Source organism: Spirillospora sp. NPDC047418, from assembly GCF_040643275.1.
Lineage (GTDB): Bacteria > Actinomycetota > Actinomycetes > Streptosporangiales > Streptosporangiaceae > Spirillospora.
The window spans coordinates 1-51314 of record NZ_JBEYTW010000061.1; the positions used below are offsets into that span (position 1 = coordinate 1).

At 72.6% G+C, this 51314-nt stretch carries 45 protein-coding genes and 1 pseudogene; 7 read left to right on the forward strand and 39 right to left on the reverse strand.

Annotation, left to right across the window (positions count from 1 at the left end):
* Window positions 1-44 precede the first annotated feature (44 nt).
* The 19 genes and pseudogenes from ABZ806_RS30155 to ABZ806_RS30245 form a co-directional block, all read right to left on the reverse strand.
* Window positions 45-1085 carry a polyprenyl synthetase family protein gene (locus tag ABZ806_RS30155; protein WP_500220810.1) on the reverse strand — a complete coding sequence of 347 codons (1041 nt, stop codon included), beginning with the start codon at window positions 1083-1085 and terminating at the stop codon, window positions 45-47.
* A 10-nt stretch (window positions 1086-1095) separates the two neighbouring features.
* Window positions 1096-2685 carry an NADH-quinone oxidoreductase subunit NuoN gene (gene nuoN, locus ABZ806_RS30160; RefSeq protein ID WP_500220811.1) on the reverse strand — a complete coding sequence of 530 codons (1590 nt, stop codon included), beginning with the start codon at window positions 2683-2685 and terminating at the stop codon, window positions 1096-1098.
* A complete protein-coding gene (locus ABZ806_RS30165) occupies window positions 2682-4262 on the reverse strand; it encodes an NADH-quinone oxidoreductase subunit M (RefSeq protein WP_500220812.1) in 1581 nt (526 codons plus the stop codon). Before ABZ806_RS30165 ends, nuoN begins: the two co-directional genes overlap by 4 nt.
* Entirely contained in the window at window positions 4259-6169 is a 1911-nt protein-coding gene (nuoL, locus tag ABZ806_RS30170; protein WP_500220813.1) for an NADH-quinone oxidoreductase subunit L, read from the reverse strand. The genes ABZ806_RS30165 and nuoL overlap by 4 nt, the downstream gene beginning before the upstream one ends.
* Before the next feature lie 10 nt (window positions 6170-6179).
* Window positions 6180-6479, reverse strand: a complete 300-nt coding sequence (gene nuoK, locus ABZ806_RS30175) for an NADH-quinone oxidoreductase subunit NuoK (protein ID WP_089324562.1) — start codon at window positions 6477-6479, stop codon at window positions 6180-6182.
* Complete coding sequence (locus tag ABZ806_RS30180) at window positions 6476-7393, reverse strand: NADH-quinone oxidoreductase subunit J (protein WP_500220814.1); 918 nt, start codon at window positions 7391-7393, stop codon at window positions 6476-6478. Before ABZ806_RS30180 ends, nuoK begins: the two co-directional genes overlap by 4 nt.
* Window positions 7390-7926 carry an NADH-quinone oxidoreductase subunit NuoI gene (nuoI, locus tag ABZ806_RS30185; RefSeq protein WP_500220815.1) on the reverse strand — a complete coding sequence of 179 codons (537 nt, stop codon included), beginning with the start codon at window positions 7924-7926 and terminating at the stop codon, window positions 7390-7392. The genes ABZ806_RS30180 and nuoI overlap by 4 nt, the downstream gene beginning before the upstream one ends.
* 246 nt (window positions 7927-8172) lie before the next feature.
* A complete protein-coding gene (gene nuoH, locus ABZ806_RS30190; protein WP_500220816.1) occupies window positions 8173-9528 on the reverse strand; it encodes an NADH-quinone oxidoreductase subunit NuoH in 1356 nt (451 codons plus the stop codon).
* Window positions 9525-11987 (reverse strand): NADH-quinone oxidoreductase subunit G, encoded by a 2463-nt coding sequence (locus ABZ806_RS30195; protein ID WP_500220817.1) that lies wholly within the window; start codon window positions 11985-11987, stop codon window positions 9525-9527. Before ABZ806_RS30195 ends, nuoH begins: the two co-directional genes overlap by 4 nt.
* On the reverse strand, window positions 11984-13282 hold the full coding sequence (nuoF, locus tag ABZ806_RS30200) for an NADH-quinone oxidoreductase subunit NuoF (protein ID WP_500220818.1): 1299 nt from the start codon (window positions 13280-13282) through the stop codon (window positions 11984-11986). The genes ABZ806_RS30195 and nuoF overlap by 4 nt, the downstream gene beginning before the upstream one ends.
* A gap of 158 nt (window positions 13283-13440) precedes the next feature.
* Window positions 13441-14106, reverse strand: a pseudogene (nuoE, locus tag ABZ806_RS30205) (NADH-quinone oxidoreductase subunit NuoE); the annotation flags it as partial.
* Window positions 14103-15449, reverse strand: coding sequence for an NADH-quinone oxidoreductase subunit D (locus ABZ806_RS30210; RefSeq protein WP_500220820.1), 1347 nt, complete (start codon window positions 15447-15449; stop codon window positions 14103-14105). The pseudogene nuoE and the gene ABZ806_RS30210, both read right to left, overlap by 4 nt.
* Entirely contained in the window at window positions 15446-16225 is a 780-nt protein-coding gene (locus tag ABZ806_RS30215) for an NADH-quinone oxidoreductase subunit C (protein ID WP_500220822.1), read from the reverse strand. The genes ABZ806_RS30210 and ABZ806_RS30215 overlap by 4 nt, the downstream gene beginning before the upstream one ends.
* 1 nt (window position 16226) lies before the next feature.
* A complete protein-coding gene (locus ABZ806_RS30220; RefSeq protein ID WP_500220824.1) occupies window positions 16227-16772 on the reverse strand; it encodes a NuoB/complex I 20 kDa subunit family protein in 546 nt (181 codons plus the stop codon).
* Between the two features lies 1 nt (window position 16773).
* Complete coding sequence (locus ABZ806_RS30225; protein ID WP_067629213.1) at window positions 16774-17133, reverse strand: NADH-quinone oxidoreductase subunit A; 360 nt, start codon at window positions 17131-17133, stop codon at window positions 16774-16776.
* A 169-nt stretch (window positions 17134-17302) separates the two neighbouring features.
* Window positions 17303-18559 (reverse strand): geranylgeranyl reductase family protein, encoded by a 1257-nt coding sequence (locus ABZ806_RS30230; RefSeq protein WP_500220825.1) that lies wholly within the window; start codon window positions 18557-18559, stop codon window positions 17303-17305.
* A 138-nt stretch (window positions 18560-18697) separates the two neighbouring features.
* Window positions 18698-19399, reverse strand: coding sequence for a demethylmenaquinone methyltransferase (locus ABZ806_RS30235; protein WP_500220826.1), 702 nt, complete (start codon window positions 19397-19399; stop codon window positions 18698-18700).
* A 77-nt stretch (window positions 19400-19476) separates the two neighbouring features.
* Window positions 19477-19716, reverse strand: a complete 240-nt coding sequence (locus ABZ806_RS30240) for a DUF4229 domain-containing protein (protein ID WP_500220827.1) — start codon at window positions 19714-19716, stop codon at window positions 19477-19479.
* Window positions 19717-19766: 50 nt separating this feature from the next.
* Window positions 19767-20756, reverse strand: a complete 990-nt coding sequence (locus ABZ806_RS30245; protein WP_500220828.1) for a threonine ammonia-lyase — start codon at window positions 20754-20756, stop codon at window positions 19767-19769.
* Window positions 20757-21003: 247 nt separating this feature from the next.
* Between ABZ806_RS30245 and ABZ806_RS30250 the strand changes: the two genes are divergently transcribed.
* The gene (locus tag ABZ806_RS30250) at window positions 21004-21207 is read left to right on the forward strand and encodes a BldC family transcriptional regulator (protein WP_021593176.1); all 204 of its coding nucleotides are present in this window, start codon (window positions 21004-21006) and stop codon (window positions 21205-21207) included.
* Window positions 21208-21332: 125 nt separating this feature from the next.
* Here ABZ806_RS30250 and ABZ806_RS30255 read toward each other — a convergent pair whose 3' ends face one another.
* The 9 genes from ABZ806_RS30255 to ABZ806_RS30295 form a co-directional block, all read right to left on the reverse strand.
* Window positions 21333-21623 carry a hypothetical protein gene (locus tag ABZ806_RS30255; protein WP_500220829.1) on the reverse strand — a complete coding sequence of 97 codons (291 nt, stop codon included), beginning with the start codon at window positions 21621-21623 and terminating at the stop codon, window positions 21333-21335.
* Window positions 21624-21658: 35 nt separating this feature from the next.
* Window positions 21659-22663, reverse strand: coding sequence for a hypothetical protein (locus ABZ806_RS30260; RefSeq protein WP_500220830.1), 1005 nt, complete (start codon window positions 22661-22663; stop codon window positions 21659-21661).
* Window positions 22664-22776: 113 nt separating this feature from the next.
* On the reverse strand, window positions 22777-23790 hold the full coding sequence (gene ccsB, locus ABZ806_RS30265; protein WP_500220831.1) for a c-type cytochrome biogenesis protein CcsB: 1014 nt from the start codon (window positions 23788-23790) through the stop codon (window positions 22777-22779).
* 4 nt (window positions 23791-23794) lie between these two features.
* Complete coding sequence (resB, locus tag ABZ806_RS30270; RefSeq protein WP_500220832.1) at window positions 23795-25531, reverse strand: cytochrome c biogenesis protein ResB; 1737 nt, start codon at window positions 25529-25531, stop codon at window positions 23795-23797.
* A gap of 1 nt (window position 25532) precedes the next feature.
* Window positions 25533-26276 (reverse strand): cytochrome c biogenesis CcdA family protein, encoded by a 744-nt coding sequence (locus ABZ806_RS30275; protein ID WP_500220833.1) that lies wholly within the window; start codon window positions 26274-26276, stop codon window positions 25533-25535.
* A 13-nt stretch (window positions 26277-26289) separates the two neighbouring features.
* Window positions 26290-26880: a TlpA family protein disulfide reductase gene (locus tag ABZ806_RS30280; RefSeq protein ID WP_500220834.1), complete on the reverse strand. Its 591-nt coding sequence runs from the start codon at window positions 26878-26880 to the stop codon at window positions 26290-26292.
* Window positions 26881-26926: 46 nt separating this feature from the next.
* On the reverse strand, window positions 26927-27565 hold the full coding sequence (locus ABZ806_RS30285) for a histidine phosphatase family protein (RefSeq protein WP_500220835.1): 639 nt from the start codon (window positions 27563-27565) through the stop codon (window positions 26927-26929).
* Window positions 27566-27648: 83 nt separating this feature from the next.
* Window positions 27649-29514, reverse strand: coding sequence for a serine/threonine-protein kinase (locus ABZ806_RS30290; protein WP_500220836.1), 1866 nt, complete (start codon window positions 29512-29514; stop codon window positions 27649-27651).
* Between the two features lie 68 nt (window positions 29515-29582).
* Window positions 29583-30521 (reverse strand): LysR family transcriptional regulator, encoded by a 939-nt coding sequence (locus ABZ806_RS30295; RefSeq protein ID WP_500220837.1) that lies wholly within the window; start codon window positions 30519-30521, stop codon window positions 29583-29585.
* Window positions 30522-30593: 72 nt separating this feature from the next.
* On the opposite strand from ABZ806_RS30295, the gene ABZ806_RS30300 reads away from it, so the two are divergent.
* The gene (locus tag ABZ806_RS30300) at window positions 30594-31523 is read left to right on the forward strand and encodes an EamA family transporter (protein WP_500220838.1); all 930 of its coding nucleotides are present in this window, start codon (window positions 30594-30596) and stop codon (window positions 31521-31523) included.
* 1 nt (window position 31524) lies between these two features.
* The gene (locus ABZ806_RS30305; protein ID WP_500220839.1) at window positions 31525-32376 is read left to right on the forward strand and encodes a dihydrodipicolinate synthase family protein; all 852 of its coding nucleotides are present in this window, start codon (window positions 31525-31527) and stop codon (window positions 32374-32376) included.
* A gap of 28 nt (window positions 32377-32404) precedes the next feature.
* On the opposite strand, the gene hemL is transcribed toward ABZ806_RS30305, so the two are convergent.
* Window positions 32405-33700, reverse strand: coding sequence for a glutamate-1-semialdehyde 2,1-aminomutase (gene hemL, locus ABZ806_RS30310; RefSeq protein ID WP_500220840.1), 1296 nt, complete (start codon window positions 33698-33700; stop codon window positions 32405-32407).
* 100 nt (window positions 33701-33800) lie between these two features.
* Between hemL and ABZ806_RS30315 the strand changes: the two genes are divergently transcribed.
* Entirely contained in the window at window positions 33801-35483 is a 1683-nt protein-coding gene (locus ABZ806_RS30315) for a serine/threonine-protein kinase (RefSeq protein ID WP_500220841.1), read from the forward strand.
* A 49-nt stretch (window positions 35484-35532) separates the two neighbouring features.
* Here ABZ806_RS30315 and ABZ806_RS30320 read toward each other — a convergent pair whose 3' ends face one another.
* The 8 genes from ABZ806_RS30320 to ABZ806_RS30355 form a co-directional block, all read right to left on the reverse strand.
* Entirely contained in the window at window positions 35533-36183 is a 651-nt protein-coding gene (locus tag ABZ806_RS30320; RefSeq protein ID WP_500220842.1) for a bifunctional DNA primase/polymerase, read from the reverse strand.
* A 133-nt stretch (window positions 36184-36316) separates the two neighbouring features.
* Window positions 36317-37300 (reverse strand): porphobilinogen synthase, encoded by a 984-nt coding sequence (gene hemB / locus ABZ806_RS30325; protein WP_500220843.1) that lies wholly within the window; start codon window positions 37298-37300, stop codon window positions 36317-36319.
* A gap of 21 nt (window positions 37301-37321) precedes the next feature.
* Window positions 37322-38893 carry a bifunctional uroporphyrinogen-III C-methyltransferase/uroporphyrinogen-III synthase gene (locus tag ABZ806_RS30330; protein ID WP_500220853.1) on the reverse strand — a complete coding sequence of 524 codons (1572 nt, stop codon included), beginning with the start codon at window positions 38891-38893 and terminating at the stop codon, window positions 37322-37324.
* A 104-nt stretch (window positions 38894-38997) separates the two neighbouring features.
* The gene (gene hemC, locus ABZ806_RS30335) at window positions 38998-39903 is read right to left on the reverse strand and encodes a hydroxymethylbilane synthase (RefSeq protein ID WP_500220854.1); all 906 of its coding nucleotides are present in this window, start codon (window positions 39901-39903) and stop codon (window positions 38998-39000) included.
* Window positions 39904-39947: 44 nt separating this feature from the next.
* Window positions 39948-41450, reverse strand: coding sequence for a glutamyl-tRNA reductase (locus ABZ806_RS30340; protein WP_500220844.1), 1503 nt, complete (start codon window positions 41448-41450; stop codon window positions 39948-39950).
* A gap of 94 nt (window positions 41451-41544) precedes the next feature.
* Window positions 41545-42285, reverse strand: coding sequence for a redox-sensing transcriptional repressor Rex (locus tag ABZ806_RS30345; RefSeq protein WP_500220845.1), 741 nt, complete (start codon window positions 42283-42285; stop codon window positions 41545-41547).
* Window positions 42286-42594: 309 nt separating this feature from the next.
* The gene (locus ABZ806_RS30350; RefSeq protein WP_500220846.1) at window positions 42595-42870 is read right to left on the reverse strand and encodes a glutaredoxin family protein; all 276 of its coding nucleotides are present in this window, start codon (window positions 42868-42870) and stop codon (window positions 42595-42597) included.
* Window position 42871: 1 nt separating this feature from the next.
* Window positions 42872-44176, reverse strand: a complete 1305-nt coding sequence (locus ABZ806_RS30355; RefSeq protein WP_500220847.1) for a putative quinol monooxygenase — start codon at window positions 44174-44176, stop codon at window positions 42872-42874.
* Between the two features lie 176 nt (window positions 44177-44352).
* Here ABZ806_RS30355 and ABZ806_RS30360 point away from each other — a divergent pair, with 176 nt between their 5' ends.
* From ABZ806_RS30360 to ABZ806_RS30370, 3 genes are all read left to right on the forward strand, one after another.
* Complete coding sequence (locus ABZ806_RS30360) at window positions 44353-45024, forward strand: sigma-70 family RNA polymerase sigma factor (protein WP_500220848.1); 672 nt, start codon at window positions 44353-44355, stop codon at window positions 45022-45024.
* A 340-nt stretch (window positions 45025-45364) separates the two neighbouring features.
* Window positions 45365-46234 carry an HAD family hydrolase gene (locus ABZ806_RS30365; RefSeq protein WP_500220849.1) on the forward strand — a complete coding sequence of 290 codons (870 nt, stop codon included), beginning with the start codon at window positions 45365-45367 and terminating at the stop codon, window positions 46232-46234.
* Between the two features lie 103 nt (window positions 46235-46337).
* Window positions 46338-49454, forward strand: a complete 3117-nt coding sequence (locus ABZ806_RS30370) for an AfsR/SARP family transcriptional regulator (RefSeq protein ID WP_500220850.1) — start codon at window positions 46338-46340, stop codon at window positions 49452-49454.
* Here the strand turns inward: ABZ806_RS30370 and ABZ806_RS30375 are convergent.
* Window positions 49432-50217 carry an ABC transporter permease gene (locus tag ABZ806_RS30375; RefSeq protein WP_500220851.1) on the reverse strand — a complete coding sequence of 262 codons (786 nt, stop codon included), beginning with the start codon at window positions 50215-50217 and terminating at the stop codon, window positions 49432-49434. The genes ABZ806_RS30370 and ABZ806_RS30375 overlap by 23 nt on opposite strands.
* A complete protein-coding gene (locus ABZ806_RS30380; RefSeq protein WP_500220852.1) occupies window positions 50214-51167 on the reverse strand; it encodes an ATP-binding cassette domain-containing protein in 954 nt (317 codons plus the stop codon). The genes ABZ806_RS30375 and ABZ806_RS30380 overlap by 4 nt, the downstream gene beginning before the upstream one ends.
* Window positions 51168-51314 lie beyond the last annotated feature (147 nt).

A 51314-nucleotide genomic window follows, 5' to 3' on the forward strand; every position in this document is an offset into this window, starting at 1 on the left:
CGCCGACTCCCGTCGGCGGCGCGAACGGCCCCGTTCCTCGTTGTTCAGCCCGTGCGGGAGACGACGTAGTCGCAGAGGTTGGTGAAGGCGTCGCGGGCCGGGATGTCGGGGAGGGTGAGGAGTTCGGCGCGGGCGTCCTCGGCCCACTGCCGCAGGTCGGCGCGGGCCCGGTCCATCGCCGGGTGGGCGCGCAGCAGCGCGAGCGCCTCGGCGTGCAGGGCGTCGTCGGTGAGGTCCTGGACGAGGAGCTCGCGGAGGCGGGCGTCGTCCGGGCCGGAGCCGGTGCCGCCGAGGACGAGGTGCATCGGCAGGGTGCGGATGCCCTCGCGCAGGTCGGTGCCGGGGGTCTTGCCCGACTCCTCGGTCTCGGAGTCGATGTCGAGGATGTCGTCGGACAGCTGGAACGCGATGCCGATCTTCTCGCAGGCGGAGGTGATCGTGTCGACGGCGTGCGCGGGGGCGCCGGACAGCAGGGCGCCGAACTGGCCGGAGACGGCGATCAGCGACGCCGTCTTGTCGGCGACGACCTGCAGGTAGTGCTTGAGGGGGTCGGCGCCGGTGCCGGGGCCGACGGTCTCCTGGATCTGGCCGCGGACGAGCCGGGCGAACGCGCGGGCCTGGATCCGGACGGCCTCCGGGCCGAGGTCGGCGAGCAGGTCGGACGCGCGGGCGAACAGGTAGTCGCCGGTGAGGATCGCGACGGTGTTCGTCCAGCGGGAGTTCGCCGACTCCTGCCCGCGCCGGACGGTCGCCTCGTCCATCACGTCGTCGTGGTAGAGGGTACCGAGGTGCGTCAATTCGACGACGACGGCGGCGGGGACCACCCCGGACGCGGCGGGGTCGCCGAAGTGGGAGGCCAGCAGCACCAGCATCGGCCGGAACCGCTTGCCGCCCGCCTCGACGAGGTGCTCGGACGCCTCGGTGAGCAGCGGGTCCTCACCGCGCACGCAGTCGAGCAGCATGGTCTCGACATCGGCCAGGCGCGCGTTGGCGCTGGACGCGAGCGCGGCGTCGATGGGAAGCCCGAACGGGCCGGTCACCGTACCGGCCGGCCCGCCGGACTCCTCAGCGGATGGGTTGCTCACCCAAGACTCCCTAACGGACGAACATGTGGGTCGTGGCCTGACTCGCGAGGTCCAGGACCGGCTGCGGGATCACGCCGAGTACCACAGTAGCCGTCACGCCGAGGGCGACGGCGACCGCGGTCGCCGGCCCGGCCACCACGACCGGCCCGTCCGCGTCCGGCTCGCTGAAGAACATGACGACGATCACCCGGACGTAGAAGAACGCGGCGACGCCCGACGCGATGACCGCGACGACGACCAGCGGCGTCGCGCCCTCCTCGACGGCCGCCTTGAACAGCGCGAACTTCCCGGTGAACCCGCTGGTGAGCGGGATCCCGGCGAACGTCAGCAGGAAGAACGCCATCACGCCGGCGACGACCGGGGACCGCTTGCCGAGCCCGGCCCACCGGGACAGGTGCCCGGCCTCGCCGCCCGCGTCCCGCACCATCGTGACGACGGCGAACGCGCCGACCGAGGCGAAGCCGTAGGCGAGCAGGTAGAACAGGGTGCTCGACAGGCCGTTCGGGGAGCTGGCGATCACGCCCATGAGCAGGAAGCCCGCGTGCGCGATCGAGGAGTAGGCCAGCAGCCGCTTGATGTCGGTCTGCGTGATCGCGATGATCGACCCGGCGACCATCGTGATGATCGCCACACCCCACATGACGGGCTGCCAGTCCCAGCGGAGCGTCTCGAACGCGACGTAGTAGACGCGCAGGATCCCGCCGAACGCGGCGACGACCGTGCCGGACGCCATCAGCGCGGTGATCGGGGTGGGGGCGCCCTGGTAGACGTCCGGCTTCCACATGTGGAAGGGGACGCCGCCGAGCTTGAACAGCAGCCCGACCGACAGCAGCGCGACGCCCGCGAGCAGCAGGGTCTCGCTGCCGGCGTCCTTGCCGATCTGCGCGGAGATGTCCGACAGCCGGACCGACCCGGCGTACCCGTACAGCAGCGCCGCGCCGTACAGGAAGAACGCCGACGAGAACGCGCCGAGCAGGAAGTACTTGACCGCCGCCTCCTGCGAGAGCAGGCGCCGCCGGCGGGCGAGCCCGCACAGCAGGTACAGCGGCAGCGACATGACCTCCAGCGCCACGAACATCGTCAGCAGGTCGTTGGCCGCCGGGAACATGATCATGCCCCCGACGGCGAACATCATCAGCGGGTACACCTCGGTCTGGGTGACCCCCGCCCGCGCGGTGCGCTGCTCGGCCTCGCTGCCGGGCAGCGCGGACGCCTGCGCGGCGAAGTGCCCGCCGGCGGAGCCGCCGTCGCCGCGCTCGGCGATCAGCAGCAGGCTGACGAGCGCCAGCACCAGGATCGTGCCCTGGATGAACAGCGTGGGCCCGTCCACGCCGAGCGCCCCCTCGGCGGCGACGTGGTGCGGGTTGTCCTTCCACCCGAGGACGATCGTCCACGCGAACGCGCCGGCGAGGCCGAGGAACGCCAGCGGCACCTGCACGAAGTAGCGTGCGCGGCGGCCGACGAACGCCTCGACGAGCACGCCCGCGACGGCGATCCCGAGGACGAGGAGCAGGGGCATGATCTGCCCGTACTCGATGTGCGGCGCGGGGATGTCACCCCCCTGCGCGAGGACCGCGCTCACCTGTTCAGAGGTGCTCATGGACGGGCTCCGTTCTCGGCGACGTTACCGGTGATGTCCGGCGCCGGGTCGTGCTGGTCGACCCGGGCCAGCGTGTGGTCCACCGACGGGTTGATCACGTGCAGCACCGGCTGGGGGAAGAAGCCCATCGCCACGATGATCGCGATGATCGGGCCGATGACCCACTTCTCCCGGACGGACAGGTCCTTCATGCCCTCGACCGCGGGGACCGTGGGGCCGCCCATGGTCCGCTGGTACATCCACAGGATGTAGATGGCGGCGAGCACGATGGCGATGATGGAGGCGACGGCGGCCCACTCGTAGCGGCTGAACGTGCCGACCACGACGAGGAACTCCGAGATGAACGGCGACAGGCCGGGCAGCGACAGGCTCGACAGGCCGGCGATGAGGAACATCCCGGCGAGGACGGGCGCCACCTTCTGCATGCCGCCGAAGTCGGAGATCCGCGCCGACCGCCGCCGGACGATCATGAACCCGACGATCAGGAACAGCGCGCCGGTGGAGAACCCGTGGTTCACCATGTACAGCGCCGCGCCCGACTGGGCCTGCGACGTCATCGCGAAGATGCCGAGCACGATGAACCCGAAGTGGGAGATCGACGTGTAGGCGATCAGCCGCTTCATGTCGACCTGCCCGATCGCGAGGATCGCGCCGTAGATGATGCTGACGACCGCGAACGCGAGCACGACCGGCGTCGCCCACTTGGCCGCCCCCGGGAACAGCTCCAGGCAGAACCGGATCATCCCGTAGGTGCCGACCTTGTCCAGGACGCCGACGATCAGCACCAGCGCGCCGGCCGGGGACTGCTGCGCCGCGTCCGGCAGCCAGGTGTGCACCGGGAACATCGGCGCCTTGATCGCGAACGCGATGAAGAAGCCGAGGAACAGCCACTTCGCCGTCGTCGGGTCGATGTTCATCTTCGACAGCTCGTCGAACATGAACGTGCCGTGCCCGAGGCCGCCGTCCGCGACGGACTTGGCCGACAGCGGGTACAGCCAGATCACGGCGACCAGCATCAGCAGCCCGCCGAGCAGCGAGTACAGCAGGAACTTCACCGCGGCGTAGGAGCGCTGCGCGCCGCCGTAGGACCCGATGATGAAGTACACCGGGATCAGCATCGCCTCGAAGAAGACGTAGAACAGGAACACGTCGGTCGCCGCGAAGACGCCGATCATGGTCGCTTCGAGCGAGAGCAGCAGCGCGAAGTAGGTCTTCGCGGACCGCTTCGGCGGGACGTCGGACCCGCCGGACCGGTCGGCCTCGTTCCAGGAGGCCAGGATGACCAGCGGGACGAGGATGACCGACAGCAGGATCAGCACCAGCGCGACGCCGTCGACGCCGAGCGCCCAGTGGACCCCGAACTCCCTGATCCACCAGTACTTCTCTTCGAACTGGAAGCGCGCCCCGCCCGCGTCGAAGCCCGCCGCCATGACGCCGGTCAGCGCCGCGACGACGAGGGAGACGCCGAGCGCGAACTGCTTGACCAGCGTCTCCCGCTCGCGCGGGATGGCGATGAGCAGCAGCGCGCCCACCAGTGGCAGTCCGATGAGGACGCTCAGCCAGGGAAAGTCGCTCATGAAACGTTCACCACCAGGAGCGCCGCGACGATCAGGGCCGCGCCGCCCAGCATTGAGAGTGCGTAGGAACGGGCGAAGCCGGTCTGGACCCGCCGGAGCCGGCCGGAACTGCCGCCGAGCCCGGCGGCGGTGCCGTTGACGAGACCGTCGACGCCGCGGCCGTCGAACCAGACCGCGAGCCGGGTCAGCCACTGCCCGGGACGCATCAGCAGCGACTCGTTGAGCGCGTCGCCGTACAGGTCCCGGCGGGCCGCGACGGTGACGAACGAGCCCTTGGGCGCCTCGCGCGGCACCTTGCGGGCGCCGTACTGGCGCCACGCGATCGCCGCACCGATGACCATCAGCACGAGGGTCGCGATACCGGGCCCGGTGACGGGGTTGAACTCGTGCGGGTGCTCGGGCTTCCCGACGACCGGCTCCAGGAAGCCGGCGAACCCGCCGAGGATCAGCAGCCCGCCGGCGGCGACGGAGCCGACCGCGAGCAGCATCAGCGGGATCGTCATGACCTTCGGCGACTCGTGCGGGTGGACGTCGTCCGCCCAGCGCTTCTCACCGAAGAACGTCATGAACATCAGGCGCGACATGTAGTAGGCGGTGATGGCCGCGCCGACCACCGCGCAGGTGCCGAGGATCGCCCCGGACGTGCCGCCCTTGTCGAACGCCGTCTCGATGATGGCGTCCTTGGTGAAGTAGCCGGACAGGCCGGGGAACCCGATGATGGCGAGGTACCCGAGCCCGAACGTCGCGTAGGTGAAGACCATCACCCCGCGCAGCGCGCCGTAGTGGCGCATGTTCACGTCGTCCTTCATGCCGTGCATGACGGAGCCGGCGCCGAGGAACAGGCCCGCCTTGAAGAAGCCGTGCGCGACGAGGTGCGCGATGGCGAACACGTACCCGGCCTTGCCGAGCCCGGCGGCCAGCGTCATGTAGCCGATCTGCGACATCGTCGACCCGGCGAGGGCCTTCTTGATGTCGTCCTTCGCGCAACCGATGATCGCGCCGGCGAGCAGCGTGGCCGCGCCGACGATCGTCACGACCAGCTGCGCGGTCTCCGACATCTCGAAGATCGGCCCGGACCGGACGATCAGGTACACGCCCGCGGTCACCATCGTCGCCGCGTGGATGAGGGCCGACACGGGGGTCGGGCCCTCCATCGCGTCCAGCAGCCAGGACTGGAGCGGCAGCTGCGCCGACTTGCCGCACGCGCCGAGCAGCAGGAGCAGCCCGATCGCGGTCGCGGTGCCGGTGCCGAGCCGGGACGCGAGGCCCGCGTGCTCACCGCCGAGGATCGGCCCGTAGTCGATGGTGCCGAACGTGGCGAACATCAGCGCGATCGCGATGATGATCCCCATGTCGCCGACGCGGTTGACGACGAACGCCTTCTTCGCCGCGGTCGCCGCGGTCGGCTTGTGCTGCCAGAACCCGATCAGCAGGTAGGACGCGAGGCCCACACCCTCCCAGCCGAGGAACATGACCAGGTAGTTGTTACCGAGCACGAGCAGCAGCATCGCCGCGACGAACAGGTTCAGGTACGCGAAGAACTTGCGGCGCTCGGGGTCCTCGGCCATGTAGCCGACGGAGTAGATGTGGATGAGCGAGCCGACCCCGGTGATCAGCAGGACGAAGGTGATGGACAGCGGGTCCACCAGCAGGTCCATGCCGACCTTGAAGGAGCCGACGTCGATGAAGTCCCACAGGTGCACGGTCCGGCTGCGCGCCGCGGCGTCGTAGCCGAGCATCTGCACGAGCATCGCGGCGCCCACGCCGAACGACGCGATCGCGGTGGCGGTGCCGAGCAGGTGCCCCCACCTGTCGGTGCGCCTCCCCCCGAGGAGGAGGATCGCGGCGCCCGCGAGCGGGAGCGCGATGAGAAGCCAGGACGCGGCCTGGATGCCTTCCGCTTGCATTCCCGACCTCTCAGTACTTCAGCAGGTTCGCGTCGTCGACCGACGAGGACCTGCGGGTCCGGAAGATGGTCATGATGATGGCCAGGCCCACCACGACCTCCGCGGCGGCCACGACCATCACGAAGAAGGCGATGATCTGACCGTCGAGGTTGCCGTGCATGCGGGAGAACGAGACGAACGCCAGGTTCGTCGCGTTCAGCATGAGCTCGATGCACATGAACACCACGATCGCGTTGCGGCGCACGAGGACGCCGAGCGCTCCGATGGTGAACAGGATCGCCGAGAGCGCCAGGTAGTGCCCTGGACTCATTGACCAGCCTCGCCTTCACTCGCGCCGCCGCCCATGGCCGGCGCCCCCGACTTCACGGAGCGCCCTTCGGCGTCGGCGTCCTCGGCATCCTCGGTGACGGCCTTCACTCTGGCGACGTCCCGGTCGAGTGCCTCTTCCTGGGTCCCGCCGTACAGGTCGGCGTGCCTCTCGGCGGTGTCGGTGCGGGCCGCGATGACCGGGTTGACCGACAGCTCCGACGGCGTCCCGTCCGGCAGCAGCGCCGGCATGTCGACGGCGTTGTGCCGGGCGTAGGTGCCCGGTCCCGGCAGCGGGCCCGGGTGGTCGCCGGCCAGGAACCGCCCCTTGGACAGGTCCTTCTGCGTCGGCTTCGGCTCGGTGCGCTCCCGGTGCGCCAGCACCATCGCGCCCAGCGCCGCGGTGATCAGCAGGGCGCTGGTCGCCTCGAACGCGAACACGTACTTGGAGAACAGCAGCCGGGCCAGCCCGACCACGTTGCCCTCCGCGTTGGCCTGGGTCAGGCCCGCCGAGTCGCCGAGCGAGGCGTTGCCGAGGCCCGCGGTCAGCAGGGCGATGAAGCCGATCGCGGCGATCACGCCCCAGAAGCGCTGGCCCCGGATCGTCTCCACCAGCGAATCGGTGGAGCTGACCCCGACGAGCATCAGCACGAACAGGAACAGCATCAGCACCGCGCCGGTGTACACGATCACCTGGACGAACGCCAGGAACGGCGCGTTCTGGATCGCGTACAGCGCGGCGAGGCAGAGCATCACGGTCGCCAGCAGCAGCGCCGAGTGCACCGCCTTCCGCATGAAGATCATGCCGAGCGCGGCGACCACCGACACCACGGCGAGCAGCCAGAAGAAGAACGGCTCGCCCGACTGCTTGTCGGCGACCTGCTGTGCGAGCGGGGCCGCGAGGACAGCCGTGCTCATTCGCCCTCACCGCCCTTCTCGTCGGGCTGGAGGCCGAGGCGGTAGTAGTCCTCCTCGGTGTCGCCGAGCCGCATCTCGTGCGGGGGCACCTCCATGCCCTCGCGCAGCGGCGCCAGCAGCATCTCCTTGGTGTAGATCAGGCTCTCGCGGCTGTCGTCGGCGAGCTCGTACTCGTTGGTCATCGTGAGCGCCCGGGTCGGGCACGCCTCGATGCACAGCCCGCAGAGGATGCAGCGCAGATAGTTGATCTGGTAGGTGCGGCCGTACCGCTCGCCGGGCGAGTACCGCTCGTCGTCGGTGTTGTCGGCGCCCTCGACGAAGATGGCGTCCGCCGGGCAGGCCCACGCGCACAGCTCGCAGCCGATGCACTTCTCCAGGCCGTCCGGCCACCGGTTGAGCTGGTGCCGCCCGTGGAAGCGCGGGGCGGTCGGCTTCTTCACCTCCGGGTACTGGACGGTCTCGCTCTTCATGAACATCTGGTGGAACGAGACCCCGAACCCCTTGACCGGGTTCAGGAAATCAGTGAAGCCCACGGCCGTGCCTCCTTTCGAGGGCGGTTTCGACGATTCGGCGTCACCGCGTCACACTGAACCACTACATTCCGTAGCGGCACGTGGCGTGAGGGCTGAACGCACCCGGCTCGCCGGGGAACGGTTCCGCAGTCCGCAGTAAGCGCCACGGCGTCGACCGGAGCCGACTCCGGTCGTGGGGCGGCGCCAACCTCCCTTATGCGCCCGATACGCCACTGCCAGTGGCGGGCAGGAGCTGCGAGCTCGGGCTCAGGCCCGGACAGTTGGCTGACTCCCACTGGTGACCTCCTCTCCAGAGGCCGGGGCCTTCCGCGAGGCCGGTGCTCCGTGGTAGTGCGGAGCGTCCAGTGGTGGTACGGGGAACCCGCCGGCGGCGCCGGCGGGTTCCTGCGTGCCCGGTCGGCCCTCCGCCGCGCCGGGGACGATCTCCTTGCCGTCCTCGCCGCCCCGGACCATCTCCCAGACCACCGTCGCCACCAGCACCACCGCCGCCACCACCGCGGTGACGATGACGATCTGCTGCATGTCGTAGCCCTCGTTGCGGAAGGCGCGGATGGCCGCGACCAGCAGGATCCAGCCGAGCGAGAGCGGGATCAGCACCTTCCAGCCGAGCCTCATCAGCTGGTCGTAGCGGACCCGCGGCAGCGTGCCGCGCAGCCAGATGAAGAAGAAGATGAACAGGAAGATCTTGATCAGGAACCACAGCACCGGCCACCAGCCGGAGTTGGCGCCGGCCCAGACCGTGGAGATCGGCGCGGGCGCGCGCCAGCCGCCGAGGAACATCGTGGTGGCGAGCGCCGACAGCGTCGCGAGGTTGATGTACTCGGCGAGGAAGAACATCGCGAACTTCAGCGACGAGTACTCGGTGTGGAAGCCGCCGACGATCTCGCCCTCGCCCTCGGGCAGGTCGAACGGGATGCGGTTCGACTCGCCCATCATCGTGATCACGTACACGATGAAGGACGGCGCGAGCAGCACCACGAACCAGGTGTCGTGCTGCTCGGCGACGATCTCCGAGGTGGACATCGAGCCGGCGAACATGAACACCGCGACGAACGACAGCCCCATCGCGATCTCGTAGGAGATCATCTGCGCGGACGAGCGGAGCCCGCCGAGCAGCGAGTACGGCGACATCGACGACCAGCCGGCCAGCACCACGCCGTAGATGGCCATCGACGACATCGCCAGCACCAGCAGCACCGCGACCGGGAGGTCGGTGCCCTGCAGCGCCGTCTGGTGCCCGAAGATCGACACCGTCGGGCCGAACGGGATGATGATGAACGAGATGAACGCCGGCACCGCCGCCATGACCGGCGCGAGGACGAACACCACCTTGTCCACCTGGCGGGGGACGATGTCCTCCTTCAGCGCCAGCTTGATGCCGTCGGCGAGGCCCTGCAGCAGGCCGAAGGGCCCGGCGCGGTTCGGGCCGACGCGCAGCTGCATCCGGCCGATGACGCGGCGCTCGATCCACATCGTCAGCAGCACGGTCACGACGAGGAACACGAAGATGACGAGGACCTTGCCCCCGATCAGCCACCACGGGTCCTTGCCGAAGTCCTGCAGTGCCGGGTCGGCCGCCGGTGCCGCGGCGAACGGGCTCATTTGCCACCTCCAGCGTGCCGCGCGGTGCTCGCGAGCACCCCGCTGGCGATCTTGACGACGCCGCCGGCGGCCGCGCCCAGATCCCGGTAGAGGGCGCAGCCGGCCGAGTTCGTCGGCAGCCACACCACCCGGTCGGGCAGGTCCGCGGTGATCTCCAGCGGGAGCGTGACCTCGCCGCGCGCCGCCGACACGGTGACGGCGTCGGTGGCGCCGATCTCCGCGGCCGTCGCGGGCGACAGCCGGGCGGCCGCGGGCTTGGCGGTGCCCGCCAGGAACGGCTCCCCGTCCTGCAGGCGGCCCCGGTCCAGCAGCAGCCGCCACGTCGCGAGCAGCGCCTCGCCCTGCTCGGGGTGCGGCGGCAGCTCCTGCGCGGTGTCCGGCGCGTCCGGGCGCTCGCCGCGGTAGGCGCCGAGCTCGGCCAGCTCGCGGCGGGCCGCCTCCGGGCCGGGCAGGCCCAGGTGGACGTCCAGCTCGTCGGCCAGCGCGGCCAGCACCCGCAGGTCCGGCATGGTCCCGGCCGACTTCAGCACGGTGTCGAACGGGCGGCCGCGGCCCTCCCAGTCGACGAACGTCCCGGACTTCTCCGCGACCGCGGCGACCGGGAACACGACGTCGGCGCGGTCGGTGACCGCGGACGGCCGCTGCTCCAGGCTCACCACGAACGGGGTGGCGTCCAGGGCCCGCAGCATCGCGTCCGGGTCGGGCAGGTCGTCCGGGTCGACGCCGCCGACGAGCAGCGCGCCCCGGCGGCCCTGCGCCGCCGCCGCGATGATGCCCGCGGTGTCCTCGCCGGGCCCGGCGGGCAGCTCCGCGACGCCCCAGGCGCGGGCCACCTCGGCCCGTGCGGCGGGGTCGGCGACCGGGCGGCCGATCGGCAGCAGCCCGGGCAGCGCCCCGGCCTCGATCGCGCCGCGCTCCCCGGCCCGGCGCGGCACCCACGCCAGCTTCGCACCGGTGACCTGCGCCAGCCGGACCGCCGCGGTCAGCGCGCCGGGGCTCGTGCCGAGCCGCTCGCCGACCAGGATGACGGCGCCGGGCGTCTCCAGCAGCGTCCGGACGTCGGACCGGGACGCGTCCCCGATGAGGGAGCCGAGCGTGTCGGCCTCCGCGCCGGGCGCCGTCGGCAGCAGCGTGCCGCCGACCTTGGTCAGCCCGCGCGTCGCGAACGGCGCGGCGGCGTACACCTTCAGCCGGTTCTTGCGGTACGCCTTGCGGAGCCGCAGGAACACGATCGGCGACTCCTCCTCCGGCTCGAAGCCGGCGAGGACGACGGCGGGCGCCTTCTCCAGGTCGGCGTAGGAGACCTCGATGGAGCGTCCCGCGACCGACGAGGCGAGGAACCGCGACTCCTCGTCCGACAGCGGCCGGGCCCGGAAGTCGACGTCGTTGGTGCCGAGCGCGATCCGGGCGAACTTGGCGTAGGCGTAGGCGTCCTCAAGGGTGACGCGGCCGCCGGTGAGGACGCCGGCCGAGCCGCGCGCCGCCGCGAGGCCGCGCGCCGCGATGGTGAGCGCCTCGGGCCAGGAGGCGGGCTCCAGCTCGCCGTCCTCGCCCCGGACGAGCGGGGTGGTGAGCCGCTCGGGCTGCGTGGCGTAGGTGAACGCCCAGCGGCCCTTGTCGCAGTTCCATTCCTCGTTGACCTGCGGCTCGTCCCCGGCCAGCCGGCGGGTGACCTTCCCGCGCCGGTGGTCGGTGCGCAGCCCGCAGCCGGACGCGCAGTGCTCGCAGACGCTCGGCTGCGACACGAGGTCGAACGGCCGGGACCGGAACCGGTACGCGGTGCCGGTGAGCGCTCCCACCGGGCAGATCTGCACGGTGTTGCCGGAGAAGTAGGAGTGGAACGGGTTGCCGTCGGCGGTCCCGACCTCCTCCTTCGCGCCGCGCGCGAACAGGTCGATGAAGGGGTCGCCGGCGATCTGGTCGGAGAACCGGGTGCAGCGGGTGCACTGGATGCACCGCTCGCGGTCGAGCAGCACCTGGCTGGACAGCGGCAGCGGCTTCGGCCACGTCCGCTTGGTCCCGGTGAACCGCGTCTCGCCGCGCCCGTTGGACATCGCCTGGTTCTGCAGCGGGCACTCGCCGCCCTTGTCGCAGACCGGGCAGTCCAGCGGGTGGTTGATGAGCAGGAACTCCATGATGCCGTGCTGGGCCTTGTCGGCCACCGGCGAGGTGAGCTGGGTCTTCACGACCATGCCCGGCATCACCGCGGTCGTGCAGGACGCCTGCGGCTTCGGCATCCCGCGGCCGTTGCCGGCGTCCGGGATCTCCACCAGGCACTGCCGGCACGCGCCGATCGGGTCGAGCAGCGGGTGCTCGCAGAACCGGGGGATCTGGATGCCGAGCAGCTCGGCGGCCCGGATGATCAGCGTGCCCTTCGGCACCTCGATCTCGAAGCCGTCGATGGTGCAGGAGACCATCTCGACCTTCTCCACCGCCGACTTGTCGTCGGTGACGGTCACTTGGCACCTCCCCAGAGGGTGGACTTGGCCGGGTCGAACGGGCAGCCGCCCTGCTCGAAGTGCTGGAGGTACTCGTCCCGGAACAGCTTGATGGACGACACGACCGGGCTGGTGGCGCCGTCGCCGAGGGCGCAGAACGCGCGGCCGAGGATGTTGTCGGAGATGTCCAGCAGGGTCTCCAGGTCCTCCTCGCTGCCCTCGCCGGCCTCCAGCCGCTTGAACATCTGCTTGTACCAGTAGGTGCCCTCGCGGCACGGCGTGCACTTGCCGCACGACTCGTGCGCGTAGAACTCCGACCAGCGCTGGACGGCCCGCACGACGCAGGTCGTCTCGTCGAAGATCTGCAGCGCCCGGGTGCCGAGCATGGACCCGGCGGCGCCGACGGACTCGAAGTCCAGCGGCACGTCCAGGTGCTCCTCGGTGAAGATCGGCGTGGACGACCCGCCGGGCGTCCAGAACTTCAGCCGGTGCCCCGCGCGGACGCCGCCCGCCATGTCGAGCAGTTCCCGCAGCGTGATGCCGAGCGGCGCCTCGTACTGGCCGGGCCGCGTGACGTGCCCGGACAGCGAGAAGATCCCGAAGCCCTGCGACTTCTCGGTGCCCATCGAGGCGAACCACTCGGGGCCGTTCCCGACGATCGAGGGAACCGAGGCGATCGACTCGACGTTGTTGATGACAGTCGGGCCGCCGTACAGACCGGCGACGGCCGGGAAGGGGGGCTTCAGCCTGGGTTGACCGCGGAACCCCTCCAGGGAGTCCAGCAGCGCCGTCTCCTCGCCGCAGATGTAGGCGCCGGCGCCGCAGTGCACGACCACGTCCAGGTCGTAGCCGGACCCGAGGATGTCCTTGCCGATGTAGCCGGCCTCGTACGCCTCGGCGACCGCCTGCTGCAGGCGGCGGATCACGTGCAGGACCTCGCCGCGCACGTAGATGAACGCCTGGTTCGACTTGATGGCGTAGGAGCTGATGATGACGCCCTCGACGAGGACGTGCGGGTTCGCCATCAGCAGCGGGATGTCCTTGCACGTGCCCGGCTCGGACTCGTCGGCGTTGACGACGAGGTAGCGCGGGTTCGGGCTGGACGGCGGCAGGAAGCCCCACTTCATGCCGGTGGGGAATCCGGCGCCGCCGCGTCCGCGGAGGCCGGAGTCCTTGACGGCCTGGACGATCGCGTCCGGCTCCATGCCCAGCGCCCTGCGCAGCGACGTGTAGCCGCCGTCGCGCTCGTAGCCGGCGCGGGTGAAGGAGTCGGCCTGGTCCCAGTTCCCGGTGAGGACGGGGGTCAGCGTGGTCACTTGTTCCGCCCTTCCTGGCTGCCGGGCTTGGCCTCGCCGGGGATCGGCTTGCCCGGTTCGTGCGGCGGCTCGGCGATCTGCTCCGGCTTGACCGGCTCGTCCGGCCGCTCGCGGTCCACGTCGGCGCTGTCACTCTGGGGGGACGACCCCCCAGACCCCCCGGCAACCGCCGTGGGCGGCGCCGTCCAGCCGCGCTCGTGCGCGAGCTTCAGGCCGACCAGCGACTCCGGCCCGGCCTGGACGCCCTCGCCGGCGAGCCCGTCGGGGAACCCGGCGAGCACGCGGGACGCCTCCCGCCAGGTGGCCAGGCGGTTCGGGCCGCGGGAGGGGAGCACGTCGTTGCCGACGCGCAGGTCGTCGACGAGCCGCTTGGCCTTCTCGGGAGTCATGTTGTCGAAGAACTCCCAGTTGACCATCACCACGGGGGCGAAGTCGCAGGCCGCGTTGCACTCGACCCGCTCCAGGCTGACCTTGCCGTCCGGGGTGGTCTCGTCGTGGCCGACCCCGGCGTGCTCGCTCAGCTCGTCCCAGATCTGGTCGCCGCCCATGATCGCGCACAGCGTGTTCGTGCAGACGCCGACGTGGTAGTCCCCGACCGGCTTCTGCTTGTACTGCGTGTAGAACGTGACGACGCCCATCACCTGCGCGGGCGTGATGCCGAGCGTCTCGGCGCAGAACGCCACACCGTCCTTGGTGACGTGGCCCTCCTCCGCCTGCACCAGGTGCAGCATCGGCAGGAGCGCCGACCGCGGCCGCGGGTAGCGGCCGATGATCTCCTTGGCGTCCCGCTCCAGCCGCTCTCGTACGTCGGGTTCGTATGTCATCGGTCCACTCCCCCCATGACCGGATCGATGCTGGCGACCGCCGCGATGATGTCGGCGACCATGCCGCCCTCGCTCATCGCCGGGGTGGCCTGCAGGTTGACGAAGGACGGCTCGCGGAAGTGCACGCGGTACGGGCGCGTCCCGCCGTCGCTGACCACGTGGGCGCCGAGTTCGCCGCGCGGCGACTCGATCGGCACGTACGCCTGCCCCGCCGGTACCCGGAAGCCCTCCGTGACCAGCTTGAAGTGGTGGATCAGCGCCTCCATCGAGGTGCCCATGATGTGCGCGATGTGCCGGGGCGAGTTGCCCATGCCGTCCGCGCCGATGGCGAGCTGCGCCGGCCAGCCGATCTTCTTGTCCTCGATCATGACCGGGCCCTTGACCGACTGCAGCCGGTCCAGGCACTGCTCGACGATCTTGAGCGACTCCTCCATCTCGTCCATCCGGACGAGGTAGCGGCCGTACACGTCGCAGGTGTCCTGCGTCGGGACGTCGAAGTCGTAGGTCTCGTAGCCGCAGTAGGGCTGCGACTTGCGCAGGTCCCACGGGATGCCGGTCGAGCGGAGCACCGGGCCGGTGATGCCGAGCGCCATGCAGCCGGTCAGGTCCAGGTACGCGATGTTCTGCGTGCGGGCCTTGAAGACCGGGTTGTCGTCCATCAGCTTGCGCAGCGCCTGGATCCGCTTGGGCATCCGGTCCAGGTAGTCGCGGATCTTGCTGGTGGCGCCGCTCGGCAGGTCCTGCGAGACCCCGCCCGGCCGGATGTAGGCGTGGTTCATCCGCAGGCCGGTGATCTCCTCGAACAGGTCGAGGGTGTACTCGCGCTCGATGAACCCGTTCAGCATCACGGTCGTCGCGCCGAGCTCCAGCCCGAACGTGGCGATCGCGACCAGGTGCGAGGAGATCCGGTTCAGCTCCATCATCATCACGCGGATGATCTGGGCGCGCTCCGGGATCCGGTCCTCGATGCCGAGCAGCCGCTCGACGCTCATGCAGTACGCCGTCTCGTTGAACAGCGGCGCCAGGTAGTCCATCCGGGTGCAGAACGTGGTGCCCTGCGTCCAGGTGCGGAACTCCATGTTCTTCTCGATGCCGGTGTGCAGGTAGCCGATGCCCACCCGGGCCTCGTTCACCGTCTCACCGTCGAGCGTGAGGATCAGCCGGAGCACGCCGTGCGTGGACGGGTGCTGCGGGCCCATGTTGATGACGAGCCGCTCGTCGCCGAGGTCCTCGGCGGCGGAGACGACCTTGTCCCAGTCCTGCCCGTCGACGTCGAAGACCCGGCCCTCGGCCGCCTCTTCGGCGGCGTAGGCGTCGTACTCGGTGTACTTCGTCGAACTCATACGTACGACCGCCTCTCGTCCGGCGGCGGAATCTCCGCTCCTCGGTACTCGACGGGGATGCCGCCGAGGGGGTAGTCCTTGCGCTGCGGGTGCCCCACCCAGTCGTCGGGCATCTCGATGCGGGTCAGCGCGGGGTGGCCGTCGAAGACGATTCCGAAGAAGTCGTACGTCTCGCGCTCGTGCCAGTCGGCCGTCGGGTAGACGGGGACCAGCGACGGGACGTGCGGGTCGGCGTCGGGGCAGCCCGCCTCCAGCCGGACCCGCCGGTTGTGCGTGATCGACAGCAGGTGGACGACGGCGTGCAGCTCGGCGCCCTCGTCCTTCGGGTAGTGGACGCCGGACACGCCCGAGCACAGCTCGAAGCGCAGCGACGGGTCGTCCCGCATGGTCTTGGCGACCTCGCGCAGGTGCTCGCGCTTGACGTGGAACGTCAGCTCGCCGCGGTGCACGACGACCCGCTCGATCGCGTCCCCGAAGTCGGGCCCTGCCTTCTCCGGGGACGACCCCGGACCCCGGAGGGCCCGCTCCAGCTCGTCGGCGATGTCGTCGAACTCGCCGCGCTCGGCGGCGCCGCCCGGCCCGCCGTAGGGGCGCGGCGCCGACACCTTCGGGCTCTGCCGGACGACGAGCCCGCCGTAGCCGGAGGTGTCGCCGGTCGTCTTCGCGCCGAACATGCCCTTGCGGGCGATCGGCTGCTCCCGGCGCTCCTCCTCGGTCTGCGCGGGAAGCTGGTCGGCGGCCTGCTCGGCCTGCTGCTCAGGGTGCTCGGAACTCACGTCAGGCCCCCTGTCCGAGCAGCGGCAGCTGGCGGCGCTTGGCCTCTTCCAGCTCGGCGATCTGCTTCTCGCGGTGTGCCCCGAGCTTGGTGTTCTGGATCTTGTCGTGCAGCTTCAGGATCGCGTCCAGCAGCATCTCCGGCCGCGGCGGGCAGCCGGGCAGGTAGATGTCCACCGGGACGATGTGGTCCACGCCCTGCACGATCGCGTAGTTGTTGAACATGCCGCCGGACGAGGCGCACACGCCCATCGCGATGACCCACTTGGGCTCGGTCATCTGGTCGTAGATCTGCCGCAGCACCGGCGCCATCTTCTGGCTCACCCGGCCCGCGACGATCATCAGGTCGGCCTGCCGGGGCGTCGCCGAGGCGCGCTCCATCCCCCACCGGGAGAAGTCGTGCCGGGGGTCCCCGGCCGCCATCATCTCGATCGCGCAGCACGCGAGGCCGAACGTCGCCGGCCACACCGAGCTCTTGCGCCCCCATCCCGCGAGCTGCTCGACCGTGGTCAGCAGGAATCCGCTCGGGAGTTTCTCCTCTAGGCCCATGTCAGTCCCACTCCAGACCGCCGCGCCGCCAGATGTAGGCGTAGGCGACGAGCACGGTGACGATGAAAAGAACCATCTCGACAAGGCCGAAGAGCCCCATCCGGTCGAAAGCGACCGCCCAGGGATAAAGGAAGATGATCTCAATGTCGAAGACGATGAAGAGCATCGCCGTCAGGTAGTACTTGATCGGGAAACGACCGCCGCCGACGGGCTGGGGGGTCGGCTCGATGCCGCACTCGTAGGCGTCCAGCCGGGCGCGGTTCCACCGCTTCGGGCCGGTGAACGCGGCCATCAGCACCGAACCGCCGGCGAAGGCGAAGGCGAGCACCCCAAGCACGATGATCGGAATATAGAGATCCATATCTCTACGACCTCTCCTCGGGACGTACGACGTTGTACGGGACGGGCCGGCCGCGACCCGCCGCCCTAACCAAGGTGATCAATAGCGCTCCCCTCAGGGGGTCGGGTAATGCACTGTAGTCCGCTCACCTGCGGAAGCTTGAATTCGATCAGCCGTGTCACGCGCTCGCTCATGCCGACGGAGCCACCTTCTGCATGGCGTTGATGACGCGGTCCATCGCGTCCCCGCCCCTGGGGTCGGTCAGGTTGGCGAGGAGCTTGAGCGTGAAGCGCATCAGCGTCGGGTGCGGCAGGCCGTGCGATGTGAGGAACTTCATGACGCGCGGGTCGCCGATCGCCTGCACGAAGACGCGGGCGAGGGTGAAGTAGCCGCCGTGCTCGTCCTTCAGGATGCGCGGGTACTCGTACAGCGTCCGCTCGCGCTGCGCCGGGGTGCGGCGGGCGAGCGCCTGCACCATGATGTCGGCGGCCAGCCGGCCGGACTCCAGCGCGTAGTCGATGCCCTCGCCGTTGAACGGGTTGATCATGCCGCCGGCGTCGCCGACGAGCAGCATGCCGCGGGTGTAGTGCGGCTGCCGGTTGAAGCCCATCGGCAGCGCCGCGCCGCGGATCTTGGAGGTGGCGTGCTCCTCGGCGAACTGCCAGTCCTCCGGCATCTGCGCGCACCAGCGCGTCAGCATGCCGCGGTAGTCGACGCTCTGGAACGCCTTGCTCGTGTTGAGGAGGCCGAGGCCGACGTTGGACGTCCCGTCGCCGACGCCGAACACCCAGCCGTAGCCGGGCAGGAGGCGCTCGCCGTCCCACAGTTCGAGCCACGCCTCCATGTAGTCGTCGTCGTGGCGCGGCGTCTGGAAGTAGCGGCGGACGGCGACGCCCATCGGGCGGTCCTCGCGGCGCCGCAGCCCCATGGCGAGCGACAGCCGGGTCGAGTTGCCGTCGGCGGCGACCACGAGCGGGGCGCGGAACTCGAGCTCCTCGCCGTCGAGGACGGCGGTGACCCCGATGATGCGGTCGGTGCGCTCGTCCAGGATGGGGCCGGTCACGTTGCAGCCCTGCAGCAGCCGCGCGCCGGCCTTCGCGGCGTGCTCGGCGAGGAGCTGGTCGAGGTCGGTGCGCTTGCGGACGAGCCCGAAGTCGGGGAACGACGCCAGCTCGGGCCAGGGCAGCTCGACCTTGACGCCGCCGCCGTAGATGCGCAGCCCCTTGTTGCGCCCCCAGCCCGGGTCGTTGATGTCGACGCCCATGCCGATGAGCGCGCGGACGGCGCGCGGGGTGAGCCCGTCGCCGCAGATCTTGTCCCGCGGGAAGGTGGCCTTCTCCAGCAGGAACACGTCCAGGCCCGCCTGGGCGAGCCAGTAGGCGGTCGATGATCCGGCGGGGCCTGCCCCGACGACGATCACGTCCGCGTGTCGGGTGGAGTCGGTCACGGCGTTCCTCTTCAGCTCGTTCGCTTGTGAAGCACTTCACAAGGATCCGACAGGGGAGTCTATTCCTTTATCACGACTGGTGGGTACTTCTGGGTCGGTCTGAGTTTGGACCGGTCCCAGCCCACCGGTCGTGGCGTGTCAGGCCGGGTTGACGGCGTGGTGCAGCGCGGCCACCCCGAAGGTGAGGTCGCGCCAGCGCACCGCGTCCCAGCCGGCGTCCTGGATGAGCCGCGCCAGCGCCGCCTGGTCGGGCCAGGCGAGCGTCGACTCGGCGAGGTAGCGGTAGGAGTCGGGATTGGAGCTGACCCGCGCCAGCAGCGGCAGCCCGTACCGCAGGTGCGCCTTGTGGCCGAGCGCGAGCAGCGCGTTCGGCGGATGGCTCACCTCGCAGACCAGCAGCCGCCCGCCCGGCCGGGCGACCCGGCGCAGCTCGCGCAGCGCCCGCCCGGTGTCGGCGACGTTGCGCAGCCCGAAGGAGATCGTGACGGCGTCGAACGAGCCGTCCGCGAACGGGAGCGCCAGCGCGTCCCCCGCCACGAAGCTCAGCCGCCGCACGTCCGCCTGCCGGCGCACCCCGACCCGCAGCATCCCGAGCGAGAAGTCGCACGCCACCGTCTCGGCGCCCGCCTGCGCGAACGGCACCGAGGACGTGCCCGTCCCCGCCGCGAGATCGAGGATCCGCTCGCCCGGCCGCGCCTCGAGCGCCCGCACGACCTCCCGCCGCCACCTGCGGTCCTGCCCGCCGGTCATCAGCGTGTTCAGCAGGTCGTACCGCTCGGCGGTGCCGTCGAACATCGCCGCGACATCGGCGGGCTGCTTGTCAAGAGAGGCGCGGGTCATGCCCCCACCCTAGAGACTGCCCCGACCACCCCGCGCGCCCGCGGTCGCCCCAGCGGGCACCCGGGCCGCGCCGTCGCTCAGGCGTCCTCTTTGGTGAGGGACTTCCGGAACTTCTGGCGCTGGCCGCGGTAGCCGCGGGCCACGGCGGCGGACATGCGGTCGCGCTGCGAGGACAGCAGGACGTAGCTGACGACGCCGCTGATCAGCAGGGCCATCAGCAGCAGGAGGAAGCCGCGGGCGCCGACGAGCGCCAGTACCCCGGCGGTCGCCGCGAAGATCGCGAGCCGGGCGAGGGTGTAGAAGATGACGGAACTCATGGCACTTCGAGGTTAACCCCGGTCGCGCGTGGTCCGTCCCCGGGGTGCGGTCACCGCAGAACGTCCAGGAAGAGGGCCGGGTCCACGTTGCCGCCGGACAGGATCGAGACGTAGCTGCGGCCCGCCGGGAGTTCGGCGCGGTGGTACAGGTAGGCGGCGGTGGCGACGGCGCCGGCCGGTTCGGCGATGAGGCGGGCCTCGCGGGCGAGGCGGCGCATCGTGCGGCGGATCTCGTCCTCGGTGACGGTGACGACGGCGTCCACGTGGGCCTGGATGTGCGCGAACGGGAGGTCGCCGACCTGCTGGACGCGCAGGGCGTCGGCGATGGTGCGGCCGGTCTTCTCCGCGTCCCAGCAGACCGGGCGGCCCGCGGCCATCGAGTCGCGTGCGTCGGCGGCGAGCTCCGGTTCGACGCCGATGACCCTCGCCTCGGGGCGCAGCGCCTTGACGGCGGCGGAGACGCCGGCGATGAGGCCGCCGCCGCTGACCGGGACGAGCACGACGTCGACGTCCGGCCGGTCGCGGACGATCTCCAGCCCGGCGGTGCCCTGCCCGGCGATGACCCGCGCGTCGTCGTAGGGCGGGATCAGCGCGAAGCCGTGCGCGGCGGCGAGCTTGTCGGCGGTCTCGGCGCGGGCCTGCGCGGTCGGCTCCACGTAGACGACCTCGGCGCCGAGCGCGACGCACCGCTCGACCTTGACGGCGGGGGTGGTGTGCGGCATGACCAGCACGGCCTTGCTGCCGAGGGCGCGGGCGGCGTAGGCGACGGCCTGCGCGTGGTTGCCGCTGGAGTGGGTCACCACGCCGGCCGCGCGCTCGGCGGCGCTGAGGGCGGAGATCGCGGCGTAGGCGCCGCGCAGCTTGAAGGCGCCGATCGGCTGCAGCGACTCGGCCTTCACCAGCAGCGCCGGCTCCTCGGGGGCGCCGGCCGGGGCGGGTGCGGGGTCGCGGGGGAACGGGACGAGCGGGGTCCGGACGGCGACACCGGCGATGCGCTCGGCGGCCCGTTCGATCTCCGGCAGCGAGACTAGATCGGACATGGTCTCGAAGACTACTTCGGCCGCCGCGAAGGGGCGCGCGGGGGCGCGTTTCCGGGGTTACATGGCAGGTCAAACGGGGTCAGTGTGGACGCTGCGCCACGGGTGGCGAACACTCAGCGCGATCGCTCCTGCTCGGGAAACTACGGTCGGTGATCTTTTCCGAAAACAAGGGAGAAATCGGTCTTGACCCGCCACACTGTTAAACAGTCCACCCGCGCCGAGAGCGGGACAAAGGGGGAGAGAAAACGTGGAGAGCACGAGCGAGCGCCTGCTGACCCCGGGGGAGGTCGCCGCCCTCTTCCGGGTCGACCCGAAGACGGTCACCCGGTGGGCCGCCGCCGGCCGGATCAGCAGCATCCGCACTCCGGGGGGCCACCGGCGCTTCCGCGAGTCCGAGGTGCACGCGCTGCTGCGCGGCGAAGAGCCCGTCGCCGAGCATTCGGCCCGCTGACGCTCTGGCCGCCCGGACCGCCGCGCCACGGATCGGTCCCTCCAGCCGGGCGGCCGGAGTCGTCCCGCACACCGGTGCCCCGCGCGGGGCTCGCGCTCAGTCCCCCCGAGCTCAGTCCCCCGCGCTCAGTCCTCCGCATCCCCCTTCCACTCCTCGAACCGCTGCAGCAGGTCGGCGTCCTCGTCCCGCCAGCGGCGCCGCCGGTCCGCCATCTCCTCCTCGGTGAGCGACTCGCCGAGGAGCCGGTCGTAGTCGGGGTCCCCCGGCCCGATCTCGACGTAGGCGTCGGCGATGATCCGCCCCTCGCGCGCCGCCGGCCCGGCCGCGGCCTCGGCCTCGGCATCGGAGACGACCGGTTCGGAGACCACGCTGTGCGGAACCCGGAGCGTGCCGTCGGGGAGCCGGATCACGTACATCGTCGATCACCCTCGCCGTCTGCCATCGCAGTGTCCTAGATCCCGTACCTGCGGTTGAAGAAGAGCATGACCTCTAGGGCCGTCCTGATGTTGCCGGCGAGCATATCCACGAGCGCGGGCCGCTGCCGGGAGGAGATCGCGGCGAACGCGTCGGCGAAGAACTCGCGGCGGCCGAGCGCGTCCGGCTGCTTGTGGAACGCGCTCGCCAGGTGCGGGCGGCACTCCTCGTACAGCCGGCGGAAGGCGGGGCTGTCGGACGTCCACTCGCCGTCGTCGCCGTCGATGTCGTCGAGGGCGTGCCCGACCTCGTGCAGCATCACGTCGGGCGTCGGGGACGGCCGGTCCCCCACGACGATCTTGCGGTCGCCGTAGGCGCCGGCGCAGATGTCCCAGGTGGCGCGGCCGGACGGCAGCGGACGGTCGCGCAGGTGGCCCATGTCGTCGAGCTGCGGGACGCCGCCGGGCCCCACGTAGATGCCGTCGAGCCCGGCCGCGAGCTTGTCCTTCAGCGGCTCGGGCAGCGACGCCAGGCTGTCCACGGCGCCGATGACCTCGGCTGTCGGCGGCCCGTCCCGGACGTCCCACTGCCGGACCATGACGCTCTCCAGCACGCCGCAGTTGCGGCGGCCGTCGGCGGCGTGCGGCATGCCCGGCGGGTACGGCTCGACGCGGAGCCGGTCGTCCTCCAGCTCGAAGTCGCTCCAGGAGTAGTCGGCGGTGCGCGGCCGCCCGTGCACGCGCCGCGCCAGCCTGCCGGTCAGCCCGCGCGGGCCGCCCGCCGTGTCGACGGCTTCCGGCCCGGCGGCGTCCGGCCCCGGCGCGGCGAAGCCGTCGTCACGGCCGGCCTTGCGGAACCGGCCGAAGCGGTCGCGCGGCTGGTTGCTGCGCGGCCGCACCTGCCCCGAGTCGGGCGGGGACGGCGCGTAGGCGACCTCCTGCCGGCGCTCGTCGCGGGCCGCGTCGGCCCGCAGCCGGCCGCCGTGCGGCGCCTCCCGGGTCCGCTGCTCCCGGGGTTTGCGGTGGACGCCTTTGAAGCGCATCGGGCTCCTCTGTCTGCGGGCCCCGTGGACGTCGAGCGGCGTGCGCGCCGGACCGGGCCCCGCAGGCAGGGTAAGCCGGAACCCGACACGCCGTCATCCCCCGAGTATTGCGCCTAAGCGTAGGAGTGCAGGCCGGAGAACATGTAGTTGACGCCGAAGAAGTTGAACAGCAGCGCGGCGAACGCGACCAGCGACAGGATCGCGGCCTTGCGGCCCTTCCAGCCCGCGGTCGCGCGAGCGTGCAGGTACGCGGCGTAGATGATCCAGGTGATGAAGGACCAGATCTCCTTCGGGTCCCAGCCCCAGTAGCGGCCCCACGCCTGGTCGGCCCAGATCGCGCCCATGATGATCGCGGCCGTCCAGATCGGGAACGCGAACATCGTGACGCGCATCGACAGCCGGTCGAGGGTGTCCGCCGACGGCATCCGGGACAGGACGCCGCCCGCCGCGACTCCGCCGCGCGTCTCCGCGCGGTCCCGCACCAGGTACAGGATGGTCGCGGCGCCCGCCACCGTGAACGAGCCGGTCGCGATGATCGCCGCGGTCACGTGGATGGCGATCCAGTAGGAGTTCAGCGCCGGGCTGACCGGGCCCACCGAGTCGTACAGCCAGATGTTGGCGACGCCGAGCGCGACGACGGCGGCGGCCATGACGAACGCGCCGAGGAACCGCGCCTTGTAGCGGAACATCACGACGACGAACGCGGTGACGGCGGCGAACGCGATCGCGGTGAGGAACTCGTACATGTTCCCCCACGGCCACCGGTTCGCGGCCAGCCCGCGCGTCACCAGGACGCCCAGGTGCGCGCCCCAGCCCAGCACGTTCAGCAGCACGGCCAGGCTCGCCCAGTCGATGCGGGCGCGCTCGGAACCGCTCTCGTCCGCCGCCGTGCCGGCCGCGTCCGCCGTCTGCGCGGTGGCCGCGGCGCCGGTGGCGCTCTTCGCGCCGGCCGCGCCGACCAGGACCTTCGCCTGCTCCTTCTCGGTCACGGCCTGCTCGCCGCCGGCCACCGCGCGGCGACGGCCGAAGCCGAGGTCGGCGGCGTAGGCGACCAGCGCGACGATGTACAGCACGACGGTGGTCAGCATGAGCTTGTCGCTCAGGGTCGCCAGGTCGGCGTTGCTCACCTCGTCACTCCTTCGGTTCGGGGGCCGACCCGGATTCCTGATCGGCGCCGGGGTCGATCTCGCCGGGCTCGGGACCGGGCTCGGGCTCTGGACTGGGCTCGGGCTCTGGACTGGGCTCGGGGTCGGGTCCGGGCTCCGGGCCGGGTCCGTCCCGCGGACCCGGCTCGTCCTCCGGACCGCGCAGCGCGGTCACGATGTCGTCGAACTCCGAGGTCGGGTTCCCCAGCGTGAGACCGCCGACCTCGACCACCGTACGCCCGCCCTCTCCGGCGCTCGCACGGACCCACACCCGGCGCCGCCGGACCATGAACGAGGTCGCCACGCCGAGCACCGCGAGGATGGAGGCGATCAGGGCGGGGATGCGTCCGGGGTCGCGGTTGACCGACAGGCTCGTCCACTCCCTGAGCCCGTCGAACGTGATGGAGCCGGCGTCGCCGGGCAGCTTGAACGTCTCGCCCGGCTCCAGCAGCTTCTGCCCGCCCTTGACCGGCTGGAGCGTCTTGCCGATGCCCTCCAGCTTGTAGACGGACTGGGGGGTGCCCGCGTCCAGCCCGATGTCGCCCTTGAAGGCGGTGACCGTGACGACCGGGCGGAGCGGCGCCGGGAACGCCGACACGATCTGCTTGCCGTCCTCGCTGGCGGCCGCGGTCGGCCACAGGATCGCGTAGAAGGCGAGTTGGTCGGGCTCGGCGTCGGGGGCCTTGATGACGCCCTCGGACGTCAGGTTGCGCGGCTCCATCTCCAGGAACGGCACCGAGTCCTCGAACGCGACGTTGCCCTTGGCGTCCCGGACGGTGAACACGGGCGCGTAGCCGTGGCCGAGCAGGTACACCTTCGCGCCGCCGACCTTCAGCGGATGGTTGATCCGCAGGTCGTAGGGCTTCTCCGCGTCACCCGGGCTCGACCGGTAGTGCATCTTCGCGGTGAACTCGGTGGCCTGGCCGCGCTTGGCGCCCTGGGTCTCGTACTCCGCCTTGAAGTCGTCCAGCCGGATGGTGAAGGGGGCCAGCTCGCCGTTGCGGAACGCGCGCCCCGGCTGGAACTGGTCGTACAGGCCCAGCGAGTTCGCGAACGTCTTGCCCTCGGTCAGCAGGACGTTGCCCCGGTAGCCGAGCAGGTTGCCGAGGCCGAGCGCGAACAGCAGCGCGAGCAGCGCCAGGTGGAACAGCAGGTTGCCGGACTCGCCCAGGTAGCCCTTCTCGGCGGACGCGGCGCCGCCGTCGACGTCCACCCGGAACCGGCGCCCGCGCAGCACCGTGCGGGCCTCGGCGAGGACCTCGTCCGGGGACGCGTCGGTCTCGTACGTCGCCGTCTGCGGCAGCCGGCCCAGGTTGCGCGGCGCGGCCGGCGGACGGGCCCGCATCGACTTGTAGTGCTTGACCGCGCGGGGCAGGACGCAGCCCGCCAGCGACACGAACAGCAGGATGTAGATCGCCGCGAACCAGGGCGCGGCGAACACGTCGAACATCGAGAGCTTGTCGAGCCACGGGCCGAGCGTCTTGTGCTCGTCCAGGTAGGCGACGACCTTCTCGGGCGCCTGGCCCCGCTGCGGCAGGACCGACCCCGGCACCGCGCCGAGCGCCGTCAGGAACAGCAGGATCAGCGCGGTGCGCATCGTGGTGAGCTGCCGCCAGCCCCAGCGCAGCCAGCCGAACGGCCCGATCCCCTTGGGGCGCGGCACCTCCGCGGGCGCCTGCCGCGCGGCGGGTGCCTCGGTACCGGTCTCGGTTGTCTCAGTCATCTCAAATCACCGGTTCGAAGCCGCTGATCCACGACTTCAGCTCGATGGTCAGGTCCCCCCACAGGCCGCTCACCAGCAGCACCCCGATGAGGACGAGCATCCCCCCGCCGATCCGCATGACCAGGGGGTAGTGGCGCTTCACGGCGCTGAACGCGCCGAGCGCCCTGCGGTAGGCGATCGCGGTCGCGACGAACGGCAGGCCGAGGCCGAGGCAGTACGCCAGCGACAGCAGCGCGCCCCGCCCGGCGCTGGCCTCGGTGATCGCCAGGCCCTGCACGGCGCCGAGGGTCGGCCCGATGCAGGGCGTCCAGCCGAGTCCGAACAGGAGGCCGAGCAGCGGCGCGCCGGCGAGGCCCGCCGCCGGCAGGCGCCCGGATTTCACCGTCCGCTGCAGGCCGGGGATCAGCCCCATGAACGCGAGGCCGAACACGATCGTGACGACGCCGAGGACGCGGGTGATCGTGTCCTGGTACTCCAGCAGCCACCGGCCGAGGCCGCCGAAGACGACGCCGTAGCTGACGAACACGACGCTGAAGCCCGCGATGAACAGCAGCGCGCCGGCGAGGAGCCGCCCGCGCCGCTGCTCGGCGAGGTCGGCGCCGGTCATCCCGGTCACGTACGACAGGTAGCCGGGGACCAGCGGCAGGACGCACGGCGAGGCGAACGAGACGAGCCCGGCGAGGGCCGCGAGCGGCGCCGCCGCCACCAGCGACCCGTTGACGACCGTCTCGTTGACCGTGCTCACGCCGCCGCCGTGTTCACTTCTCCGCCACGACCTTGGCGACCAGGGGGTTCAGCTTGGAGTAGGTCGTCGCGCCGATGATGCGGGCGGCGACGCGGCCCTGCCGGTCCAGCACGAGCGTGCTCGGGATCGCGCTCGGCGGCACCTCCCGGAACGCCAGCGTGACCTGGCCGTCCGCGTCGAACAGCGACGGGTAGGTCACCTTGAACTTGCGCTCGAACGCCTGCGCGTTGGCCTTGGAGTCCTTGAAGTTGACGCCGACGAACTCGACGCCCTCGGCCTTGCGCTCGGTGTACACCTGCTCCAGCGACGGCGCCTCGCCCCGGCACGGCGCGCACCACGACGCCCAGAAGTTGACGACGACGACCTTGCCCTTCAGCTCGGAGAGCTTGAACGGCTTGCCGTCGAGGTGCTCCCCGGTGACGTCCTGGACGCTCTTGCGGTCGCCGGGCGCGTACCGCGTCATGTTCCCGTCGCCGGAGATGAACCTGTTGTCGGCACCGTCCGGCCCGCTCCCGGCGGCACCCGTCCCGGCGCAGCCCGCGAGCAGGCCGCACAGGGCGACGGCGGCCGCGGCGGCGCGCAGTGGGGAGACTCGGGGGTTCACTGGACCCTCCTACTACTACAGGACGTAGTACAACCTAGCGGTGCGGTCAGGCACCGGCGACACTGGGTCCCCTCGCGATGCCGGCGGCGGGCTCGCAGTAGGTCACCTCGACCAGCCGGCTGCCCTGGAACGTCAGGCTCGTCAGGCTGGCGAGGCCGCACTCGCGCCGGCTCGGGTGGTGCCACAGCCGGCGGTGCTCGGCGTGCAGCCGCAGGATCCAGATCGGCAGCTGGTGGCTGACGCACACGGCCTCGTGGCCGCGCGCCGCCTCCCGCGCCCGGATCACGGCGGCGCGCATCCGCGCGGCGAGCCCCTTGTACGGCTCGCCCCAGGACGGCTTGAAGGGGTTGACCAGGTGCCGCCAGTGCTCGGGGCGGCGCAGCGAGCCGGCCCCGGCCCCGAACGTCAGCCCCTCGAAGTGGTTGTCGGCCTCGATCAGACGATCGTCCACGGTCACCGGGAGGTCGAGCGAGTCCGCGAGCGGCGCCGCCGTCTCCAGCGCCCGCTGCATCGGTGAGGAGAAGAGCGCGGTCACGTCCCGGTCGGTGAACCATTTCGCGGCGGCCTTCGCCATGAGGACGCCGTCCTCGCTGAGCCGGTACCCGGGCAGCCGCCCGTACAGGACGCCCTCGGGATTGTGCACTTCACCGTGCCGGAGCAGGTGAACGATCGTCGTGTCAGTCATCGCCGGTCAGGTTACCCGCGCCGCGCGCCTGGACGGTCCCCGGCCCGGACCGCCCGGACGGGGCGGACGGGCCGGCGCGGGGCTCAGATGCGGGTGGCGTCGACGTACCCGGCGATGCGCCGGGCGGCGTCGTCGAGGACGGCCGCCGGCGGTTTCGCGTCCGCCAGCTGCTGGACGAACCAGAACACCAGCGCCGACTTGCAGATGTCGGCGTTCACCGCCGGGGCGACGCAGCTGATCGGCGCGGCCACGCCCCGCGCGGACAGGACGGCCACCTCCGCCTTCACGGCGGGCGACGCCGGGAGATCGTCGGTGCCCGGCCCGCGGGTGATCATGGCCTGGACGCCGGGGACGCCCGTCTCCAGCATCTCCCAGTTGCCCAGGATGCTCGTGCACTCGTTGCCCTGCGCGCGTTCCCGGTCCGCCTGCGCGGACTCCGGGAAGTACTGGCACAGCTGGCTCCGGATCCCGCCGATCGATCCCTGCCAGACCTGGGTGACCTGCGCCGTCCCGAAGTCGCCGATCGTGCTGGAGCCGCCGTTCGCGCCCATCGACCCCTCGCACTCGACCCCCGCGGGACCGATCAGCAGCCCCTGGCCGGACCGGTACACGGCGGCGTTCTTCGGCAGCTTGACCTGGGCCGGGAGCGTCACCTTCGCGGGGCCTTCGGGCGGGGGGAGGTCCGCGCCCGGCGCCCGCGTGACGCACGGCCGCACGTCCGCGACGTTGGCCGCGGCCTGCACCGTCGCGGACGGTCGCGGCTCCGGATCCTGCTTGGTGACCAGCGTGATCGTGAGCGCGCCCGCGCCGACGACCACGACCGTCCCGGCGGCGGCGGCCGTCAGCCCGGCGCCGGTGCCGAAGAACGCCTTGATCGCCGCAGCCGCACCGACCTTGCCCGCGGCCGAGGCCGTCCCGGCCGCGGAGGCCCCGGCCCCGGCGGCGCCCGCCCCGGCCGCGCCCGCCCCGGCCGCGCCCGCTCCGGCGGCACCTGCTCCCGCTGCTCCGGCCGCTCCGGCCGCTCCGACGGCGCCGGCCGCGGTGCCCGCGGCGCCCGGCAGCAGCCAGGCGGCGAGCGGGAACAGCGCCGCGAGCGCGACGGCGCCCGCCGACAGGGCGCGCACGCCCTGCGCCTCCCAGTTCCGGCCGTAGGCCGCCTGGGCGGTGCGCTCCAGGTCGTCCACGAAGGCCGCCGCCCCCGCCGGGCGCTCCTCCGGCGCCTTCGCCATGCCGCGCTCGACGAGCGGGCGCAGCGCCTCCGGCACGGCGTCGATCGGGACCTCGCCGGTCAGGTGGGCCCGCATCAGCTCGGCGCGGGTCCCGGCGTAGGGCCGGTGCCCCGTCACGCACTCGACGAACACGCAGGTCGCCGCGTACACGTCCGACGCGGGCGTGGCGACGTGCCGGCTCCACTGCTCGGGCGCCATGTAGTAGGGGGTCCCGGCGCCGCCCGCCTCCTGCCCGCTGGGGGCCGCGATGCCGAAGTCGACGAGGCGGCTCCGCCCGTCCGCCGGGACGACGACGTTCGCGGGCTTGTAGTCGCGGTGGACGACGCCGACCGCGTGCGCGGCGGCGAGCCCCAGCAGCGAGCCCTTGAGGACGGCCAGCGCCGCCTCCGGGCCGAGCGCGCCGTGCCGCTCCAGCAGCTCCTTCAGGGAGACGCCGTCGACGGCCTCCATGACGATCGCGGCCGTGTCCGGCCCCTCGACGAGCCGGAACAGCCGCGCCACGTGCGGGCTGCCGGCCCGGCCGAGCATCAGGGCCTCGTGGCGCAGCCGCTCCCGGTCGGCCTCGTCCGCCCGGACGGCCAGGTACTTGATCGCCACCGGCGTGCCGGACGGCTCGTGCCGGGCCAGCACGACCCGCCCCTGCGCGCCGGCGCCGAGCTCGCGCACCTCGGTGTACCCGTCGACCCGCCACTGCTCGCCGACCCGCCGGTCCCCGTCCACGTGCCCCTCCGCAAGTCCATGATCGTGATGAACTTACCGAACAGCGGTTTTTGCGGCGACTTGTCCGATCAGCCCGGCACCCCCACCACCGGCGCATCATCGGCGAGGGCGTCTGTGGGGACGGCGGCGCGTAGGGCGCTGACGACTGCGCGGATTGCCGGGCGTCGCGCCGCCTCCTCCCGCCACACCGCGTAGACCCGGCGCGACAGGGGCTCCGACAGCGGCACGATCGCCACGCCGGGCGGCACGTCGCAGCGGCCGAGGCGCGGCAGGATCACGTTGCCGAGCCCCACCGCGACCAGGGCCAGCTGCGTCGCGAACTCGTAGGCCATGTGGTCGATGCTGGGTTCGCTGTCGACGGCGCGGAGCGTGCGCAGGAGCCAGTCGCAGCAGATGCTGTCCGGCACGGAGCTGATCCACGGGTCGCCGGCCAGCTCCTTGAGGTCGATCGTGTCGCGCCCGGCGAGCGGGTGGTCGCCGGGCAGCGCCACGTCCGCGACGTCGTGGCAGATCACGCCCTTGTGCAGGCCCTCGGGCAGCGGCAACGGCTCGTTGTTCCAGTCCTGGACGACGGCCATGTCGAGGTCGCCGCGCAAGACCAGCGGCATGCTGCGCAGCGGGTCCTCCTCGCGGAGCCGGACGCGCAGGTCGGGGTGGTCGGCGCGGAGCGCGCGCAGCGCCGCCGGCATCAGCCCGCGCACGGCCGTGGGGAACGCGGCGACGGTGAGCCGGCCGACGACCGAGCCGCGGTGCGCCTCCAGGTCGGCCTGCGCCTGCTCGACGAGGGACAGGATCCGCTCGGCGTGCGCGACGAGGAGGTCGGCGGCGTCGGTCAGCCGGACGCCCCGGCCATTGCGTTCGAGCAGCTTCTGCCCGGTCTCGCGCTCCAGCTTGGCGAGCTGCTGGGAGACGGCGGACGTGGTGACGTGCAGGACGTCGGCGGCGGCGCTGACCGAGCCGTAGGTCGCGACCGCATGCAGGGCGCGCAGCCGTTCCAGATCAAGCATGAAGCAATACTAAATCGAGAAGTCAAGAATTTCTCGCTTGTCCTAAAGCCAGTATTTCGTGACGATCGGGACATGAGACCGCGCCACGTCCTGCTGGCCACCGTGATCGCGGCGCTGTGGGGGTTCAACTTCGTCCCGATCAAGGTGGCGCTGGAGGACTTCCCGCCGCTGCTGATGGCCGCGCTGCGGTTCACGGCCGCGGCGGTGCCCGCGGTGTTCCTCGTCCGCCGGCCGCCCGTCGCCGCGCGCTGGTTCGTGCTGATCGGCGTGCCGCTCGGCGTCGGCCAGTTCGGGCTGCTGTTCCTCGGCATGAACATGGGCATGCCGGCGGGGCTGGCGTCGGTCGTCCTCCAGGTGCAGGCGATCTTCACGGCGCTGTTCGCGGGCGTGCTGCTGCGCGAGCGGCTCGGCGCCCGGCAGATCGCGGGGATGGCCGTCGCGTTCGCCGGGGTCGCCCTGCTCGGCGTGGCGCAGGCCGAGGGCGGCTCGCCCATCGCGGCGTTCCTGATGTGCCTCGGCGGCGCCGCCGGCTGGGGGCTCGCGAACGTCGGCATGCGCCGGATGAACCAGGTCACCGAGCAGCCGGTCGACGCGTTCGGGTTCATGGTGTGGATGTCGCTGGTGCCGCCGGTCCCGCTGCTCGTCCTGTCGCTGATCTTCGAGGGGCCGGGGGCGCTGCCGGACGCGGCTCGGCACCTGTCGGTCGCCGGGGTCGCCTCGCTCGCGTTCATCGCCTACGTCGCGACGCTGTTCGGCTTCGGTGCGTGGGGATGGCTGATGCGCCGGTACGAGGCCGGGACGGTCGCCATGTACTCGCTGCTCGTGCCGCCGTTCGGGCTCGTGTCGGCGGCCCTGCTGCTCGGCGAGCACGTCAGCACGACGCGGCTGACCGGCGCCGCACTGATCATCGCCGGGGTCGCCGCCGGGAGCGTCCGGCTGCCGTCCCGGCCGCGACTCACGCCCGCGCGGACGGCCCCCGCCCCGACCAACGAGGTGACCTGACATGCACGGAATCCACGCTTCGCTCGTCACGCCGTTCACCCGCTCCGGCGCGGTGGACGCGAAGTCGCTCGAACGGCTCGCCGCCCACTGCCTCGGCAACGGGGTGGACGGCCTGGTCGCGCTCGGCACCACCGGCGAGGCCGCCCTGCTCGCCCCGGGCGAGGAGCGGACGGTCCTGGAGGTGTGCCGCGCCGTCTCCGACGACGCCGGGACACCGCTGATCGTCGGCGCCGGGACGATGGGCACCGAGGACTCGATCCGGCAGGCCCGCGAACGGGCCGACTTCGCCGACGCGCTGCTCATCGTCGTCCCGTACTACCTGCGCCCGTCGGACGAGGCCGTCGTCGACCACTTCGCCGCCATCGGCGCGGCGGTCGACGTCCCGCTCGTCCCGTACAACATCCCGTACCGGACGGGGAAGCAGCTCGGCGCCGAGACCCTGCTCAAGATCCTGGCGCTCGACTGCGTCGCCGGCATGAAGCACTGCGCGGGCGGCATCGACGCGGACACGCTCACGATGCTGGCGTCCAACCCCGGCAAGGCGGTGCTGTGCGGGGACGACGCGTACATCTACCCGATGCTGCGCCTCGGCGCGGCCGGGGGCGTCGCCGCGTGCGCGTGCCTCGCGCCGTCCGCCTACGCCTCAGTGCTCGGTGGGACGGCGGACGCGCTGGCGACGCACAACAAGCTGCTCCCGATGGTGGAGGCGCTGTTCGGCGAACCGGCTCCGGCCGTCCTCAAGGCGTGCCTGGCCGAGATCGGGCTCATCGACGACCCGGCGGTGCGCGCACCGCTGCGCGCACCGCGTCCCGAGTCGGTCGCCGCGGCCATGCGGGCGTTTCAAGCCCTCTAGCAGCCGAGCCCTCTAGCGGCCAGGCCCGCTAGGACGACGCCTGCGCCGCCGCGCGGGCCGCGTGCGGGAGGGCGTCCAGGACGCGTCCCAGCGCCTCCTCGTCGTGCGCGGCGGACAGGAACCACACCTCGTACGCCGACGGCGGCAGGTACACGCCGCGGTCCAGCGCCGCGTGGAAGAACGCGGCGTACGCCTTGGAGTCCTGGCGCTGCGCGGCGGCGAAGTCGCCCACCGGCGCCGCGCTGAAGAAGACCGAGAACAGGTTGCCGGCGTTCTGCACCGAGTGCGGGACGCCCTCCCGCTCCAGCGCCTCCGACGCGGCCTTCGCCACGATCCCCGCCGACCGGTCGATCGCCGCGTACACCTCGTCGGTGGCGTTCCGCAGCGTGGCGAGCCCGGCGGCCGTGGCCAGGGGGTTCCCCGACAGGGTGCCCGCCTGGTAGACGGGGCCGGCGGGGGCGAGGCGGTCCATGATGTCGGCGCGCCCGCCGAACGCGGCGGCGGGCAGCCCGCCGCCCATCACCTTCCCGAACGTCATCAGGTCGCCCGCCACGCCCTCGATCCCGAACCAGCCGGACCGGGACGCGCGGAACCCGGTCAGCACCTCGTCGATCACCAGCAGCGCGCCGTACCGCTCGCACAGCCGCTTCAGCAGCGCGTTGAAGTTGTCCAGCGGCGGCACCACGCCCATGTTGCAGGGGACGGCCTCGGTGATGACGCACGCGATGTCGGTGCCGTGCTCGTCGAACGCCGTCTCCGCCGCGGCGACGTCGTTGTACGGGAGGATCAGCGTGTCCGCGGTGGTCGCGCCGGTCACACCCGGCGTGTCGGGCAGCCCGAACGTCGCGACCCCCGATCCGGCGGCGGCGAGCAGGGAGTCGACGTGCCCGTGGTAGCAGCCCGCGAACTTCACGATCTTGGTGCGTCCGGTGAAGCCGCGCGCCAGCCGGATGGCCGACATCGTCGCCTCCGTCCCGGAGTTGACCAGCCGGACCCGGCCCGCCGGCGTCCGCGACACGATCTCCTCGGCGAGCTCCACCTCGCCCTGCGTCGGCGCGCCGTAGGACGTGCCGCGGCCCGCCGCGTCCCGCACCGCCTCGACCACGGCCGGGTGCGCGTGCCCGAGGATCAGCGGGCCCCACGAGCACACCAGGTCGACGTAGGTGTTCCCGTCGGCGTCGGTCAGGTACGGGCCGCGCCCGGACGCCATGAAGCGGGGCGTCCCGCCGACGGCGCCGAAGGCCCGCACCGGGGAGTTGACGCCGCCGGGGACGACCTCGGCGGCGCGGTCGAACAACTGCTGGGAGCGATCGATACCAGTCACGTTTTCAGTCTCTCAGTTGCAGTTCGGCGACTTGCCTTGACCTCGCGCCGCGCGGGCCGATATTCCACCAAGTACGACATCGGAGGGATGGGCTTTCAACGTGGTTGACGGCTGGACGGTCCCGGGCTTCACCCACGAGCGGGAGCTGGGCGACGGAGCCTCGGGCCGGGTGGTGCTGGCGGTCGATGACCAGACCGGCACGAAGGTCGCGATCAAGTACCTCGACGGCGCGCTCGCGGCCGACGAGGCGTTCCTCGCGCGCTTCCGCGCGGCGGCGCGCCCGCTGTCGCAGCTCGAGGACCCCAACGTGGTCGATTTCTACGACTTCGTGGAGTCCGCGGACGGCGCGGCGATCGTGATGCAGTGGGTCGAGGGCGTCAGCGTGCGCCGGGTGCTGGCCGCGCAGGGCCCCGCCGGGCCGCTCGCGGCGCTGTCGATGCTCGGCGGGCTGCTGCTCGGCCTCGCCGCCGCGCACGAGCGCGGCGTCGTGCACGGCGCGCTCCGCCCGGCGAACGTCCTGCTGGACGGCGACGGCAACGCGCTGCTCACCGACTTCGCGACCGCGCCCGCCGGCACCGAGGTGCGGTTCGGCGCGCAGTACGCGGCACCGGAGCTGTGGGACGGCGAGCCCGCCACCATCGCCACCGACCTGTACGCCGCCACCGCGATCTTCTACGAGGCGCTCACCGGGCGGCCCCCGTACGCGGGCCGGAACATGGCGCGGCTGCACCGCGAGGCGCCGATCCCGGCCGACGAGGTCCCCGGGCCGCTGCGCGCGCTCGTCCACCAGGGCCTCGCCAAGGAGCCGGCGGGGCGGCCGAAGACCGCCGCCGACCTCCTCGGCGCGCTGGAGGACGCGGCCGTCTCCGCCTACGGGCCGTCCTGGGAGGCGCAGGGCCGCGGCCGGCTCACCGAGCTCGCCGGGCAGGCCGCGCTGCAGCCGGAGCCGCCGAAGCCGAAACCGGCCCGCAGCAGCGGCCGCAACCCGGTCGTCGCCGGCAAGCAGCCCGGCGGCGGCCGGTCCCGTACCCCCTGGGTGCTCGCGGCCGTCGCCGTCCTGGTCGTCGCCGGGGGCGGCGCGGGCGCCGCGACGCTGCTGAAGAAGGACGACAAGAAGCCGCCGCCCGACCCGGCACCGGCGCAGAGCAGCACCCCGCAGCCGACGCTGCCCGCCGGCGGCGTCGACCCGACACCGCTCATCGCGCAGATCGACCAGGCCGTCGCGAACGCGCCCGGCGCTGCGTTCAGCTACCGGCAGACCGGCTGCTGCGGGTTCCCCGTCAGCAGCCGCGGCACGTTCACGCTGGAGGGCGGGCAGGCGTCCTACTCGATGACGGTCGCCGGGTCCGGGTCCGCCCGCAAGGCGATGCCCGCCGTCGTCGTCCAGGACCGGCTCTACCTGCGGGTGGGCAAGAAGTGGAAGCCGTCCGCGTTCGGCGGGCGCGGCTACCCGGTGCTGGCCGACCAGGTCCGGCGGGGCAGCTCCGTCGCGAACCTGACGACGCTGCTGCGGTCGGCGACCAGGCTCACCCGGTCGGGCGCGATCTACGAGGGCGAGGCGCCGGCGGCGCAGCTGGCGCAGGCGCCCGGCCTCGGCCCCATGTACGCGCGGATGGCGCAGGCGACCGGCGCCCAGCAGATCGCCTTCGCCATCAAGCTCGACGCGGGCCACCGCCCGGTCAAGTTCTGGGTCCGCGCGGGTGAGGAGAAGGGCCGCAACCAGATGCAGCGCGGCTCCTACTCCAAGTGGGGCGCGAAGCCCGCCATCAAGGCCCCGCGCTAGCCCAGGCGGGGCTCAGCGGGGCTCAGGAGGCTCAAGGGCTCAGCGGGGCTCAGGCGGCCTCGCAGGCGTCCACGAGGACCTCCAGGAGGCGCAGCGGGTCCGGCAGCGGCTCCCGCGCGGGCGGCCGCAGCCAGGCGACCTCGCGCCCGTGCGGCAGCACGGACGGCGGCGCGACGATGTAGCTGTCGCGGCAGTGCCAGCGCATGCCCGGCGTGTCGGCGACGTCCTCGGGCAGCGTGTCGAGGTGGCACGACCACCACTCGTCCTCGTCGACGGGCGCGCCGCGGGTCGCGACGAAGAACAGGTGCCGCTCGCCCCCGAACGACGCGACCGGACCGACGGGAACGTCCTCCCGCTCGATCCGGTCGAGGGCGATGGCGCCGGCGGCCGCCGGGACGTCGAACACGTCGAAGACCCGGCCCGTCGGCAGGATGATGTTCGCCTCCGGGCGTTTCACCCACCAGCGTTCGATCACCTCGGGATCGACGCTCGCCTGGTGCGCCCACGCCGCCGATACCGGATGCGCGCCCGGGTCGGGACACCCGATCCGGTCGCACGAACACGCCCGGTCGGCGCCGACGTGCGCGCCCGGAAAACTGGGCCACCCGAACCCGGCGTACTCCCGCGCCGCCGCCGCCATCCGGTTCCGTGCCGCCCTCTGCCGCCTGTGCCCCGTGACCGCCAGCATCTCGCCCCCCATGTATCCCAAGGTCGCGCGTGGGTTCCTGGTTACCGATGATGCCCGCCGCCGTCACGCCCAGACACGGCAACCCCCGGTAAACGACCCTAAGTAACTAGAGCGCGTCCCGACCGCCCCCGGGACAACCGGCAGGTCAGCGCAGCCTGCGAGCCGCCTCCGTGGCCCAGTAGGTGAGGACGATGTCGGCGCCGGCGCGGTGGATGGAGGTCAGGGACTCCATGATGGTGCGCTCGCGGTCGATCCAGCCCTTCTCGGCGGCGGCCTCGATCATCGCGTACTCGCCGCTCACCTGGTAGGCGGCGACGGGCACGTCCACGGTGTCGCGGACGCGGCGGACGACGTCGAGGTAGGCGCCGGCCGGCTTCACCATGACCATGTCGGCGCCCTCGTCGAGGTCGAGGAGGACCTCGCGGAGCGACTCGTCGGTGTTGGCCGGGTCCTGCTGGTGGGTGGAGCGGTCGCCGAACTGGGGCGCGCACTCGGCGGCCTCGCGGAACGGGCCGTAGTAGGCGGACGCGTACTTCACCGAGTACGCGAGGATCGCGGTGTCGGTGTGGCCCGCCCGGTCGAGGGCCGTCCTGATCGCGCCGACCTGGCCGTCCATCATGCCGGACGGGCCGACGACCGCCGAGCCCGCCGCGGCCTGCGCCAGCGCGATGGAGGCGTACCGCTCCAGGGTCGCGTCGTTGTCGATCTCGCCGGACTCGGTGACGATGCCGCAGTGCCCGTGGTCGGTGTACTCGTCCAGGCACAGGTCCGTCATGAGCACGGTCGCGTCGCCGAGGTCGGACGCCAGGTCGCGCAGCGCCCGCTGGACGATGCCGTCCGGGTCGTCGGCGGCGGACCCGGTGCCGTCCTTCTGCGCCGGGACGCCGAACAGGATGATCCCGCCGACGCCGGCCTCGGCCGCCTCGTGCGCGGCCTTGCGCAGGCTGTCCAGGGTGTGCTGGAACACGCCGGGCATCGACGAGACCGGCTGCGGCCCGGCGATGCCCTCCTTGACGAACATCGGCAGGACGAGGTCCGCCGGTGCGAGCCGCGTCTCGGCGACCAGCCGGCGGAGCGCGGGCGTGCGGCGCAGCCGCCGCGGGCGCGCGACGGGGAACTGTGCGGACATGGAATACCTCTGGGTCGTCGGCTACTTGCGGCGCCGGGCCCCCCGGCGCATCTGACTGGGCTTGCGGAGCGGGTCCCCCGCCTCGATCTGGGCCGCCCGCCGGTTCGCACCGTACTCCGCGAGCGCCTCGGCGAGGGCCGATACGGACGGCTTGTCCGCCATGGCGTCGACGCGGAGCCCGTACTCCTGCGCGGTCTTCGCCGTCTGCGGGCCGATCACCGCGATCACCGTCACGTTGTGCGGCTTGCCGGCGATCCCGATCAGGTTCTTCACCGTGGACGACGAGGTGAACAGCACCGCGTCGAACCCGCCGCCCTTGATCGCCTCGCGGATCGGCGCGGGCGGCGGCGCGGCCCGGACCGTCCGGTAGGCGGTCACGTCCTCGCACTCCCAGCCGAGCTCGGTCAGCCGGGCGATGAGGACGTCGGTGGCGATGTCGGCGCGCGGCAGCAGCACCCGGTTGATCGGGTCGAGGTCCTCGTCGTAGGGCGGCCACTCGGCGGCCAGGCCCTCGCCGGACTGCTCCCCGGCCGGGACGAGGTCGGGCTGCACGCCGAACTCGACCAGCGCGGCGGCGGTCTGCTCGCCGACCGCGGCGACCTTCAGCCCGGCGAACGCGCGGGCGTCCAGGCCGTAGTCGGTGATCTTCTCCCGGACGGCCTTCACCGCGTTGGTGGAGGTGAACACCACCCACTCGTAGCGCCCGGTGACCAGGCCCTTGACGGCCCGGTCCATCTGCTGCGGGGTGCGCGGCGGCTCGACGGAGATCGTCGGGACCTCGTCCGGGACGGCCCCGTACCCGCGCAGCTGGTCCGACAGCGAGGCGGCCTGCTCCTTGGTGCGCGGCACCAGCACCCGCCAGCCGAACAGCGGCTTGGTCTCGAACCAGGACAGCTTGTCGCGCCACTTCACGACGTCCCCGACGATGATCAGCGCGGGCGACTCCATGCCCTTGGTGTCGGACGCGAGCTTGCTCAGCGTCGAGACCACGGTCTCCTGCTCGGTGGTGGTGCCGAGGCTCGTCATCGCGGCGGGGGTGGAGTCGGCGCGCCCGGCCGCGATGAGGCCCTTGGCGACCTCCGCGACCGCGCCCTCCGCGCCGGTGATGACGAGCGTGGCGCCGGAACCGGCGAACGCCTCCCAGTCGACGCCGCCCGCGGCGGCGTCCACGACCCTGACCTCGCGGTGGTCGGGGTCGGTGAGCGGGATGCCCGCGTACCCCGGCACCCCGGTCACGGCGGAGACGCCCGGGACGACCTCGAACGGCACGCCCGCCCTGCGCAGCGCGGCGCCCTCGGCGGCCAGGCCGCAGGCGACCCCCGGGTCGCCGGCGAACATCCGGACGACGCGGCGGCCGGCCTTCGCGGCGCGCACCGCGAGCTTGACCGGGTCGCCCTCGGCGGTGTCGATGATCTCGGCGTCCGCGCGGCAGTGCGCGAGGATGTCGGCGGGGCAGTGCGCGCGGCTGACGATGACGGTGTCGGCGCGTTCCAGCTCGGCGGCGGCGCGCAGCGTCAGCAGGCCCGGATCGCCCGGACCCATGCCGACGATCGCGACCGTCCCCGGATCGGTCGTCCGGCTCGGCGCCGCCACCCGGGCGGCGGCGACCTTGGCGGCGGCCTTGCTCTCAGCGCCCCTGATCTCGGCGGCCCTCGTCTCGGCGGCTCGGGTCTCGGCGGCGCTCTTCGCGGCGGGGCTCAATCGCGCTCCCCCATCAACTGGTCGGCCCCCTGCGCGAGCAGCCGGGCCGCGAGGTCGCGGCCGATCTGCTCGGCGGCATCCGGGTGGCCGCTGGCGGACATCCTGATCTGCCGGCTTCCGTCGATCGCCGCGACGGTCGCCGTCAGATGCAGCTCTTCATCTACTTCGGCAGCGTATGTTCCCACGGGCGCGGAGCAGCCCGCCTCCAGCACCGCGAGGATCGTCCGCTCGGCGGTGACGGCGCGCCGGGTGGCGGCGTCGTCGACCGCGGCGAGCAGCTCGCGGAGGTCGGCGCGGTCGGCGCGGCATTCGAGGGCGAGCGAGCCCTGGCCGGGCGCGGGCAGCATCTGGTCGGTGTCGAAGACCTCGCCGACCTCCGCCAGCCGCCCGATCCGCCGCAGGCCCGCGTGCGCCAGCACGATCGCGTCCAGCTCACCGTCGGTGATCTTGCGGAGCCGGGTGTCGGCGTTGCCGCGGATCGGGACGATCTCCAGGTCCGGGCGGAGCGCGCGCAGCTGCGCCACCCGGCGCGGCGACCCGGTGCCGACGCGGGCGCCGCGCGGCAGGTCGGCCAGCTTGCACGGTCCGCCTTGGGGGTGGCGGGGCGTAGCCATGGGGGTGCAACACAGCGCGTCGCGGGGGTCGTCGCGGCGGGGCGTCGCGGCGAGCGCGATCCCGGGCGTCTCCGAGGTCGGCAGGTCCTTCAGCGAGTGGACGGCGAAGTCCACCTCGCCGGACAGGATCTTGTCACGCAGCGCGTTCACGAACACGCCCGTTCCGCCGATCTGGGCGAGCAGGGCCTTGGAGACATCACCCTGCGTGGTTACCCCGACCAGCTCCACGGCATGCCCCGTCAGCCGCGTCAACGCGTCCGCGACGCCCTGCGACTGCGTCGTCGCCATCAGGCTCTTGCGGGTGCCGAGCCGCAGCGGGCCCTTGCCTGTACTCACGTCTCGTCTCCTTCGCGCGCCGGGACCCGGTCCCGGGCACTGACCGCGCGGACGCTCGCCGCGCGGGCGTTCACCGTCTCCACGTTCACTCCATCGGACGCGCCCGGCGGAACCTCGCTGACCGGCACGGGCGCGGGGCTGACGCAGTCGGCGTCCGCGCACTCGGGTGCGATCGCCGCCGGCGGGTCGTCCTCGCGCAGGTCGGCGCGGGCCACCGCCTCGGGGGCCTTCGGGTCCAGGTCGAACAGCTCGCGCAGCGCGTCGGCGTAGGAGTCGCCGCCCGGCGCCGCCGCCAGTTCCTTGACCCGGACGGTCGGCGCGTGGAGCAGCTTGTCCACCACGCGCCGCACGGTCTGCTCGATCTCCCTGCGGTCCCGGTCGTCCATCCCGGGTATCCGGCCGGCCAGCCGGGTCAGCTCGGCGTCCACCACGCCCGCGGCCTTGCTGCGCAGCGCGACGACGGTCGGCGCGACGGCGGCGGCGCGGGCCGCGCTGAGGAACGCCTCGACCTCCTCGCACACGATCCGGCGGACCGCCTCGACGGCCGCCGGGCCGATCGCCCGCGCGGCCTCCTGCGCGGTGCGCAGGTCGTCCAGCCCGGCGAGCTCGACGCCGTCCAGCTCGCCGACGGACCGCTCGACGTCGTGCGGCAGCGCCAGGTCGAGGAAGAACCGGTTCCGCCCGTCGTCCCCGACGCCGCGCGCCGTCAGCTGCGCGGCCGTGACCACCAGGCCGGTGGCGCCGGTGCAGGACACCACGAGGTCCGCGTCGGCCAGCGCCGCGTCCAGCGCGGACAGCTCGATCGCGGCGGACGGAACGTCCAGCGACTCGGCGAGGCGGACCGCCCGCGCATGCGTGCGGTTGGCGATCACCACCTCGCGCGCTCCCGCGCGGCTCAGCGTGGCCGCGGCCAGCGAGCTCATCGAACCGGCGCCGACCACCAGCGCCCGGACGCCGTCCAGCGGCCCGAGATGCCGGACGGCGACGTCCAGCCCCACGCTGACCAGCGACGCGCCGGCCTGGTCGATGCCGGTCTCGTGGTGGGCGCGCTTGCCCACCCGCAGCGACTGCTGCAGGACGTCGTGCAGGTCGCGGCCGAGCGTGCGCTCGTCCTGCCCGAGCTTGAACGCCTGCCGGATCTGGCCGAGGATCTGCCCCTCGCCGACGACCATCGACTCCAGCCCGCACGCCACCGCGAACACGTGCTGGACGGCCCGCTCCTCGTAGTGGACGTACAGGTGCCGCGACAGGTCGTCCAGCGGGACGCCGGAGTGCAGCGCCAGCAGCTCGGAGATCGCCGAGACGCCGCCGTGGAACTTGTCGACCACCGCGTAGATCTCGACCCGGTTGCAGGTCGAGACGATCGCGGCCTCCGCGATGTTCGCCGAGTCGTGCACCGCGTGCAGCAGCTTCACCAGGTCGTCCCCGGCCACCGCCGCCCGCTCCAGCACCGCGACGGGCGCGCTGCGGTGACTGAGCCCCACCACCAGAATGCTCATGCCCTGACTCCCGCGTCCGCCATGTTGTGGGCTGCCCTGCTGTGGGCTCCGGTTACCCGATCCGCGTCGCCCATGCCCGCCGGCCCTGCGCCGCTCATGCCTCGACCGTCTCCACGTACTGCGCCGTACCCGGCGGCGTGTCCCCCGCGTTGAGCGGCGGGTGGACGTCCGGCCCGCCGGCCTTGCGCTGCTCGTGGAACGCGAGGATCTGCAGCTCGATGGACAGGTCGACCTTGCGCACGTCGACGCCGTCCGGCACCGACAGGACGACGGGCGCGAAGTTCAGCACGCTGGTGACGCCCGCGGCGACCACCCGGTCGCAGACTCCCTGGGCCGCGCCCGCGGGGGTCGCGATCACGGCGATGGAGACACCGTGGTCGGCGATGATGTCCTCCAGCCGGTCGATGTGCTGCACCGTCATGCCGGAGATCTCCTGGCCGACGATGGCCTCGTCCGCGTCGAGCAGGCCCGCGACACGGAACCCGCGGGACGCGAAGCCGCCGTAGCCGGCCAGCGCACGGCCCAGGTTACCGACACCGATGATCGCGACGACCCAGTCCTGGGTGAGGCCGAGCTCGCGGGAGATCTGGTAGACGAGGTACTCGACCTCGTAGCCGACGCCGCGCGTCCCGTACGACCCGAGGTGGGACAGGTCCTTGCGCAGCTTGGCCGAGTTCACGCCGGCCGCGGCGGCCAGCTCCTCGGAGGAGACGGTGGCGACGCCGCGCTCCTGCAGCCCGGTGAGGGCGCGCAGGTACACCGGGAGCCGCGCCACGGTGGCTTCGGGGATGCCGCGGCCCGCTCGGTCGCGGTGCCGGTTCTGTCGAGGTGTCACGGCCTGCTCTTCGGGCTCGACGCTGGGGACGGGGCGGTCGGTGAACCCCTCGCCCCGGCTCGCGCGGCTCGGTAACGGTCTGACGACCGCGGCCCGGCCGCCCCCAGGGCTGGCCACCAGGTTAAGCCTTTGTGAACACGCGCACAAAGTCACCCCCCGGTCGCATGGGCCGGACGGCAGCGCGGAAAGGCCGTCCATCAGGGACTTGCAGGGTACGCCCCGGCAATCCGAATGTCGTTCGGATGTGACCGACAAGACACCTGAAGGCCCGAAAACCCCCCGTCGGGCGGGGACGGCGAGGAGAAGGGATCAGCGGAGCTTGGCGATGGCGGCGCGGAGGCGGGACTCGTCCACGCGCCAGAAGTCGTGCTGGACGCCGTTGATCAGCGTGACCGGGATCTGCTCCCAGTACCGCTCGTAGTCGGCCTCGGACCGGGTGATGTCGCGCTCCTCCCACCGCACCCCGAGGTCGGCGGCGACGCGCTCAATCACCGCGCGGGCGTCCTCGCACAGGTGGCAGCCGGGCTTGCCGAACATCGTGATCACGATGTCGCCGGGCACGTCGCCGGGTACGTCGTCGGGCATGTCACCTCCCGGGGAACTCCGGCGCCGGGAGGGGCACCTTCGCGGCGCCGAGCTTCAGCTCGATCACGTTCGTGGCCAGCACGTGGGTGCGGGAGTCGGCGAGGAACCGGCGCAGGTGCGCCTGCCCGCGGTGCGCGGCGAACGCCGCCTCGTCCCGGAACAGCTGGTAGAAGATCCGCTGCGTGGGGCCGCCGACCACCTCGTGGCAGGCGAAGATCACCGTGTCCGGCTCGGCCGCCAGCGCGGCCTTCACCAGGTCGGCGGCGAGCCGGTCGAAGGCCTCCTCGCGCCCGTCCAGCAGCGTGTAGACGGTGATCTGGCCGCAGGCGTTCGCCAGCTCCCCGCCGCGCGGCGGACCGGCCGGGGCCGGCCGCCCGGCGGGGCCGCCCAGCGGGTCGACGGCGGTGGGCCCGGCGGGGTTGTCGGACGGGAAGCGCAGCTCCTCGACGGCCGGCTCGGGGAACCGCAGCTCGCCGCGGCGCGGGTCCGGCGTCCGCTGCTCGGGGGACGGGGTCGGCGCCGGGACGGGCTCGGCCCTGGCCGGGTACGCCTGCTCCTCGTAGCCGGTCGCGGGCTCGCTCCCGTAGCCGCGGTCGTCCCCGTAGCCGCCCCGGTCGTCGTAGTCGTCGAAGCCCTCGTCATCGTCGTAGACGGGGATCGTGCGCATCGCGCCGTACCAGACCAGCCCGCCGGCGGCGCCGAGCGCGATCACGGCGATCGGCGCGGGCAGGAACCCGCGGGTGCCGCTGACCACCAGGACGCCCGCGAGCGCGACCAGCGCGACCGGGATGAGCAGCTCGGCGGCCTCCTGGTCGCGCTTGCTCGCCAGCCACGCGGTGAGGCCGGTGCAGGCCACCAGGGAGATCACCGCGACGACGTGCGCGCCGTCGATCAGCAGCAGCGGCAGCGCGTCGTAGGTGGAGCTCGGCTTCGGCAGGCTCTTGGACAGCGAGCCCTTGAGCGGGTCCAGGACGAGGATGACCATCGCGACGACCGTGTAGGAGATCGCGAACAGCCAGGCGGCGAACCGCACCTGCACGTACCGCGCGATCAGCTCGATCATGCCGAGCGCGAGCCACACGGGCCCGATCAGCGCGGCGCCGAGTTCCAGGACGCGGAACAGCGGGCCGTTGAACCCCATCATGAACCCGACGGCCATGCACAGCAGCGCGAGCGTCAGCCCGACCTGGGTGAACGACCAGGCGATGAGGTAGAGCAGCCGGTCCTTGTGGGCGCGCTGGATCAGCAACCCGGTGGCCGCCAGGGCACCAAGGGTCGCAAGGAGCGCGAGAAGAGCGTCGACCATCGCGCCTAATGGTGCCCGATGCCGCGAGCGGACGGGTAACCGCGCCGTGATCGGCGCCGATCGGGGCGGGCCGAATAGGGGCGGAAGCACCATGGAACAGGGCATTGCTTCCGTACCTTCCGGTATCTAGAGTGGCAGATCACGCCGGAGGTCGCGTACGCCCCGAGGAGAACTGCATGAGCAGCCTGACCCTCGACGCCGGGGTCATCCCGCTCCCTCGGCGTTCCCGGGGCCGCGCCGCCCGTTCCGGCGGGCCGGGCGCCGACCGCGCCGAGGTCCTGAAAGCGCTGGTGCTCCGCGCGCGGGACGGCGACGCCGACGCGTTCGGCTCCCTCTACGACCACTACGTCGAGCTCGTCTACCGGTACGTCTACTACCGGGTCGGGACGCACTCCCTCGCCGAGGACCTGACGAGCGAGACGTTCCTGCGCGCCCTGCGCCGGGTCCGCGACTTCCACTGGCAGGGCAAGGACTTCGGCGCCTGGCTGGTGACGATCTCCCGGAACCTCGTCGCCGACCACTTCAAGTCCGGCCGCTACCGGCTGGAGGTCTGCACCGCGGAGCTGGCCGAGCCGGACCGGCTCCACCCGGGCCGGCACCGTCCGGGGCGCGTCCAGGAGGGACCGGAGCGGGCCGTCCTGGACGCGATGACCAACCGGACGCTGCTGCTGGCCGTCCGGCGGCTCGGGTCCGAGCAGCAGGAGTGCGTCGTGCTGCGCTTCCTGCACGGCCTGTCGGTCGCCGAGACCGCGCTGGTCATGGGCAAGAAGCCGGGCGCGATCAAGGCGCTGCAGTACCGCGCCGTCCGGTCGCTGGGCCGCATGCTCCCCGACGACCTGCGGTACTGACGATCTGCGCTACTGACGACCTGCGGCACCGACGCGGATCGGCCCCCGGGCCGTAACCCGGCGCGCCGCCCGATCGTTCTCCGGTCAGAGGCGCTCGCGCGCCCGGATTTCCGCAAGGGAGCGGCCGATGAGAACCGGGCATTGAAGACGAGGCGGGGAAGGACCATCGAGCGGGGAGACGCGCTGGCCCGGCTGCGGGCAGGCGGGGCGGGGCCGGATCCGCGTTTCCGCGAGGTGCTGCGTGAACGGCTGATGGCGGCCGCGGGCGACCGGAGTGAAGACCGTCGCAATCATCGCCGGGACGAGGGCCGCGGGGAGGCGGTTGACTAGGCTTCGCCTCATGCGGCGATTCTGGCAACGCGACGTGGACCACAAGAGCGCCGGGGAGGCCGCCGCCGCGGCAGCGGCCCCGCCCGGTCCGCTGCCCGTGCCCGACCCGGCCGCCGCCGCGTTCTTCGACGTCGACAACACGATGATGCGGGGCGCGTCCATCTACTACTTCGCGCGCGGCCTCGCCGCCCGCAAGCTGTTCACCATGCGCGACCTCGCGATGTTCGCGTGGGGGCAGGCCCTGTTCCGGATGCGCGGCACCGAGAACTCCGAGCACATCGGCAGCGCCAAGGAGGCCGCGCTCGCGTTCGTCGCCGGGCAGCAGGTCGCCCAGATCGTCACGCTCAGCGAGGAGATCTACGACGAGGTGATGGCCGACCGGATCTGGCACGGCACCCGCACCCTCGCCCTCCAGCACCTGGACGCCGGCCAGCAGGTGTGGCTCGTCACCGCCACGCCGGTCGAGGTCGCCCGGACGATCGCGCACCGCCTCGGCCTCACCGGCGCGCTCGGCACCGTCGCCGAGACCCGCGAGGGCCTCTACACCGGGCGGCTCGTCGGGAACCTGCTGCACGGGCCGGCGAAGGCGGAGGCCGTCCGGGCGCTCGCCCAGCGGGAGGGCCTCGACCTCGCCCGCTGCTCCGCCTACAGCGACTCGGTCAACGACCTGCCGATGCTGACCGCCGTCGGGCACCCGCACGCCGTCAACCCCGACGCCGAGCTGCGCGCGCACGCCAAGGAGAACGGCTGGCCGATCCACGACTTCCGCACCGGCCGCAAGGTGACGATGGTCGCGCTGCCGGCCGCGGCGGGCGCGGGCGCGCTGGCGGGCGGCGTCGCGGCCGGGATCGCCCTGCGGCGGCACTACCGCGCGAGCTGATCCGCCTGAACGCGGCCGGGTTTCGCGGACGGTTCCGCTCCCCGCCCGGGGCGGCAAGTCGAGATCTATCGCGTTTGCCCGTCTTCGTCCTACGCTGTGTCCCGTGGAGCTGACCTTGCTGGCGCGGGTCGCGTGCCGTGGGCGGGACGTCACGAGTCCCCGGGTGCGCGGGCTGCTCGCGCTGCTCGCCGGTGAGCCGCGCGCGGGCGTCACGGTCGCGCGGCTGGTCGAGGGGCTGTGGGCGGACGATCGTCCGGAGAACCCGGTGAAGGCGCTCCAGGTCGTGGTGTCGCGGGCCCGGTCGGCGCTGGGCGCGGACGTCATCGCGAGCACGCCGACCGGCTACCGGCTCGGGCTGGACGAATCCGACGTGGACGCGTGCGCGGTGCTGCTCGCCGCGTCCGCGAGCGCCCGCTGCGCCCGCGACGGCGACCACGCGGGCGCGCTGTCGCACGCCGACGAGGGGCTCGCGCTGTGGGACGGGCCTCCGAAGCCGGACGCGGGAGACGGTGCCCTGTCCGTCCTGCGCACGGAACGGGCCGCGACGTACTGGACGCTGTGCCGTGCCCGCGCGCTGGCCCTGGCCCGGCTCGGGCGACACGCCGAGGGCTTCGAGGCGCTCGCGTCCGTGGCCGGCGAGTACCCCCGGGACGAGGAGGTCCTCGCCGAACTGCTGCGCTGCGAGGCGGCGGCGGCCGGGCCGTCCGCCGCGCTGGCCCGGTACGAGTCCTACCGGCGCTCGCTGCGGGAGTCGCTCGGCACCGATCCGGGCGCGGGCCTCCAGGTCGTCCAGCAGGAGCTGCTGCGTGACGAGGCGCCGCCCGTCCGGCGCGGCGTCGCGCACGAGCCGAACCCGCTGCTCGGCCGTGCCGGCGACCTCGCCGCCGTCCTCGGCCTGCTGCGGACGTCCCGGGTGACCTCGATCGTCGGGCCGGGCGGTCTCGGCAAGACGCGGCTGGCGCACACGGTCGCGCGCGACGCGCCGCAGCGCTCCGTGCACGTCGCCGGGCTCGCCGGTGTCGCGCGGAGCGAGGACGTGGCGGGCGAGGTCGCGTCCGTGCTCGGCGTCGGCGAGTCACCGTGGGCGGCGCGCCGTCCCGGGGGCGTCCTCACCGGGATCGTGGACGCGCTCGGGCCGGGGCCCGTCCTGCTCGTCCTGGACAACTGCGAGCACGTCGTCGACGGCGTCGCCGCCCTGGTCGGCGCACTCGTGTCGATGACGCGGGACGTGCGGGTGCTGACCACGAGCCGCGCCCCGCTCGGCCTGTCGTCGGAGTCGGTGTATCCGCTGCCCGCGCTCGACCCGGCGACGGCGGTCGAGCTGTTCCGGCAGCGCGCGCTCGCGGCGCGCCCCGGCGCGGGCCTGCCGTCCGGCCCGGTCGAGGAGCTGTGCCGCCACCTGGACGGGCTGCCGCTCGCGGTGGAACTGGCGGCGGCGCGCGTGCGGGTCATGTCGGTCCCGGAGATCGCGCGGGGGCTGGACGACCGGTTCGCGCTGCTGCGCGGCAACGCCCGCGACGCGCCGTCCCGGCACCGGACGATGCACGCCGTCGTCGACTGGAGCTGGAACCTGCTGTCGCCGTCCGGGCGGGCCGCGATGCGGATGCTGTCGGTCTTCCCCGGCGGCTTCACCCTGGACGCGGCCCGCCACCTGCTGGGCGGCGACGCACTGGACGTCCTGGAGGACCTCGTCGGCCAGTCGCTGCTCTCCATGGCCGAGGACGGCACGGGCACGCGGTTCCTGATGCTGGAGAGCGTCCGCGAGTTCAGCGCGTCCCACCGCGACGCCGAAGGGGAGACCGAGCGCGCGGTCGACGGCCTGCTCGCCTGGGCGCGCGAGTTCGGCGCGGCGCACCACGAGGCGCTGTTCGGGGCCGATCCCGTCGCGCCGCTGGGACGCGTCCGGGCCGAGCAGGACAACCTCGTCCAGGCGCTGCGGCACGGGCTCGCCCGGCGGGACGGCACGGCGGTCGCGGCGGCCACGGCGGTGCTCGGCGGCCTGTGGACGCTGGAGTCCGCCTTCACCCGGATGATCACGGTGGCCGAGGAGTCCGCGGGCGTGCTGAGCCGGTTCCGTCCCGGCCCGGCGGACGTCGACGTCACCCGGACGGCACTGGCGCTGAGCGTCCTCACCACGGTCATGCTGAAGGGGCCGCAGGTGACCCGGGCGCTCGTCGTGCTGCGCCGGCTTCCGCCCGCGCCGCCGAACAGCCTCGTCCGGGCACTGGCGGTCCTGGTGGGATCGGCGCCGGAGATCCTGGGCCACGACCGCGCGGCGCTCGACCGGATGCGCTCCGGCGGCCACCCGCTGCTCGCGGCCCTCGCGGACTGCGTCACCGGATACATCCGCGAGCACGAGGGCGACCTGGCGGGCGCCCTGGACGTCACGGAGGCGATGGCGGAGGTGGCGGAGACCGCCCCCTCGCCGTGGCTGCTGCTGATCGCCCACTCGCGGCTCAGCGAGCTGCTGATGCAGACCGACCGGCCGGGTGAGGCCGCCCACCACCTGCGGGTCTCGCTGGACTTCCTCGACCGCTACGGCTGGCCCGACATGTTCGGGCTGCTGTGGGCGCTCGCGGCCGTCCACCTCCACCTCGGCGAACTCGACGAGGCCGAGCGGCTGCTGGAGCAGTCCAACACCGAAGGCCCGTACGACTCGCCGGGCATGGCCACCTTCAGCCTCGGCGCACGCGCGGAGATCGCGTTCGCGCGCGGCGACGCCGAGACGGGCCTGCGGCTGTGGCGGGAGGCGGTGGCACGCCTCGCGGAGGAGGAGATCCCCGCCACGGCACCCGGCCTCGACCCGTGGACGGTCGACACCCACTGCGTCGCCGTCATCGCCCACGCGCGGCACGGGCGGCTCGACCTCGTCCGGGACCTCGCCGACGGGCTGCACGGCAAGCTGTCCGCGCTGCTCGCCGAGGCGGCGCAGCCGCTGCCGCCCGCCGTCATGGACCTGCCCATCTGCGGCTCGCTCCTGCTGGCCCTCGCCTTGGTCGACGACGACCCGGCCCGCGCCGCGCGCCGGATCGCGCTGGCGGAGCGGATGCACTTCACCCGCTCCTTCCAGCCGACCATGTCCCCCGCGTCCGCCCGCCGCGCCGCCCTCGACGCCGACGCGCCGGCGTACCGCGCCGCGGTGGCGGAGTACGCCGGCCTGTCCCGCGCCGAACTGTGGGACGCCGCGCGGGCACTCGCTACCGGGGCGCCTTCCGGTTGAACAGCACCTTCGAGACCGTGTAGCCGGCCACGGCGAGCCCCGCGCACCATGCCCCGGCCGCCACCGCGTCGGCCCCGTCCGGCGACGTCGTCAGCAGGCCGCGCAGCGTCTCGATGATCGGCGTGAACGGCTGGTACTCGGCGAACCACCGCACCCCGGCCGGCATCGACTCCGGCGGGACGATCGCGCTGCCGAAGAACGGCAGGAACTGCACGATCATCGGCGTGTTGCTCGCGCCCTCGGGGTTCTTCGCCAGCAGCCCGAGCATGACGCCCACCCAGGTCAGCGCGAACGTCAGCGCCACCAGCAGCCCCGCCGCGGCGAGCCAGTCGAGGACCCCCGCGCTCGTCCGGAACCCCATCGCGACCGCCACGCCGATGACCGCCGCCGTGCTGAGCAGCGTCTGGATCATGCTGCCGATCACGTGGCCGGTCAGCAGCGACGCCCGCGCTATGCCGAGGGTGCGGAACCGGTCAACGATGCCCTCGGTCATGTCGACGCACACGGAGACCGACGTCTGCAGGCACCCGGACGCGATCGCCATCAGGATGATCCCCGGCGCCACATAGTTGATGTAGTCGCCCTTGGCGGGGCCGCCGACGCCGTCGCCGAGCGCGTTCCCGAACACGCCGACGAACAGCACCATGATGAAGATCGGCATCATCATCCCGGCGACCGTCAGGGACGGGTAGCGCAGCGCGTGCCGCAGGTTGCGGCGCAGCATCGTCGCGGAGTCGGTCATCGCCAGAGTCAGCGTGCTCATGCCGGGGCCACCTCTTCCTTCCGGCCGGTGAGGGCGAGGAACACGTCGTCAAGGTCGGGCGTGTGCACGGACAACTCGTCGACCTCGACGGCCGCGTCCTCCAGCCGTCCGAGCAGTTCCCGCAGCGACCGGACGCCTCCGTCGCTCGGCACCTGCAGCGTGAGCGCGTCGTCGTCCCTGGTCACCGTGCCGAGTGCCCGCACCGCCGCGTCCAGCTCGCCCGGACCGGCGAACCGCAGCCGGACGTGCCCGCCCGGCACCAGCCGCTTCAGCTCTTCGGACGTCCCCTCGGCGACGATCCGGCCGCCGTCCAGCACCGCGATGCGGTCGGCGAGCTGGTCGGCCTCGTCCAGGTACTGCGTGGTCAGGAAGATCGTCACACCGCCGCGGACCAGGCCGCGGATGATCTCCCAGGTCGTCCGCCGGCTGCGCGGGTCGAGCCCGGTCGTCGGCTCGTCCAGGAAGATGATCTGCGGGCTCCCGATCAGCGTCATCGCGATATCGAGCCGCCGCCGCATCCCACCCGAATACGTGGCGACCGTCTTCTTACCGGCCTCGACCAGACCGAACCGCTCCAGCAGCTCATCGGCGGCCCGCCGCCCGGCGGCCTTCCCCAGATGATGCAGGTCGGCCATCAAGATGAGGTTCTCCCGCCCGGTGAGCAGCCCGTCCACCGCCGCATACTGCCCCGTGACCCCGATCGCCTTGCGCACCCCGTCGGGGTTCCGGATGAGATCGCACCCGGCGACCCGCGCCTCGCCCCCGTCCGCCCGGATCAGCGTCGACAGGATCCGCACGGCCGTCGTCTTGCCCGCCCCATTGGGCCCGAGCAGCGAGAACACCGTCCCGCGCGCCACCTCGAGATCGATCCCGTCGAGGACGACCTTCTCCCCGAACACCTTCCGCAGCCCGACCACCGAAATGGCCGTCTGCCGTGCCTCAATCTCCATGCGGAGAACACTGAGGCCCCCCGCCTTCACCCCGCTTTCACCCCGGCTTCACAAGATTCCGTGACCCGACACCCGCAAGCGCCGGGCCACCACAACGTTGACCTGCGGCGTGTTGTTGTTTTCGACGCGCTCATAACAACAACACGC

Coding starts and splice junctions, on each gene's coding strand:
- ABZ806_RS30380 (WP_500220852.1), bottom strand. CDS start 51,167: ATGGAGATTGAGGCACGGCAGACGGCCATTTCGGTGGTCGGGCTGCGG.
- hemC (WP_500220854.1), bottom strand. CDS start 39,903: ATGGCGACGACGCAGTCGCAGGGCGTCGCGGACGCGTTGACGCGGCTG.
- ABZ806_RS30225 (WP_067629213.1), bottom strand. CDS start 17,133: ATGGATCTCTATATTCCGATCATCGTGCTTGGGGTGCTCGCCTTCGCC.
- ABZ806_RS30165 (WP_500220812.1), bottom strand. CDS start 4,262: ATGAGCGACTTTCCCTGGCTGAGCGTCCTCATCGGACTGCCACTGGTG.
- ABZ806_RS30305 (WP_500220839.1), top strand. CDS start 31,525: ATGCACGGAATCCACGCTTCGCTCGTCACGCCGTTCACCCGCTCCGGC.
- nuoH (WP_500220816.1), bottom strand. CDS start 9,528: ATGAGCCCGTTCGCCGCGGCACCGGCGGCCGACCCGGCACTGCAGGAC.
- ABZ806_RS30180 (WP_500220814.1), bottom strand. CDS start 7,393: ATGAGCACGGCTGTCCTCGCGGCCCCGCTCGCACAGCAGGTCGCCGAC.
- ABZ806_RS30220 (WP_500220824.1), bottom strand. CDS start 16,772: ATGGGCCTAGAGGAGAAACTCCCGAGCGGATTCCTGCTGACCACGGTC.
- nuoN (WP_500220811.1), bottom strand. CDS start 2,685: ATGAGCACCTCTGAACAGGTGAGCGCGGTCCTCGCGCAGGGGGGTGAC.
- hemB (WP_500220843.1), bottom strand. CDS start 37,300: ATGTCCGCACAGTTCCCCGTCGCGCGCCCGCGGCGGCTGCGCCGCACG.
- ABZ806_RS30240 (WP_500220827.1), bottom strand. CDS start 19,716: ATGAGTTCCGTCATCTTCTACACCCTCGCCCGGCTCGCGATCTTCGCG.
- ABZ806_RS30285 (WP_500220835.1), bottom strand. CDS start 27,565: ATGACTGACACGACGATCGTTCACCTGCTCCGGCACGGTGAAGTGCAC.
- resB (WP_500220832.1), bottom strand. CDS start 25,531: ATGACTGAGACAACCGAGACCGGTACCGAGGCACCCGCCGCGCGGCAG.
- ABZ806_RS30235 (WP_500220826.1), bottom strand. CDS start 19,399: ATGACCCGCGCCTCTCTTGACAAGCAGCCCGCCGATGTCGCGGCGATG.
- ABZ806_RS30300 (WP_500220838.1), top strand. CDS start 30,594: ATGAGACCGCGCCACGTCCTGCTGGCCACCGTGATCGCGGCGCTGTGG.
- nuoK (WP_089324562.1), bottom strand. CDS start 6,479: ATGAGTCCAGGGCACTACCTGGCGCTCTCGGCGATCCTGTTCACCATC.
- ABZ806_RS30340 (WP_500220844.1), bottom strand. CDS start 41,450: ATGAGCATTCTGGTGGTGGGGCTCAGTCACCGCAGCGCGCCCGTCGCG.
- ABZ806_RS30320 (WP_500220842.1), bottom strand. CDS start 36,183: ATGGGGGGCGAGATGCTGGCGGTCACGGGGCACAGGCGGCAGAGGGCG.
- ABZ806_RS30350 (WP_500220846.1), bottom strand. CDS start 42,870: ATGCCCGACGACGTACCCGGCGACGTGCCCGGCGACATCGTGATCACG.
- ABZ806_RS30365 (WP_500220849.1), top strand. CDS start 45,365: ATGCGGCGATTCTGGCAACGCGACGTGGACCACAAGAGCGCCGGGGAG.
- ABZ806_RS30210 (WP_500220820.1), bottom strand. CDS start 15,449: ATGAGTTCGACGAAGTACACCGAGTACGACGCCTACGCCGCCGAAGAG.
- ABZ806_RS30245 (WP_500220828.1), bottom strand. CDS start 20,756: ATGTCCGATCTAGTCTCGCTGCCGGAGATCGAACGGGCCGCCGAGCGC.
- ABZ806_RS30355 (WP_500220847.1), bottom strand. CDS start 44,176: ATGGTCGACGCTCTTCTCGCGCTCCTTGCGACCCTTGGTGCCCTGGCG.
- ABZ806_RS30255 (WP_500220829.1), bottom strand. CDS start 21,623: ATGTACGTGATCCGGCTCCCCGACGGCACGCTCCGGGTTCCGCACAGC.
- ABZ806_RS30295 (WP_500220837.1), bottom strand. CDS start 30,521: ATGCTTGATCTGGAACGGCTGCGCGCCCTGCATGCGGTCGCGACCTAC.
- ABZ806_RS30260 (WP_500220830.1), bottom strand. CDS start 22,663: ATGCGCTTCAAAGGCGTCCACCGCAAACCCCGGGAGCAGCGGACCCGG.
- nuoL (WP_500220813.1), bottom strand. CDS start 6,169: ATGCAAGCGGAAGGCATCCAGGCCGCGTCCTGGCTTCTCATCGCGCTC.
- ABZ806_RS30375 (WP_500220851.1), bottom strand. CDS start 50,217: ATGAGCACGCTGACTCTGGCGATGACCGACTCCGCGACGATGCTGCGC.
- ABZ806_RS30360 (WP_500220848.1), top strand. CDS start 44,353: ATGAGCAGCCTGACCCTCGACGCCGGGGTCATCCCGCTCCCTCGGCGT.